Annotated in this window: 54 protein-coding genes and 3 tRNA genes; 34 read left to right on the forward strand and 23 right to left on the reverse strand. The window is 62.6% G+C overall.

Annotated features, from left to right (window positions below; genetic code table 11):
- Window positions 1–144: 144 nt before the first annotated feature.
- Window positions 145–1,248, reverse strand: a complete 1,104-nt coding sequence (locus tag M2360_RS25755) for a TRAP transporter substrate-binding protein (protein WP_280778251.1) — start codon at window positions 1,246–1,248, stop codon at window positions 145–147.
- 247 nt (window positions 1,249–1,495) lie between these two features.
- On the opposite strand from M2360_RS25755, the gene M2360_RS25760 reads away from it, so the two are divergent.
- On the forward strand, window positions 1,496–2,251 hold the full coding sequence (locus M2360_RS25760; protein ID WP_280778252.1) for a gamma-glutamyl-gamma-aminobutyrate hydrolase family protein: 756 nt from the start codon (window positions 1,496–1,498) through the stop codon (window positions 2,249–2,251).
- On the opposite strand, the gene msrQ is transcribed toward M2360_RS25760, so the two are convergent.
- From msrQ to M2360_RS25785, 5 genes are all read right to left on the reverse strand, one after another.
- Window positions 2,227–2,874, reverse strand: coding sequence for a protein-methionine-sulfoxide reductase heme-binding subunit MsrQ (gene msrQ, locus M2360_RS25765; protein ID WP_280778253.1), 648 nt, complete (start codon window positions 2,872–2,874; stop codon window positions 2,227–2,229). The genes M2360_RS25760 and msrQ overlap by 25 nt on opposite strands.
- A complete protein-coding gene (gene msrP, locus M2360_RS25770) occupies window positions 2,874–3,821 on the reverse strand; it encodes a protein-methionine-sulfoxide reductase catalytic subunit MsrP (protein WP_280778254.1) in 948 nt (315 codons plus the stop codon). Before msrP ends, msrQ begins: the two co-directional genes overlap by 1 nt.
- A gap of 76 nt (window positions 3,822–3,897) precedes the next feature.
- Window positions 3,898–4,119 carry a hypothetical protein gene (locus M2360_RS25775; protein ID WP_280778255.1) on the reverse strand — a complete coding sequence of 74 codons (222 nt, stop codon included), beginning with the start codon at window positions 4,117–4,119 and terminating at the stop codon, window positions 3,898–3,900.
- A 1-nt stretch (window position 4,120) separates the two neighbouring features.
- Window positions 4,121–4,810 carry a GNAT family protein gene (locus tag M2360_RS25780; protein WP_280778256.1) on the reverse strand — a complete coding sequence of 230 codons (690 nt, stop codon included), beginning with the start codon at window positions 4,808–4,810 and terminating at the stop codon, window positions 4,121–4,123.
- An 83-nt stretch (window positions 4,811–4,893) separates the two neighbouring features.
- Window positions 4,894–5,616, reverse strand: a complete 723-nt coding sequence (locus M2360_RS25785; protein ID WP_280778257.1) for a tellurite resistance TerB family protein — start codon at window positions 5,614–5,616, stop codon at window positions 4,894–4,896.
- 281 nt (window positions 5,617–5,897) lie between these two features.
- On the opposite strand from M2360_RS25785, the gene M2360_RS25790 reads away from it, so the two are divergent.
- Window positions 5,898–6,179, forward strand: coding sequence for a type II toxin-antitoxin system RelE/ParE family toxin (locus M2360_RS25790; RefSeq protein WP_280778258.1), 282 nt, complete (start codon window positions 5,898–5,900; stop codon window positions 6,177–6,179).
- Window positions 6,180–6,192: 13 nt separating this feature from the next.
- The gene (locus M2360_RS25795; RefSeq protein WP_280778259.1) at window positions 6,193–6,486 is read left to right on the forward strand and encodes a helix-turn-helix transcriptional regulator; all 294 of its coding nucleotides are present in this window, start codon (window positions 6,193–6,195) and stop codon (window positions 6,484–6,486) included.
- A 75-nt stretch (window positions 6,487–6,561) separates the two neighbouring features.
- On the opposite strand, the gene M2360_RS25800 is transcribed toward M2360_RS25795, so the two are convergent.
- Window positions 6,562–7,200: a 2-dehydro-3-deoxy-phosphogluconate aldolase gene (locus tag M2360_RS25800; protein ID WP_280778260.1), complete on the reverse strand. Its 639-nt coding sequence runs from the start codon at window positions 7,198–7,200 to the stop codon at window positions 6,562–6,564.
- Window positions 7,201–7,325: 125 nt separating this feature from the next.
- On the opposite strand from M2360_RS25800, the gene M2360_RS25805 reads away from it, so the two are divergent.
- Window positions 7,326–8,042, forward strand: coding sequence for a YafY family protein (locus tag M2360_RS25805; RefSeq protein WP_280778261.1), 717 nt, complete (start codon window positions 7,326–7,328; stop codon window positions 8,040–8,042).
- Window positions 8,043–8,115: 73 nt separating this feature from the next.
- Window positions 8,116–8,478 carry a VOC family protein gene (locus M2360_RS25810; RefSeq protein ID WP_280778262.1) on the forward strand — a complete coding sequence of 121 codons (363 nt, stop codon included), beginning with the start codon at window positions 8,116–8,118 and terminating at the stop codon, window positions 8,476–8,478.
- 2 nt (window positions 8,479–8,480) lie between these two features.
- Here the strand turns inward: M2360_RS25810 and M2360_RS25815 are convergent, their stop codons facing one another.
- Entirely contained in the window at window positions 8,481–9,158 is a 678-nt protein-coding gene (locus M2360_RS25815; RefSeq protein WP_280778263.1) for a L,D-transpeptidase, read from the reverse strand.
- A gap of 251 nt (window positions 9,159–9,409) precedes the next feature.
- Entirely contained in the window at window positions 9,410–10,282 is an 873-nt protein-coding gene (locus tag M2360_RS25820) for an SDR family oxidoreductase (protein ID WP_280778264.1), read from the reverse strand.
- A 138-nt stretch (window positions 10,283–10,420) separates the two neighbouring features.
- Between M2360_RS25820 and M2360_RS25825 the strand changes: the two genes are divergently transcribed.
- The 5 genes from M2360_RS25825 (at window position 10,421) to M2360_RS25845 (ending at window position 16,152) form a co-directional block, all read left to right on the forward strand.
- Window positions 10,421–10,801 (forward strand): helix-turn-helix domain-containing protein, encoded by a 381-nt coding sequence (locus M2360_RS25825; RefSeq protein ID WP_280778265.1) that lies wholly within the window; start codon window positions 10,421–10,423, stop codon window positions 10,799–10,801.
- 143 nt (window positions 10,802–10,944) lie between these two features.
- Window positions 10,945–11,502, forward strand: coding sequence for a TetR/AcrR family transcriptional regulator (locus M2360_RS25830; protein WP_280778266.1), 558 nt, complete (start codon window positions 10,945–10,947; stop codon window positions 11,500–11,502).
- A gap of 102 nt (window positions 11,503–11,604) precedes the next feature.
- Entirely contained in the window at window positions 11,605–12,702 is a 1,098-nt protein-coding gene (locus M2360_RS25835; RefSeq protein WP_280778303.1) for an efflux RND transporter periplasmic adaptor subunit, read from the forward strand.
- A 15-nt stretch (window positions 12,703–12,717) separates the two neighbouring features.
- On the forward strand, window positions 12,718–15,822 hold the full coding sequence (locus tag M2360_RS25840; RefSeq protein ID WP_280778267.1) for an efflux RND transporter permease subunit: 3,105 nt from the start codon (window positions 12,718–12,720) through the stop codon (window positions 15,820–15,822).
- 183 nt (window positions 15,823–16,005) lie between these two features.
- Window positions 16,006–16,152, forward strand: a complete 147-nt coding sequence (locus tag M2360_RS25845) for a DUF1127 domain-containing protein (RefSeq protein ID WP_280778268.1) — start codon at window positions 16,006–16,008, stop codon at window positions 16,150–16,152.
- Window positions 16,153–16,218: 66 nt separating this feature from the next.
- Here the strand turns inward: M2360_RS25845 and M2360_RS25850 are convergent, their stop codons facing one another.
- Window positions 16,219–16,767 carry a hypothetical protein gene (locus M2360_RS25850; RefSeq protein ID WP_280778269.1) on the reverse strand — a complete coding sequence of 183 codons (549 nt, stop codon included), beginning with the start codon at window positions 16,765–16,767 and terminating at the stop codon, window positions 16,219–16,221.
- Between the two features lie 315 nt (window positions 16,768–17,082).
- Here M2360_RS25850 and M2360_RS25855 point away from each other — a divergent pair, with 315 nt between their 5' ends.
- The 8 genes from M2360_RS25855 to M2360_RS25890 all read left to right on the forward strand — a co-directional run bounded on the left by M2360_RS25855 (window position 17,083) and on the right by M2360_RS25890 (window position 25,864).
- On the forward strand, window positions 17,083–18,255 hold the full coding sequence (locus M2360_RS25855) for an MHYT domain-containing protein (protein WP_280778270.1): 1,173 nt from the start codon (window positions 17,083–17,085) through the stop codon (window positions 18,253–18,255).
- Between the two features lie 185 nt (window positions 18,256–18,440).
- Window positions 18,441–19,304: a xanthine dehydrogenase family protein subunit M gene (locus M2360_RS25860; protein ID WP_280778271.1), complete on the forward strand. Its 864-nt coding sequence runs from the start codon at window positions 18,441–18,443 to the stop codon at window positions 19,302–19,304.
- Window positions 19,305–19,314: 10 nt separating this feature from the next.
- Entirely contained in the window at window positions 19,315–19,815 is a 501-nt protein-coding gene (locus M2360_RS25865; RefSeq protein WP_280778272.1) for a 2Fe-2S iron-sulfur cluster-binding protein, read from the forward strand.
- Entirely contained in the window at window positions 19,812–22,232 is a 2,421-nt protein-coding gene (locus M2360_RS25870; protein ID WP_280778273.1) for an aerobic carbon-monoxide dehydrogenase large subunit, read from the forward strand. The genes M2360_RS25865 and M2360_RS25870 overlap by 4 nt, the downstream gene beginning before the upstream one ends.
- Window positions 22,233–22,441: 209 nt before the next feature.
- Entirely contained in the window at window positions 22,442–23,320 is an 879-nt protein-coding gene (locus tag M2360_RS25875; protein ID WP_280778274.1) for a MoxR family ATPase, read from the forward strand.
- Window positions 23,317–24,522, forward strand: coding sequence for a VWA domain-containing protein (locus M2360_RS25880; RefSeq protein WP_280778275.1), 1,206 nt, complete (start codon window positions 23,317–23,319; stop codon window positions 24,520–24,522). The genes M2360_RS25875 and M2360_RS25880 overlap by 4 nt, the downstream gene beginning before the upstream one ends.
- A 10-nt stretch (window positions 24,523–24,532) precedes the next feature.
- Window positions 24,533–25,402, forward strand: a complete 870-nt coding sequence (locus M2360_RS25885; protein WP_280778276.1) for an XdhC family protein — start codon at window positions 24,533–24,535, stop codon at window positions 25,400–25,402.
- Between the two features lie 3 nt (window positions 25,403–25,405).
- Entirely contained in the window at window positions 25,406–25,864 is a 459-nt protein-coding gene (locus tag M2360_RS25890) for a carbon monoxide dehydrogenase subunit G (protein WP_280778277.1), read from the forward strand.
- Window positions 25,865–25,875: 11 nt separating this feature from the next.
- Here the strand turns inward: M2360_RS25890 and M2360_RS25895 are convergent, their stop codons facing one another.
- Both M2360_RS25895 and M2360_RS25900 read right to left on the reverse strand, forming a co-directional pair.
- Complete coding sequence (locus M2360_RS25895) at window positions 25,876–26,625, reverse strand: FadR/GntR family transcriptional regulator (RefSeq protein ID WP_280778278.1); 750 nt, start codon at window positions 26,623–26,625, stop codon at window positions 25,876–25,878.
- Between the two features lie 69 nt (window positions 26,626–26,694).
- Window positions 26,695–27,474, reverse strand: coding sequence for an SDR family oxidoreductase (locus M2360_RS25900; protein ID WP_280778279.1), 780 nt, complete (start codon window positions 27,472–27,474; stop codon window positions 26,695–26,697).
- Window positions 27,475–27,770: 296 nt separating this feature from the next.
- On the opposite strand from M2360_RS25900, the gene M2360_RS25905 reads away from it, so the two are divergent.
- Entirely contained in the window at window positions 27,771–29,609 is a 1,839-nt protein-coding gene (locus M2360_RS25905) for a calcium-binding protein (protein WP_280778280.1), read from the forward strand.
- Between the two features lie 160 nt (window positions 29,610–29,769).
- Here M2360_RS25905 and M2360_RS25910 read toward each other — a convergent pair whose 3' ends face one another.
- Window positions 29,770–33,177: a DNA methyltransferase gene (locus M2360_RS25910; RefSeq protein WP_280778281.1), complete on the reverse strand. Its 3,408-nt coding sequence runs from the start codon at window positions 33,175–33,177 to the stop codon at window positions 29,770–29,772.
- 157 nt (window positions 33,178–33,334) lie between these two features.
- A tRNA-Ser gene (locus M2360_RS25915) sits at window positions 33,335–33,424 on the reverse strand.
- A gap of 335 nt (window positions 33,425–33,759) precedes the next feature.
- Here M2360_RS25915 and rplU point away from each other — a divergent pair.
- The 4 genes from rplU to M2360_RS25935 all read left to right on the forward strand — a co-directional run bounded on the left by rplU (window position 33,760) and on the right by M2360_RS25935 (window position 35,792).
- Window positions 33,760–34,071: a 50S ribosomal protein L21 gene (gene rplU / locus M2360_RS25920; RefSeq protein WP_280778282.1), complete on the forward strand. Its 312-nt coding sequence runs from the start codon at window positions 33,760–33,762 to the stop codon at window positions 34,069–34,071.
- Window positions 34,072–34,101: 30 nt separating this feature from the next.
- On the forward strand, window positions 34,102–34,374 hold the full coding sequence (rpmA, locus tag M2360_RS25925; RefSeq protein ID WP_280778283.1) for a 50S ribosomal protein L27: 273 nt from the start codon (window positions 34,102–34,104) through the stop codon (window positions 34,372–34,374).
- Window positions 34,375–34,503: 129 nt separating this feature from the next.
- Window positions 34,504–35,133 carry a GNAT family protein gene (locus tag M2360_RS25930; protein ID WP_280778284.1) on the forward strand — a complete coding sequence of 210 codons (630 nt, stop codon included), beginning with the start codon at window positions 34,504–34,506 and terminating at the stop codon, window positions 35,131–35,133.
- Window positions 35,130–35,792, forward strand: coding sequence for a GNAT family N-acetyltransferase (locus M2360_RS25935; protein WP_280778285.1), 663 nt, complete (start codon window positions 35,130–35,132; stop codon window positions 35,790–35,792). Before M2360_RS25930 ends, M2360_RS25935 begins: the two co-directional genes overlap by 4 nt.
- Before the next feature lie 57 nt (window positions 35,793–35,849).
- Here M2360_RS25935 and M2360_RS25940 read toward each other — a convergent pair whose 3' ends face one another.
- The 3 genes from M2360_RS25940 to M2360_RS25950 form a co-directional block, all read right to left on the reverse strand.
- The gene (locus M2360_RS25940; protein WP_280778286.1) at window positions 35,850–37,682 is read right to left on the reverse strand and encodes a HAMP domain-containing methyl-accepting chemotaxis protein; all 1,833 of its coding nucleotides are present in this window, start codon (window positions 37,680–37,682) and stop codon (window positions 35,850–35,852) included.
- A 74-nt stretch (window positions 37,683–37,756) separates the two neighbouring features.
- On the reverse strand, window positions 37,757–38,359 hold the full coding sequence (locus tag M2360_RS25945) for a hypothetical protein (protein WP_280778287.1): 603 nt from the start codon (window positions 38,357–38,359) through the stop codon (window positions 37,757–37,759).
- 163 nt (window positions 38,360–38,522) lie between these two features.
- The gene (locus M2360_RS25950; RefSeq protein WP_280778288.1) at window positions 38,523–39,380 is read right to left on the reverse strand and encodes an endonuclease/exonuclease/phosphatase family protein; all 858 of its coding nucleotides are present in this window, start codon (window positions 39,378–39,380) and stop codon (window positions 38,523–38,525) included.
- Window positions 39,381–39,469: 89 nt separating this feature from the next.
- Here M2360_RS25950 and obgE point away from each other — a divergent pair, with 89 nt between their 5' ends.
- The 7 genes from obgE to M2360_RS25985 all read left to right on the forward strand — a co-directional run bounded on the left by obgE (window position 39,470) and on the right by M2360_RS25985 (window position 46,361).
- Window positions 39,470–40,576 carry a GTPase ObgE gene (obgE, locus tag M2360_RS25955; RefSeq protein ID WP_280778289.1) on the forward strand — a complete coding sequence of 369 codons (1,107 nt, stop codon included), beginning with the start codon at window positions 39,470–39,472 and terminating at the stop codon, window positions 40,574–40,576.
- Window positions 40,563–41,732: a glutamate 5-kinase gene (proB, locus tag M2360_RS25960; RefSeq protein WP_280778290.1), complete on the forward strand. Its 1,170-nt coding sequence runs from the start codon at window positions 40,563–40,565 to the stop codon at window positions 41,730–41,732. Before obgE ends, proB begins: the two co-directional genes overlap by 14 nt.
- The gene (locus M2360_RS25965) at window positions 41,725–43,002 is read left to right on the forward strand and encodes a glutamate-5-semialdehyde dehydrogenase (RefSeq protein ID WP_280778291.1); all 1,278 of its coding nucleotides are present in this window, start codon (window positions 41,725–41,727) and stop codon (window positions 43,000–43,002) included. The genes proB and M2360_RS25965 overlap by 8 nt, the downstream gene beginning before the upstream one ends.
- Before the next feature lie 41 nt (window positions 43,003–43,043).
- On the forward strand, window positions 43,044–43,640 hold the full coding sequence (locus M2360_RS25970) for a nicotinate-nucleotide adenylyltransferase (protein WP_280778292.1): 597 nt from the start codon (window positions 43,044–43,046) through the stop codon (window positions 43,638–43,640).
- Window positions 43,641–43,702: 62 nt separating this feature from the next.
- The gene (locus tag M2360_RS25975; RefSeq protein WP_280778293.1) at window positions 43,703–44,536 is read left to right on the forward strand and encodes a glycosyltransferase family 2 protein; all 834 of its coding nucleotides are present in this window, start codon (window positions 43,703–43,705) and stop codon (window positions 44,534–44,536) included.
- Window positions 44,530–44,700 carry a hypothetical protein gene (locus M2360_RS25980; RefSeq protein ID WP_280778294.1) on the forward strand — a complete coding sequence of 57 codons (171 nt, stop codon included), beginning with the start codon at window positions 44,530–44,532 and terminating at the stop codon, window positions 44,698–44,700. The genes M2360_RS25975 and M2360_RS25980 overlap by 7 nt, the downstream gene beginning before the upstream one ends.
- 56 nt (window positions 44,701–44,756) lie before the next feature.
- Window positions 44,757–46,361 (forward strand): hypothetical protein, encoded by a 1,605-nt coding sequence (locus M2360_RS25985; RefSeq protein WP_280778295.1) that lies wholly within the window; start codon window positions 44,757–44,759, stop codon window positions 46,359–46,361.
- Here M2360_RS25985 and M2360_RS25990 read toward each other — a convergent pair whose 3' ends face one another.
- From M2360_RS25990 to M2360_RS26005, 4 genes are all read right to left on the reverse strand, one after another.
- Window positions 46,362–46,517, reverse strand: coding sequence for a Trm112 family protein (locus M2360_RS25990; RefSeq protein WP_280778304.1), 156 nt, complete (start codon window positions 46,515–46,517; stop codon window positions 46,362–46,364). It lies immediately after the preceding gene.
- A gap of 43 nt (window positions 46,518–46,560) precedes the next feature.
- Entirely contained in the window at window positions 46,561–47,238 is a 678-nt protein-coding gene (locus M2360_RS25995) for an LON peptidase substrate-binding domain-containing protein (RefSeq protein ID WP_280778296.1), read from the reverse strand.
- 67 nt (window positions 47,239–47,305) lie between these two features.
- Window positions 47,306–48,262: a thioredoxin gene (gene trxA, locus M2360_RS26000; RefSeq protein WP_280778297.1), complete on the reverse strand. Its 957-nt coding sequence runs from the start codon at window positions 48,260–48,262 to the stop codon at window positions 47,306–47,308.
- 37 nt (window positions 48,263–48,299) lie between these two features.
- Window positions 48,300–48,809: a prolyl-tRNA synthetase associated domain-containing protein gene (locus tag M2360_RS26005; protein WP_280778298.1), complete on the reverse strand. Its 510-nt coding sequence runs from the start codon at window positions 48,807–48,809 to the stop codon at window positions 48,300–48,302.
- A 240-nt stretch (window positions 48,810–49,049) separates the two neighbouring features.
- Here M2360_RS26005 and M2360_RS26010 point away from each other — a divergent pair.
- Both M2360_RS26010 and M2360_RS26015 read left to right on the forward strand, forming a co-directional pair.
- Window positions 49,050–49,124 (forward strand) — tRNA-Gly (locus M2360_RS26010).
- Between the two features lie 226 nt (window positions 49,125–49,350).
- A tRNA-Gly gene (locus tag M2360_RS26015) sits at window positions 49,351–49,425 on the forward strand.
- Window positions 49,426–50,310: 885 nt separating this feature from the next.
- Here M2360_RS26015 and M2360_RS26020 read toward each other — a convergent pair.
- Window positions 50,311–50,607, reverse strand: coding sequence for a metalloregulator ArsR/SmtB family transcription factor (locus tag M2360_RS26020; protein ID WP_280778299.1), 297 nt, complete (start codon window positions 50,605–50,607; stop codon window positions 50,311–50,313).
- Between the two features lie 75 nt (window positions 50,608–50,682).
- Window positions 50,683–51,387: a DUF2270 domain-containing protein gene (locus M2360_RS26025; RefSeq protein ID WP_280778300.1), complete on the reverse strand. Its 705-nt coding sequence runs from the start codon at window positions 51,385–51,387 to the stop codon at window positions 50,683–50,685.
- 117 nt (window positions 51,388–51,504) lie between these two features.
- Here M2360_RS26025 and M2360_RS26030 point away from each other — a divergent pair, with 117 nt between their 5' ends.
- Both M2360_RS26030 and M2360_RS26035 read left to right on the forward strand, forming a co-directional pair.
- Complete coding sequence (locus M2360_RS26030; RefSeq protein WP_280778301.1) at window positions 51,505–51,708, forward strand: hypothetical protein; 204 nt, start codon at window positions 51,505–51,507, stop codon at window positions 51,706–51,708.
- Window positions 51,709–51,774: 66 nt separating this feature from the next.
- Window positions 51,775–52,698, forward strand: a complete 924-nt coding sequence (locus M2360_RS26035) for a homocysteine S-methyltransferase family protein (RefSeq protein WP_280778302.1) — start codon at window positions 51,775–51,777, stop codon at window positions 52,696–52,698.
- Window positions 52,699–52,799 lie beyond the last annotated feature (101 nt).

Raw genomic sequence — 52,799 nt, forward strand, 5'->3', positions numbered from 1 at the left:
ACAATCTAACGGTCCAAGCCAGAGGTCTCTCAACTACTATGTAGAACTCGTCCAGTCCTCCACCGTAGGTGGAGGTTTATTTACTTCATAAAAAAGCCCGGAGCGACAGGCGCTCCGGGCCGAATGCGCTCGCTCGCCTGGGCGTCAGAGTTTGCCCGCGCGCTGCTGGATCATCATGAAAGTGTCAAAGGTGTATTCACCGATCTGCGCCCAGAGATAGGCGTCTTTCTTGAAGGCCAGCTGATGGTCATAGATCTTCTTGAAATGCGGGCTCTTTTCGCTGAGCTCGGCATAGGTCGTCAGCGACGCCTCATAGGCGGCGTTGAGGATTTCCTGGCTGTAGGGCTTCAGCACTGCGCCGCCACCAACAAGCTCCTTGAGCGCGACCGCGTTCTTGGCGTCGTATTTGGCGAGCATCATCGAATTGGCCGTCGCGCAGGCGTCGGAGAGGACCGCCTGGTAATGCTTGGGCAGTTCGTTCCACTTGGCGAGGTTGACCACGGCGTGAACAACGGGACCGCCTTCCCAGAAACCGGGATAGTAATAGTATTTGGCGACCTTGTTGAAGCCGAGCTTGGCGTCGTCATAGGGGCCGACCCATTCCGCCGCATCGATCGTGCCTTTTTCCAGCGCCGGATAGATATCGCCTCCGGGGATCTGCTGCGGCACGACGCCCAGGCGCTCCATGACCTTGCCGGCCAGGCCGCCGATGCGCATCTTCAGACCTTTGAGGTCTTCCAGCGTGTTGATTTCCTTACGGAACCAGCCGCCCATCTGAACGCCGGTATTGCCGGCGGGCATGCCGTAGAGGTTCTGCGTCGCCAGAAACTCGTTCATCAGGTCGCCGCCGCCGGTATAGTACCAGGAATTCTGCATGCGGGCATTGAGACCGAAAGGAATGGCGGCGCCGAGCGCATAGGCCGGCTCCTTGCCATAATAGTAGTAAAGCACGGTATGGGCCATTTCCACCGTGCCCGCGCCGGCGGCGTTGGCGGCTTCGAGGCCCGGGACGATTTCAGCCGCGGCGAAGACCTGGATGTCGAAGGCGCCGTCAGTCGCCGCGCGCACATGGTTGGCGACATCGACGCCGCCGCCATAGATCGTGTCCAGTCCCTTCGGGAAGGATGACGTCAGGCGCCAGGTGATCTTCGGATTGGACTGCGCAATCGCGGGCGCAGCGAGCGTTGTGGCCGCGGCAGCGCCTGCGGCTGTAACACCGGCCTTCTTGAAAAATGAACGACGATCCATGTGACACCTCCCAGTAAAACGGATCTTGCAGTTTGGCTTTCCCCAGCGAGGTGGCCCTCGCCCGACGCGGATGTTAAGCATGGCCCCTCGGCGCCCGCAAGACGCGAACTCCTTATTTTCCTAATGCTTCCGTCGAAGTAAGATAGTGCTTACCGATAGTTAGGGTCTGGGATTTAGAATCGGACAATTGACATCGCAGAGCCGACGCGCCACTTGATGGCCGTTCAAAACGTCTTCGGAGACACGTATGCCCAGCCCGATCATCGCCATTCCCGCCGACACGCGCGAAATCGAAGGTTATTACTGGCATGCGACGCCGCAGCAATATGTCAATGCCGTGGTCAAGGGCGCGGGCGCAACCGCCATTGTCGTGCCGGCCCTCGAAAGCGGCAACGACATCGACGCCATTCTCGACCGCGTGGACGGCGTACTGATTTCGGGCTCCCGCTCCAACGTGCACCCTTCGCTCTATGGCGGCGACGCCTCGGAGAAGAACGGCCCTTACGATCCCGCCCGCGATGCGACGAGCATGGAGTTGATACGTCGCGCCATTGATCGCGGCGTGCCGCTGCTCGCCATCTGTCGCGGCATTCAGGAACTCAATGTCGCGCTCGGCGGCACTTTGGAAACCGAGATCCAGGAAAAGCCTGGCGTCTGGGATCACCGTCGTCCCGACGTGCCGGAACGCGACAGGATGTATGCCATCCGCCAGACGGTGAAGGTCAAGGAAGGCTCCTGCATCGCCGCAGCCCTCGGCGCCGGCGAATTTCAGGTCAACTCGCTGCATCGCCAGGCAATCGGCGTCACAGCGCCGCGTCTGACGGTCGAAGCTGTCGCCGAAGATGGCACGATCGAGGCGGTCGCCGTGATCGACGCCCCGAATTTCGCCATCGGCGTGCAGTGGCATCCGGAATATTGGGTCGAAAGCGACGCCACCTCCGCCCGGCTGTTCAAATCCTTCGGCGACGCCGTACGGGCCTATGCCGAAGCGAAAGGCCGCTGAGCGGCGGTGTATTTCGCCAGCCGATAGAGCAACAACACGGCGATGATCGCGATATAGATCAGCGGTCGCGGCGGCCAGCTTTTGACCGCCATGATGAAATGCGTGACGCCGAGAATGGCGGCCGGATAGATCAAAAGATGCAGCCGTCCCCAATTGCGGCCCATCTTGCGGATTGACCAGTTGTTCGAGGTGACCGCCAGCGCAACCAGGCCCACGAATGCCGCCATGCCCACCATGATATAGGGCCGTTTGATCACGTCGGCGACGATCTCCGGAAACACCAGCGCCCGGTCGAGAATGGCGTAGGTCAGCACATGCATCAGCGCGTAATAGAAGCTCATCAGCCCCAGCGCCCGACGGAAGCGGAAGAGATTGACGCGTGTGAGATCCCGGATCGGCGTCACCAGGAGCGTCGCGATCAGAAAACGCAACGTCCATTCCCCTAACAGGTGCTCGAAGGCCTGCACCGGATTGGCGCTGAGGCTTCCCGTCGCGCCCAACCAGAAATACCAGGCGGCCGGGATAAAGCCGAGCCCGTAGATCCACCAGGGCGAAATCTTGGCCATGGCGCGATTGATGCGGCGCGGCCAGTCCACCACTGCATCGCCGGCAGGGGCGGCCATCAGTAATTCGCCTTCAGATCCATGCCGGCATAGAGCGAGGCAACCTCGTCGGCATAGCCGTTGAACATCAGCGTGTCCTTCTTCGGCGAATTGAAGAAGCCGCCGCCCTCGCCGATCGGCCGTTCCGTGGCCTGGCTCCAGCGGGGATGATCGACCTTGGGATTGACGTTGGAATAGAAGCCGTATTCGTCCGGCGCCGCTGTGTTCCACGCGGTCGGCGGCTGAGCTTCGACAAGTGTGATGCGCTCGATCGACTTGATGCTCTTGAAGCCGTATTTCCAGGGAACCACCAGCCGGATGGGAGCGCCGTTCTGATTGGGCAGGAGATCGCCATAGATGCCGACCGCCATCAGCGTCAGCGGATGCATGGCCTCGTCGAGCCTGAGACCTTCCTTGTAAGGCCAGTCGAGAATGGGCGTGAAACCGCCCACGCCAGGCATTTCGTCGGGCCGCAGCGCCGTCTGAAACGCGACATATTTGGCGCTGGCGAGCGGCTCCGCCATCTTGAGAAGATCGGCCAGCATGAAGCCGCTCCAGGGCAGCACCATCGACCAGGCCTCCACACAGCGGAAGCGATAGACGCGCTCCTCGACCGACATTTTGGCAATCAACTGATCGACATCGATCTCCAACGGCTTGGCCACCAGGCCATCAATCTTGATGGTCCAGGGACGCGGCTTGAATTTATCGGAATAGTCGGCCGGATCGCCCTTGTTGACGCCGAATTCGTAGAAATTGTTATAGGTCGTGGCGTCTTCTTTCGGGGTGAGCTTGTCACTCACCTTATAGGCGGAAGGCTTGGCGGCAAGCGCCGCAAGCGACGGCGAGGCGCTCGCACCGATCAAGCCGGCCGCCGCCGCGCCCGCCAGAAATTCCCGTCGGCGCAGGAAAACGGATTGCGGAGTGATCTCCGAAGCTGCGATCTTGGGAAAGCGATAAGCCGGCATGACGGATCCTCTTCAGGTCAGGTCTCGCCAGCTTATACGGACAAGCGCGGCTTTTGTTACAGCGCCGCGCGTAAAATCACCGTGAACGGCGTTTTTGCCAGCGTGCGCGCAGCCAGAAGATCGCGAAAAACGACAGGATGATCGCTACCCCGGCGCCAAAGCCAAGCCAGGGCGAAACATCGCCGAGCCCCAGCACGATCTTCGGCATGAGAGCCAGAGCGACGCCCGCTCCGAGGAGAATGATGGCCGCCGCGATGGCGTTTTTGCGCGTCTCGCGCTTATCCTCTGGCTTTGACACGTCAACCTTCCGTGATGGTGGTGCGGATATCCGAGAGACCGCGCAATTGCCGGCCTTCCGCGTCGAAATTAGCGGGCGCGAGCCAGGCTTCGAAGGCCATTTTCAGGCGCGGCCAGTCGTCGTCGATCATCGCATACCACGCGGTGTCGCGATTTTCGCCGCGTGAAATCATATGCTTGCGGAACACGCCTTCAAAGGAGAAGCCGAGCCGCTTCGCCGCCGCATGGCTCGGCGCATTGTCATTGTGGCATTTCCATTCGTAACGGCGATAGCCGAGATCCTCGAACACATGCCGCGCCATCAGAAAATGCGCCTCGGTCGATATCGGGCTGCGCGCCATGGCGAGCCCATGCGCCACGCCGCCGACTTCGACCACGCCATTGGCGGGATCAGCGCGCATGTAATGCGCCATGCCCACAACGTCGCCGGTGTTATTGTCGATGAATACTTCGCGGAGCCAGCCCGCCTTTTCGACGGCGTCAAGCCAATCGGCGAAGACGTCCGCAGTCTGGAAATCCGGTGCGGCAAAGTATTTGAGCCGCGCATTGACGCCGATCTCGCCGAGCGCCGCCCACAAAGCCAAAGCATGCTCATCCCGCACATAGGGAACGAGCGTCACATAACGCCCTTCGAGCCGCACCGGCTTCGGCGCAGGCCTCGGCGTCCAATTGCTGAGATCTTCCTTTTTCATCCCCGTCTCCTTAACAGAACCGGGGATGATGTTCACCACCACGCCGACAGATCGACAAATAAATTTCGGTGATGGGCGAAGGCTCAGCCGACCTTGGCGGAGGCCACTGTCGCTTCGATATGATCGATCAACCCGTCGGCGAGACCCAACCGGCCTGCCAGAAGATCGAGATAGCCGCGTTCGGCGCGGGAGTCTGGATCAATCGCGATACGCGAGGCGGTGTAGAGTTCGACCTTCTGGCTCTCGCTCTTGGCGGCGTTGACGATACCGTCGAGATCGACGGGATTGGAGAGTTCGGCGGCGAGAAAGGCCTCCGCGTCGGGATCGAGCCCGGCAAGCTTGACTTTGCCGAGGATCGCCTGGCGCTCGGCCTCATCAATATGGCCGTCGGCGCGGGCCGCCGAAATCATCGCGCGCACCAGAACCACCGCGAAATCGTCGTTATTGGTGTGATCTTCCAGCGAAAAACCAGTGCCGGCGGGCGCGGGCAGCAGTTCCGGCGCAGCCTGCCCCTGGGCCGGCGCGGGCGCGCCGCCCACCGGCTGCGGCTGGCTGCCTTCCTGCCAGTTCTTATAGGCCTGATAGCCAAGCCCGGCGATAGCCGCCAGCCCTCCGAGCTTCAGCGCCGAGCCGGCCAGTTCGCGGCCCGTGCCGGTGCCGAGCAGCACGGCGGCGATGGCGCCGGCGGCCAGCGGATTGTCCTTCGCCATCTGGGTGACCTGCCCGGCGCGGTCCTTCACCGATCCGCCGACACCAGGCATGTTGGAGCCCAAAAACTGGTCGAGAATTTTCTTGGCGTCGAACATTCCATTTTCTCCGGTTGAGACAATTTCGTCAGCAGATAGGTATGACGCGCGGATTATGCAAAGGGAATGAAACCAATCCTCCAATCGTCGAAAATTTTGCGCAATTTCTGGCATCAGCCTCTGGAAAAACCGGGGCATCGGCGCAACCATGAAGGGATACTCACCACAACCCAAAAATTATTCCGTTGAAAATTGATCCATATATGGTACACATCTCAAAAAGGATTGTTGCGAGGTTTTACACGACCGAGACCGGCATACAGCCTGTGAAAGAATGGCTGATGTCCCTCGGCAAAATAGATCGGCAGGTGGTCGGGGTCGATATCGCCAAGGTCGAATTTGGCTGGCCGATCGGCATGCCGACATGCAGACCGCTGCGCGGCGGAGTGCTCGAAGTGCGATCGAGCATCAAGAAGGGTCATGTTGAAGCAAGAACCTATTTCGGGATCGATGACGGCGTCATGCTGCTGCTTCATGGCGCGGAAGGCAAAGATGGCCAGCAGGCGGCAATCAAAGTCGCGATCAAGCGATGGAAAGATTATCAAATTCGCAAATTGAACTGAGGAACATCGAGATATGACGACAAAGCATGATGTTATCGGCGGCTCGCTGGAAGACTTTCTCGACGAACTCGGCGAGAAAGAAGCGGTATACGGCGCTGCGATCAAGCAGGTTTTGGCTTGGCAGATCGAGGAAGAGAGAAAGTCTCAGGCGCTGTCAAAATCAGACATGGCAGCAAAAATGGGAACCAGTCGCTCCCAATTGGACCGTGTTCTTGATCCATCCAATGTCGGTATTTCTCTCGACACGCTAGAGCGCGCCGCACGGTCGCTCGGCAAACGACTGAAGATCGAATTGGTCGACACCTGACGCCGCCTCCAGTCCATAAGACATAAGAGGCGGCGTCAGACATTTCATTCTGGAATCGACAGGAAACCCTGCGTTTCACCCAGCTAATGCCGCTGCTTCCGCCGCGAGCTTGGTGATGCCCTCCCAATTGCCCTCGGTCACCATCGCCTTCGGCGCAACCCAGGAGCCGCCGACGCAGACGACGTTGGACAGGCTGAGATAGTCGCGGGCGTTCTTGAGCGAGACGCCGCCGGTCGGGCAAAAGCGGATGCCAGCGAGCGGGGACGCCAGCGCGCCGAGATAGGCCGCGCCGCCAGCCTGTTCGGCCGGGAAGAATTTCAGCACACTATAGCCGCGATCGCGCAGATGCATGACTTCGGTCGCGGTGGCCGCGCCCGGCAAGAGCGGCACATCGCTCTGGTCGGCGGCGTCGAGCAGCGACGGGCCGGCGCCCGGCGAGACGACGAATTTCGACCCCATCTTCACCGCCTGTTCCCATTGGCGGGCGTCAAGCACGGTGCCGGCGCCGGCGACCGCGCCTTCCACTTCCTCGGCCACCGCCTTGATCGCGTCGAGGGCTGCAGGCGTGCGCAGCGTGATTTCGATGGCCTTCAGGCCGCCCGCGACTAGCGCGCGGGCCAGCGGCACTGCCGATTTCACATCGTCGATCACGATCACCGGCACGACCGGCTGCAGCTTGAGAGTGGAGAGAAGGTTCTCGGTCTTGGCGTTCATGTCGCCGCTCCCTTAAAACGATTGAATTGGACGAAGACCTACTAAACTCGGCTGGCGGTGTCGAGCAAAAAGGATATCACAGACATGATCCGCTGCGCACCGACAGGGGTCAAACAGGTAAACCGATGCCCCGTTCCGCCCTTCCCCGCTCCGAACGCCTGATGCAGCTGTTGCAGGCCCTCAGGCGTCACAGGCGTCCCGTCACCGGCCAGGCGCTTGCCGAAGAAACCGGCGTCAGTCTCAGAACGCTTTACCGCGACATCGCGACGCTGCAGGCCCAAGGCGCAGACATCGACGGCGAGGCCGGTCTCGGTTACGTGCTTCGCCCCGGGTTTCTTCTACCGCCGCTGATGTTTTCAGAAGACGAGATCGAGGCGCTGGTGCTCGGCGCCCGCTGGGTGGCGAGCCGCGCCGATGAAGGCCTGTCGGATGCGGCGGGCCATCTCATCGCCAAGATCGGCGCTGTGCTGCCGCCTGATCTCGCCGAACGGCTGGAAACCTCCAGCTTGATGGTCGGCCCCTCCCCTGGCGCCGGGTCGAGCGTCGACCTCAAGCTCATGCGCCGGCTGATCCGCGACGAGCAGGCCGCCGAAATCGAGTATGCGGATGCGCATGGCGCGGCGACGCGTCGGGAAATCTGGCCTTTCGCGCTGGGCTTCTTTGAAAATGTCCGGGTGGTCGTGGCCTGGTGCGCGCTTCGCAACGGCTTTCGCCATTTTCGCGCCGACCGGATTAAACATATGCGCACGCTCGACCGTCGTTATCCGCGTCGCCGCGCCGCCATGCTCAAGGAATGGAAGAGCCAGCAAGGCGTAGGTCCAAACGCTGCTGACAAAAACTGACAGCAGGCCGCGCTACATCGTCCTCCGGCGCCAAGGGATAGCCCAAGGCCAAGACATCGGAAAGGACGACAAGATGACCCCGAGCTACATTCTTCTCTACGTTGCCGACATGCCCGCCAGCCGCGCCTTCTATGACGCGCTGCTGGGCCTTGAACCCGTGGAAGGCGCTCCCACCTTCTCGCTCTATGTGTTGCCGAATGGGCTGAAATTCGGTCTCTGGACCAAAGACGGCGTTATTCCGGCAGCCACCGCACCCGGCGGCTCAGAAGTCGGCTTCCCGCTCGGCTCCGACGCCGAGGTCGATGCCGTCGCCGAAAACTGGGCAGCGCAAGGCGTCGAGATCATCCAGCCGCCGGCGGAGGCGGATTTCGGCCGCACCTTCACCGCCGTCGATCCCGACGGTCACCGGCTGCGCGTCTTCCACGTCTCGCGCTGAGATCAGGCGAAACCGCCGGATTGGACAACGACGCGTGTTCCGACCGGCGTGCGGCCATAGAGATCGATGATGTCCTGGTTGAGAAAGCGGATACAGCCTGAAGACACCATCGTGCCGATCGACCAGGGCTCCACCGTCCCATGCAGGCGAAACAGCGTGTCCTGGCCGTCGACATAGAGATAGAGCGCGCGCGGGCCGAGCGGATTCATCGGCCCGCCATCCATGCCGTTCTGATATTGCAGATATTTTTCCGGATCCCGCGCGATCATGTCGGGCGTCGGCGTCCAGCGCGGCCAGGCCGCCTTGCGGCCGATCCGCGCCTCGCCCTGAAAGTTCAGGCCTTCCTCGCGTCCGACCCCGACGCCATAGCGGATCGCCTCGCCATTGCCGAGCACGGAATAGGCGAAACGTTCCTGAATATCGACGACAATGGCGCCGGCAGGCTCGTCGGTGTCGTAGACCACCTGTTGCCGCCAGTATCTCGGATCAACCCGACGGAGATCGACAGCGGCGACCGGATAAGGTTCGTTCAGCACAGGCCCGTACATGGCCTGATAATAGGGATCGATACGCGGCCCCGCCGGCCTTGCAATGCTGGTCAGCCGTCTCTCGCTCGCGCAACCCGCCAGCAGCAATGGCGCGCCGAGGATCAGGCTGCGCCGATCAATTCCAGTCGTCATACACACCTCGTCTCGTCTGACACGCGCTTTGACGCTGTGTCTCCGCCCGAACAGGCAAACGTATGACGGTCTATCGAGTTCCCCGTTCACGACTGGGTGAACAGGTTCAATTGCTCAGGCGGGCGGCGCCATGAAGGCGACCGGGTAGATGGCGTCAGAATATTCGAGGTTTGCGACGGTCGAGAACCCATGGCGCATTAAGGCCGCGCCATCGCCCAAAAGAGAGCGGTGGCGCGACTCACACGGTGCAATTAGCCCATTGCTGCGGCAAGAACTGTCTTCAGCGACGTCGTCGGGCGACCGATGATGCTGCTCAGCGTCTTGCTGTCATCGAACAGACCGCCCTTTGAAGCGCCGACGTCGGATTCAGCCAAAAGGGCCGCGAAGCCTTCGGGAAGCCCGACCTGCACCAGCATGGCCTTGTAGGCGTCCTCAGGCATATAGGCGTAGACCACGGGCTTTCCGGAGATTTCGGAAATAGCCGCGGCGAGATCGCTGAGAGTGAAGGATTCGTCGCCAGCAAGCTCCAGCACCGCATTGATATACTGGTCGGAATTGGCCAGCACCACGGCTGCGGCTTCGGCATAATCAGCGCGGGCGGCGGCGGCGATGCGACCTTCGCCAACCGAGCCTGCGACGGCGCCATGTTCAAGCGCCGGCCCGATCGAGCCGAGGTAATTTTCGAGATACCAGGAATTGCGAAGGAAAGCGTAGGGAATGCCCGAGGCGATGATCGCCTTTTCGGTGGCGATATGTTCCATGGCCAGACCGAGCGGCGAACTATCGGCGCGCAGAAGGCTGGTATAGGCAATAAAGCCGACGCCGGCCTTCTTGGCGGCTGCGATGACATTTTCATGCTGCGGAAGGCGCTGACCGACTTCGCTCGAGGAGATCAACAGCAGATTGTCGACGCCGACGAAAGCGGCTTCCAGGCTCGCGAGATCGTCATAAGAGCCGATCCGCACGTCGACGCCGAGCGCGGAGAGATCGGTGCCGGCTTCGGGCTTGCGCACCAGAGCGATCACCTGCGAAGCGGGAACCTTGTCGATCAGGCTTTGCACCGCCAGACGGCCGAGCTGGCCGTTTGCACCGGTGATCAGGTATTTCTTGGCGTTTGCAGACATCACGTTCTCCTTGGGTATGGTCTTATTTTGAAGACAGGTATAGAATAGAGACCATAAACCTTTTTGAAAAGGAGGCAGGTTGAAATGCCTAGGTTACTTTCAAAGAACCAACTGGGGCCGCTTCGGTCTGGCGATCGTATGGAGACATGGCGCGCGCTCGGCTTCAGCACCGAAAAATGCCCGGTCCGCGATGTGCTGGATCACATCGGCGACAAATGGACAGTGCTGATCCTGGTCTCGCTCGCGACGGAGAACAGGCGCTTCTCAAATCTGGCGCGGCAGATCCCGGATATTTCCAAACGCATGCTGACCCAGACGCTCAGGGACCTGGAGCGCGATGGTCTCGTCAGCCGGCAGGTGTTTCCGACCAAGCCGCCCAGCGTCGAATATGCGTTGACCGAGCTCGGACGCGACGCGATGATCCCGATCTCGGCGTTGATGGACTGGGCCGAACGGCGCCATCCGGATATTCGCATCGCCCGGGCTAACTATGACTCTTCTCAGGTTGACGCCGCCTGACAACGACAAAACGGCCTCCGGCAGGCAATTTCAAAAAAACCTTAGCGTGAATATCTTCTCCCAATTGACAAAGGCCCGGCGTAAAGCAAGTAATGCGGACATAAAAAGAACGATCGTTCGCATTCTTTCGCATGGATCGCCAAATGGGCAAGACGCGCAAAATCTCGACTGACGATGTGCTTGACGCGGCCGAGCGCGTGGTCGTGCGCCTCGGCGCTGTCGGCCTGTCCATCGACGAGGTTGCCCGCGAAGCGGGAATCAGCAAGTCGCGCGTCGTCTATGACTTCAAGACAAAGTCGGGACTCCTGAACGCGCTCGTCGAACGCCGAATCCGCATTGACAGGGAACGCGTCGCAGAAAGCGTGCGCCAGCAACGAGATAGCGACAACCCTCCCCTCTTTGGCCGCCTGACCGCAGCCGGCGCGCTGACTTCCGACAGCGAACGGGCCGTGGCGCTCGCCATTTGCGCCGCAAGTTCGCATGACGAGGGCGTTCAGGCGCAGTTTCGCCAATGCACCGCCGACGACCTGACAGAAGTGACCCGGGAGGCGAAGCGCCCTCGCGCCTCGCTTGTCGCCTATCTCGCTTTTTACGGATTGACGATCATGGAATATTTCGACCTCCATCAGTGGAGCGAGGTCGAACGCGCGGGACTGCTTCAGGACATCGGGACCATGTACGCGGCCTTCCCCGAAATATGATCCGAACCGGGCGCGCGCACCGCCACCGAATTTCTCTCATTCAGACACATGATTGAAGGTAAGACGATGAAAAAAATCGCCCTCGGACTGACCGCCCTGGCCATGTCCGCCATGATCGCCTCGCAAAGCTTCGGACAGGCGCAGCAAATGCCTCCAGCAGCGGTTGGCGTCATCACACTTAAAACCCAGGCCGTGCCGGTAATGAGCGAATTGCCCGGCCGCGTCGCCGCCACCCGCACCGCTGAAGTGCGCGCCCGCGTCACCGGCATTCTGCAGGAGCGCGTTTTCGAGCAAGGCAGCCTGGTCAAGGCCGGCGACGTGCTCTACCGGATCGATCCGAAACTGTTCAAGGTGCGCGTCGCCAGCGCCCAGGCGACGCTGCAGCGCGCTATCGCCACCGAAAAGAACGCCCGCCAGCAACTTGAGCGGCAGGATCAGCTGCGCAAGCGCAATGCGGTGTCCGAAGTTGAATATGACAACGCCGCCGTCGCCGCAGCGCAAGCGGCTGCCGATGTCGCTCTGGCCCAGGCGGCGCTCGATGAAGCGACGATCAACCTCGATTACACCGAAGTTCGCGCGCCCATCACCGGCATCATCGGCGGCGCGCTGGTGACGGAAGGCGCGCTGGTGACGGCCGACAGCACGCAGAACCTGGCGCAAATTCAGCAGATCGATCCCGTCTATGCCGACTTTACCCAGTCGGCCGACGAAATGCTGGCCCTCAAGCGCGCTGTCGACGCCGGCCGTCTCGAAAGCCCGGCTCCCGGCCAGGCCCGGGTTGAGCTCGTTTTCGACGGCGGCGACATCTATGCCGAAAAGGGCAAGCTGCTGTTTTCGAGCGCCAGCGTCGATGCAACCACCGGCCAAGTGACCCTGCGCGCCGAATTCCCCAATCCCAAGGGCGACCTGCTGCCGGGCATGTATGTCCGCATTCGCATTGAACAGGCCGTCAACAAGGACGGGATCATCATTCCCCAGCGCGCCGTCATGCGCACGCAGGATGGTCGCGCCCAGGTCTATGTCGTCGGCGACGACGATGTCGCCCAATTGCGTGATGTGACGCTCGGCGCGGTGATCGATCAGCAATGGACGGTGGAAAGCGGCCTCAAGGGCGGTGAACGCATCGTCGTCGACGGCGTCACCAAGGTCCAGCCCGGCGCGAAAGTGGCTCCCGAAGCCGCCGCCCAGCCCAAGAACTAAAGGCTAGATGTCCTGATGGCTCATTTTTTCATTCAACGACCTATCCTGGCCTGGGTGTTCGCGATCTTCATCTCGATCGCCGGTCTCATCGCCCTGCCCTTCATGCCGATCGCGCAATATCCCAATGTCGCGCCGCCGCAATTGTCGATTTCGACCTCCTATCCCGGCGCTTCGCCGCAGGAGATCTATCAAAGCGTCACCCAGCCGATCGAAGAAGAACTGAACAGCGTCGATGGCCTGCGCTATTTCGAATCCACCTCGGATTCGTCGGGTTCGATCTCGATCAACGCCACCTTCACCTCCGGCACGAATATCGATCAGGCGCAGGTGGATGTGCAGAACGCGATCCGTCGCGTCGAACCGCGGCTTCCGCAGACCGTCACCCAGCAGGGCATCGAGGTGCAGCAGTCCGGCTCGGGCTTCCTGATGGTCGTCGCCATCACCTCCACCGACGGCAAGCGTGACGCCGTGTCTCTCGGCGACTATTTCAGCCGCAACATCATGGGCGAATTGCGCCGCATCGAAGGCGTCGGCAATGTCCAGCTTTTTGCGGCCCAGCGCGCCATGCGCATCTGGATCGACCCCGACAAGATGGTCGGCCTCAGCCTGACGGCGTCGGACATTACCGACGCGATCACGGCGCAGAACGCGCAGGTCGCCGCCGGCCAGATCGGCGCGGCGCCCAATCCGGTTAACCAGGACCTTACCGCCACCGTGCTGGTCAAGGGACAACTGGCTGATCCCAAGGAATTCGCCAACATCGTTCTTCGGGCCAATCCCGACGGCTCCACCGTGCGCCTGAAGGATGTCGCCCGCGTCGACGTCGGCTCCGAAAGCTACAATTTCTCCAGCCGCCTCAACGGCCAGCCGACGGCGGCCGTCGGCATCCAGCTCGGCACCGACGCCAATGCGGTGTCGACAGCCAACGCCGTCAAGGCCAAGATGGAGGAACTCAAGAGCTTCTTCCCGGCCGGCGTCGATTACGCGGTGCCCTATGACACCAGCCCCTTCGTCTCGGCATCGATCGAGAAGGTCGTGCATACCCTGCTCGAAGCCGTGGCGCTGGTGTTCATCGTTATGCTCATCTTCCTGCAGAGTTTCCGCTACACGGTGATCCCCACACTCGTGGTGCCGGTGGCGCTGTTGGGCACGCTGTCGATCATGTATGTCAGCGGTTTCTCGGTGAACGTGCTGACCATGTTCGCCATGGTTCTCGCCATTGGCATTCTCGTCGACGACGCCATCGTGGTGGTCGAAAATGTCGAGCGCATCATGGCCGAAGAGGGCTTGTCGCCCAAGGAAGCCACCCAGAAGGCCATGAGCCAGATCACCGGCGCTATTCTTGGCATCACGCTGGTCCTGGCGTCCGTGTTCATCCCCATGGCGATGTTCCCCGGTTCTACCGGCATCATCTATCGCCAGTTCAGCCTGACCATGGTCGTCTCGATCCTGTTCTCGGCTTTCCTGGCGCTGTCGCTGACGCCGGCGCTTTGCGCCACCTTCCTGAAGCCGATCCCCCAGGGTCATCACGAGAAAAAGGGCCTGGCCGGCTGGTTCAATCGCGGTTTCGGCCGGCTCACCAATGGCTATGGCCGTGGCGTGACCGGCATTGTCGGCCGCGCCGGCCGTATGATGATCGTCTATCTCGCCATCATCATCGGCCTTGGCTACCTGTTCATAAATCTGCCGGGCAGTTTCGTTCCGAATGAAGACCAGGGCTTCCTGATCGTCAACATCGAAGGTCCGGCCGAATCGAGCAGCAACCGCACGGTGGCGACGCTCGAACAGGTGGAGAAGATCTTCCGCGCCGAACCCTCGGTCGAAAACATCGTGGCGATTCAAGGCTTCAGCTTCTCCGGCAATGGCCCCAACGCCGCGCTTGCCTTCGTCACGCTCAAGGATTGGTCCGAGCGCGGCGACGGCCAGTCCGCCGAGGAAATCGCGGGCCGCGCCAATATGCAGTTGTTCGGCCTCAAGGACGCCATGGCTTTTGCGCTGTCGCCGCCGCCCATCCAGGGCCTTGGCACAGCCAGCGGCTTCTCCTTCCGTCTGCAGGATCGCGGCGGCAAGGGACAGGCCGCGCTTCAGGCCGCCGCCGGTCAGTTGATGGGTCAAGCCGCCCAGAGCGGCATGATCGTCGGCGTTCGCCCCGAAGGCCTGCCCGACGCAGCCCAGGTGCTGCTCAGCATCGATCGCGAAAAGGCCAACACCTTCGGCGTGACCTTCGCGGACATCAACAACACCATCACCGCCAATCTCGGCTCGTCCTATGTCAACGACTTCCCGAACGCCGGCCGCATGCAGCGGGTGATCGTTCAGGCTGGCGAGACCAGCCGGCTGCAGGCCGAAGACCTGCTGAAGCTCAACGTCCGCAACGCCAGCGGCGGCATGGTGCCCCTCGCCGCCTTCGCCGACGTCAAGTGGCAGCGCGGCCCCGCACAGATCGTCGGCTACAATGGCTATCCGGCAGTGCGCATTTCGGGCATGGCGGCGCCGGGCGTGGCCTCAGGCGCGGCGATCGAAAAAATGGAAGAACTCGCCCGGCAATTGCCGGAGGGCTTTGGCTTCGAATGGACCGGACAGTCGCTCGAAGAGCTGGAGTCGGGCTCGCAGGCGCCGCTCCTGTTCGGCTTCTCCATCCTGTTCGTGTTCCTGTTGCTCGCCGGTCTCTATGAAAGCTGGTCGATCCCGCTGTCGGTGATGCTGGTCGTGCCACTCGGCGTCATCGGCGCGGTGCTCGCGGTGTTCCTGCGCGATATGCCCAACGACATCTACTTCAAGGTGGGCCTGATCGCCATCATCGGTCTCAGCGCCAAGAACGCCATCCTGATCGTGGAGTTCGCCAAGGACTATTTCGCCGAGGGTCGCAGCCTCAAGGATGCGGCGGTGGATGCGGCCAAGATCCGCTTCCGCCCGATCATCATGACCTCGCTCGCTTTCGCGCTCGGCGTCGTGCCGCTGGCGATCGCGACCGGACCAAGCGCGGCGAGCCAGAACGCCATCGGCACTGGCGTTCTCGGCGGCATGATCTCGGCGACGCTGCTGGCTGTTGTCTTTGTGCCCGCCTTCTTCGTCTTCGTACTCCGGCTGTTCCGCACCAAGCGCCCAACCCATCTGTGAAACAGCGCAACATCGCATGTTGAGGGCCGCCGCCAGGGCGGCCCTTTTGCATTTTTACCATTCGACAAGATTTGCTATGCATGCAATGCATATTTGCCGCGCGATCGCGGATGTTCATTCCTTGGGCGCCGGCGCCTATATGACAGGCGTTGGATAAATGCCGAAAAGGCCAAGGATAACAAAATGAACATCATGAAAAGACTGAACGACTGGCGCAAATATCGCCAGACTCTCTCCGAACTCGGCCGCATCAGCGAACGCGAATTGCAGGATCTCGGTCTGCGCCGCGCCGATATCGAAGCCGTGGCGCGCGGCGAAATCCGCCGCTGAGGCCCGTGCCGTCTTCGGATCGCCCTTTCAGACAAGGGCGATCCCTTTCAGGCCTTCCACCCGAGATTATTTGCCGGTGATCACGATCTCGGTATGGCCAATGGCGGTCTCCCCGGCGCTATAGCCGCCACTTGCAGCGTTCGCCGCTACCTGCTCGCGCCCCCAGGCCTCGATCCATCCCGCCGCCGCATCGTCCTTCTGTTTGAGGATGACGGACAGGGTATAGGATTTTTCGCATCCCTTCTTCCCGCAATTGAAATGCAGCACGCCCGCCGCACGGATCTTGCCGCTTTCGTCGACCACCACCGCGCCGCGCTCTATCGCACTCTGGTGACGGGAGGCGGAAAATCTGTAAACGCCTGGCGCGGGTTCCGCACGGGTATCCGGAACGCCGCTCATGGCTTCGCCGACGACGTCCCACAACGGCTTGGCCCGTCCCAGCCATGTGACTTTCTTTTTCCCTGCAAAGGCCTGCAAAGCTGGCTCGAAGTCCTTGGCCCAGACCAGCTGGTTTCCATCCTGACAGTTCGAGACGGAAGACAGGCGGCAATCGCCTGCAGCCTGGGCAGTCGATGCAGCGGCCAAAAGGCCGAATACCAGAACGAAACGTCGCATGAGGGGTCTCCGGAAAAGCGTAGAGCGTCTGACGAGCGGCGTTATCCTAGCCGAGCGTTCTCATAGGGCCACAGCTGATGCTAAAACACCTCGGATTTCATAGAAAAAAGATGCTGGCCGATCAGCCGCCCGTGCGCACCACACCTTAGCCCAATTCATCACCCTCGCCGACGGCGCTTGATACAAGGGATATTCGACAATCAAGCATGAGACCGGCGAATTTCCCCCCGCGAACTTGCCAGTTGCGCGGGTTCGCCTGTATCCTCTTGTCCGGGAGGATGCGCGCGGCGGGGAGGCTGTGCGCGAACATCACATATGCTGGCAGGCCACAATCCCTATCTCGTGGCGCTTTCCCTGGCGATCGCGGTTCTGGGCGGATATACCGGTCTGGGCTTGGCGGGCCGTATCCTGGGAAAGACCGATTGGCAGCGCCGCGCGCTTCTGGTGGGCGCGGCGGGCTTTTTGTCGACAGGCATCTGGACGATGCATTTCATCGGCATGCTGGCGGCGCCTTTGCCTGCCGATATCGCCTATCTCGTTTTGCCCACCATCGTGTCCTTTCTGATCTGCGCGCTGGTGGTCGGCGTGTCGATCTTCTTCGTCGTCGGCAGCCGTCCGGGAACAATCGGAACCGGGCTTGCGGCGCTGTTGCTCGGCCTCGGCATCTGTTCGATGCATTATGTCGGCATCCATGGACTGGCGGGTCATTTCGCTATCGAGCATGATCCATTCAAGGTTCTGCTGTCCGTGGTGATCGCCACCGCCACCGCCTATGGCGCGCTGCGCATCTTTCTCGATCCGCAAGTGGGCCTAAGGCTCGCCATTTCCGCCGTCGCGTTCGGACTGGCGGTGTCCGGCATGCATTACACGGCGATGTGGGGCATGCATGTGGCGCCCGCCGGCGGCGGTCATGACATGGCCGCCATGGGCGCGAGCTTCCAGATGTCGTCGCAATTCGTGTCGCTCGTCGTCGCCTGTCTCTGTTTTCTCGTCACAGCAGGCTTCCTTCTGTTTCTGTTGCCGGAACAATGGGGCCGCGCCGAATCCCAGCCCGCGCTCGTCCCTGCCGACAGACTTGAGATCACGGAACCGCCAGCTTTCGACCATGAACCGCCGCCCATGCCGCCGCAGCAGCGCGGCAGGATCGAGCGCATTCCGGTGCAAAGCGGCGGGGCGACGCAGTTCATCCCCATCAGTGACGTCAGGTCGCTCCGGGCGGATGCGCATTACACCTGGGTGCATGACGGCAATCGCGAGCGCATGTGCGGCTGGTCGATTTCCGAAGCCGAGGCGGCGCTCGACCCGACCATCTTCATCCGCGTCCATCGCAGCCATATCGTCGCCATGCCGCATGTGACGCAGGTCCGGAAGGAAGGCGACGCCGCCGTGGTGGAGCTCAATGGCGCCCATCCGCATCAGGCGCCGGTCAGCCGCGCCCGCGTTGCCGAAGTGAAGGCGCGGCTGGGCCTGACCCGCAGCAGCGCATAGCCGACAAGGACCTTCGATAGGTAAGAATGACTGACGCAGTTCGTGCGCCGGCAGCCGCATTTCGTGCAAAACGCCGCGTTTCGTGACGCGATCCCCCCACCCGTCTTGCCGAATGTCGGGATGCGACACAGGCTCCTCTTACACCCGCGTCGGGAGCGCGGCGTGCCCATCATCTGGAGGAGAAGATGATCCCGGGTTCATTCGACTATCACCGTCCGTCAAGCGTAGCGGACGCGATCAAGCTATTGGCTGATCTGGGAGAGGAGGCGCGACCGCTTGCAGGCGGCCACAGTCTCATTCCCATGATGAAGCTGCGCATGGCCTCGCCTGAACATCTTATCGATCTCGGCGGGATCGAGGCGCTGAAAGGCGTCTGTCGCACCGGCGCCGACATCGTCATCGGCGCCATGACCACCCAGCACGACCTGCTACAATCCACTGACATCGAGCAGTCGCTGCCGATCCTGCATGAGGCGGCCAAGCTGATCGCCGATCCGCAAGTGCGTTATTGCGGCACGATCGGCGGCAATGTCGCCAATGGCGACCCCGGCAATGACATGCCGGCGCTGATGGTGACGCTGGGCGCCCGCTACCGCCTCGAAGGGCCGAACGGGGCTCGCGATGTCGCCGCCCGGGATTTCTACGAGGCCGCCTATTTCACCGCGCTCGAGCCAGGCGAAATCCTGACCGGCGTCGCCATTCCCGTCCCTGCGGCCGGCCATGGCTACGCCTATGAAAAGCTCAAGCGCAAGGTCGGCGACTACGCCACTGCCGCAGCTGCCGTGATGTTGACGATGGAGGGCGGCAAAGTCGCTGCGTGCGCCATCGGCCTCACCAATCTCGCCGACATCCCGCTTCTGGCGGAAGAGGCGGCGGCGGCGCTGATCGGCTCCAGTCTCGACGACGCGTCGATCACGCGCGCCGCAGACCTGGCGCGGTCGATCATGGCGCCGGCGGCCGACGCCCGCGGCCCGGCCGAGTACAAGATCCATGTCGGCGGAATCATGGTCGCCCGCGCGATCAAGCGCGCCGCCGCGCGCGCGGCCTGAGGAGGTTCAAATGGCGAAAACCCATATCAAGATGACCGTCAATGGCGACGAGGTCGAGGGATTGGCCGAGCCGCGCATGCTGCTCATCCATTTCATTCGTGAGACGCTGTCGCTCACCGGCGCCCATATCGGCTGCGAAACGTCCCATTGCGGCGCCTGCACCGTCGATATCGACGGACGCTCGGTCAAAAGCTGCACCGTCTTCGCCGTGCAAGCCAATGGCGCCGACATCACCACGATCGAAGGCATGGCCAATCCGGACGGAACGCTGTCGGCGCTGCAGGAAGGCTTCCGCATGATGCATGGCCTGCAATGCGGCTTCTGCACGCCCGGCATGATCATGCGCGCTCACCGGCTGCTGCAGGAAAATCCCAACCCGACGGAGGAGGAAATCCGCTTCGGCATTTCAGGCAATCTCTGTCGCTGCACCGGCTACCAGAACATCGTCAAAGCGATCCAATACGCCGCCGCCAAGCTGAACGGCGCCGATTTCCAGGAGGCCGCGGAATGAACGACATGACACCCACGCGCGAACAGCGCGAAGCCCGCCTCGAAGGCATGGGCTGCAAGCGCAAACGGGTCGAGGATATCCGCTTCACCCAAGGCAAGGGCAACTATGTCGACGATGTGAAGCTGCCCGGCATGCTGCATGGCGATTTCGTCCGCTCGCCGCATGCCCATGCCCGCATCAAGTCGATCAATACAGAAGCCGCCCTGAAAGTGCCGGGCGTGCTGGCGGTGCTGACAGCCGAGACGTTGAAAACAGTCAACCTCGCCTGGATGCCGACATTGGCCGGCGACGTGCAGATGGTGCTGGCCGACGGCAAGGTGCTGTTCCAGAACCAGGAAGTCGCCTTCGTGGTCGCCACCGACCGCTATGCCGCTGATGACGGCATTAATGCGGTCGAGGTCGAATACGAGCCGCTCGACGTGCTGGTCGATCCCTTCCAGGCCATGGCGGATGACGCTGTCGTGCTGCGCGAGGATCTCGCCGGCAAGACCGTGGGCGCGCATGGCCCCCGCAAGCATCACAACCACATTTTCGAATGGGCGGTGGGCGACAAGGACCTGACCGACGCCGCCTTCCGCAAGGCCGATGTGACGGTGAAAGAGATGATCTCCTATCACCGCACCCATCCGTCGCCGCTCGAAACCTGCCAATGCGTCTGTTCCTTCGACAAGATCAAGGGCGAACTGACGATCTGGGGCACGTTCCAGGCGCCGCATGTCATCCGCACCGTGGTGGCGCTGATTTCCAAGATCCCGGAACACAAGATCCATGTCATCGCCCCCGATATCGGCGGCGGCTTCGGCAACAAGGTCGGCGCCTATCCCGGCTACATCTGCGCGGCGGTCGCCACCATCGTCACCGGCAAGCCGGTGAAATGGGTGGAGGACCGGATGGAAAACCTCACCACCACCTCCTTTGCTCGCGACTATCACATGACCACCGAGATCGCCGCCACCAAAGAGGGCAAGGTCACCGGGCTGCGGGTGCATGTGCTGGCCGATCATGGCGCCTTCGACGCCTGCGCCGATCCGTCCAAATGGCCGGCCGGCTTCTTCAACATCGTCACGGGGTCCTATGATTTCCCGGTCGCGCATCTTGCGGTGGACGGCGTCTACACCAACAAAGCGCCGGGCGGGGTGGCCTATCGCTGCTCCTTCCGCGTCACCGAAGCCGCCTACTGCATCGAGCGCGGCATGGACATCCTCGCCCAGAAGCTCGGCATGGACCCGGCCGAACTCCGGATGAAGAACTTCATCAAGGCCGAGCAATTCCCCTATCACTCGGCGCTCGGCTGGGAATATGACTCCGGCGACTATCACACCGCCATGGCCAAGGCGATGGAGACCATCGACTATGCCGGGCTGCGCCGTGAACAGGCGGAGAAACGCGAGGCCTTCAAGCGCGGCGAGACGCGCGAGATCATGGGCGTCGGCGTATCCTTCTTCACCGAAATCGTCGGCGCCGGCCCGTCGAAGAATTGCGACATTCTCGGCATCGCCATGTTCGACAGTTGCGAGATCCGCCTGCATCCCACCGGCGCCGGCATCGCCCGCGTGGGCTCCAAAAGCCAGGGCCAGGGGCACGAGACGACCTGGGCGCAAATCATCGCCACCGAAATCGGCATCCCCGCCGACGACATCATGGTCGAGGAAGGCAATACCGACACCGCGCCTTACGGACTGGGCACCTATGGCTCGCGCTCGACGCCGGTTGCCGGCGCCGCCATCGCCATGGCGGCCCGCAAGATCAAGGCCAAGGCGCAGATGATCGCCGCCTATCTCCTCGAAGTGCATGAGGACGATCTCGAATTCGACATTGACGGCTTCCGGGTCAAGGGCCTGCCGGAAAAGTTCAAGTCGATGAAGGAGATCTGCTGGGCGGCCTATCATTCCGTGCCGCCGGGCATGGAGCCGGGCCTGGAGGCGGTCAGCTATTACGATCCGCCCAATATGACCTATCCCTTCGGCGCCTATTTCTGCGTGATGGACATCGATGTCGACACCGGCGTCTACAAGGTCAGGCGCTTCTACGCGCTGGATGACTGCGGCACCCGCATCAACCCGATGATCATCGAGGGCCAGGTGCATGGCGGCCTCACGGAAGCTTTCGCCATCGCCATGGGCCAGGAGATCCGCTACGACGAGATGGGCAATGTGATGGGCGGGTCCTTCATGGACTTCTTCATCCCCACAGCCGTCGAAACCCCGCATTGGGAAACGGATTTCACCGTCACGCCGTCGCCGCATCACCCGATCGGCGCCAAGGGCGTCGGCGAAAGCCCGAATGTCGGCGGCGTGCCGGCCTTCTCCAACGCCGTCAACGACGCCTTCGCCTTCCTCGGCGCGACCCATATCCAGATGCCGCATGACCACTGGCGCAACTGGAAGGCCGCCCGCGATCTCGGCGTAGCGGCGTAGAGCGCGGCCATGACTTGGCGGTCCGTCAAGATCATCGGGGGCCGGTTGGAAAAGAACCCCTCCCCAACCCCTCCCCACAAGGGGGAGGGGCTAAGCCGGGCTCGCCAGTGTCAGTCATTGGCGGGAAAGACGCAGCTGCAGGGTCTCTCCCCCCTTGTGGGGGAGATGGCCGGCAGGCCAGAGGGGGTTTTATCGCCCTGGTTTGCGTCATGACCCCCATCCCCCGCCCCGACATCGCCTCGCGCCTCGCCGCCGCCGGCTACATCCCCGACACTGAGCTGACCACCGCCATCCAGCTGATGCAGATGCTGGGGCGTCCCTTGCTGCTCGAAGGCGATGCCGGCGTCGGCAAGACGTCGGTCGCGACCGCGCTCGCCCAGGTCCACGGCGCGGAACTCATCCGGCTGCAATGCTATGAGGGGCTCGATCAGTCCGCCGCACTCTATGAATGGAACTATCAACGTCAGTTGCTGGCCATCGAGGCCGGTCGCGGCCGCGATGTCGATGCGCTCGCCGACGATGTGTTTTCCGAAAAATATCTGTTGGAACGGCCGCTGCTGAAGGCCATCCGCAGGGCCTCGCCGCCGGTGCTGCTGATCGACGAGATCGACCGGGCCGATGAGGAATTCGAGGCCTTCCTGCTGGAACTGCTCTCCGATTATCAGGTGACGATCCCCGAGCTCGGCACGATCAGGGCTACGTCCGTCCCGCTCGTGGTGCTCACCTCCAATGGCACGCGCGAACTCTCGGATGCGCTGCGCCGCCGCTGTCTCTATCACTATGTCGATTATCCCGATGTCGATCGCGAGGCGCGGATCATCCTCGCCCGGGTGAAGTCCGCCGGCGCTTCGCTGGCGCTTGCCATCGCTCGCATGGTCGAGGCGCTCCGCAAGGAGGATCTGCGCAAGGTGCCCGGCGTCGCAGAAACGCTGGATTGGGCCGTGGCGCTTTCAGGCCTCGGCGTCGAAACCCTCGGCGACAATCCCGAGATCGTCCATGAAACGCTGCTCTGCCTGCTCAAAACCCGCGAGGACCGGGCGCGGATCTCGCCCGAAGTCACCGCGCGTCTGCTCGGGAGGGTCGCATGAGCTGTTGCGGAACGCCCCTGACCTCAGAGGAATCCGATCATGTCGACCAGGTGATCGCCGAGCGCCTCGCAGCCTTCCTCGCGACCCTGCGCGACAACGCCTTTGCGATCGGCCTCAGGGAAGCGCAGGATGCGGCGCTGTTGATGGCGAAAGGCTTCGCGGCTGCGCCCGGGCAATTCCGATCAGCGCTTAAACATCTTCTGACCAGCCGGCGCGAGGAATGGCAGCGTTTCGACGGTCTGTTCGACGCCTTCTGGCTGGGCAAGCGGGTCAAGCGCCGGAGCCTCGTTTCCGCAAGCAATGGCCCCCAGGCCAATCCGGCGATGAAATCGCTGGCAGACCGCGCCGCAAGCGCTTCGCAGGCGGGCGGCGCCGATCAGGTCCCTGCATCGGGCGAAACAGAGACGGAAGACGGCGCAACCGGCCGCATGGAGGGCGCGTCTGCAATCGAGACGCTCGACCGGACCGATTTCAGAAAACTCTCCGATCCCGACGACATCGCCCGCGCCCATGCCATCGCCGCCCGTCTCGCCCGCGTGATGCGCACGCGGCTGACGCGGCGCGACGAGATGCGGGCCAAAGGCAGGCGGATCGATCTCCGCCGCACCATCCACGCCAATATCAGCCATGGTGGCGCCGCACTCGATCTCGTCTGGCGCCGGCGCAAGGTCAAGCCGCTCCGTCTCGTGCTGCTGCTCGACGCGTCCGCTTCCATGCAGGCCTATACCGGCGTTTTCCTGCGCTTCATCCATGGCGTGCTCGATGAATTCCGCGAAGCCGAAGCCTTTCTGTTCGACACCCGTCTCGCCCATGTCTCCTCGGCGATGCGCGAGCGCAATCCCGCCCGCGCGCTTGATCGTCTTGGTCTGATGGCGCGCGGGGCGGGCGGCGGCACGCGCATCGCCGAAAGCCTCGCCACGTTCAATCGCTGGCATGCAGCCCGCGTCATCCATTCCCGCACCTGCGTGATGATCGTCTCCGACGGCTACGAGACCGGCGACGCCACAGCGCTCGGCCGGGAGATGGCGCAGCTTTCGCGCCGTTGCCGCCGCATCGTCTGGCTCAATCCGATGCTGGGCTGGGACGGCTACGAGCCTCGCGCCGCCGGCATTCGCGCCGCGCTGCCTTACGTCCAGCTGCATGCGCCGGCCAATACGCTGGCCTCGCTCGCCGATCTTGAACCCTATCTCGCCCGCCTGTGAGGACAAACAGATGACCGTTCACGTCGACGTCATGGACATCATGTCGAAACTGAAGGCCGCCGAGGAGAGCTTTGCGGTGGCGACCGTGGTGCGCACCGTCTCCGTCACCGCGGCCAAGGCCGGGGCCAAGGGGGTGATCCGCCCGGATGGCACCATCGTCGCCGGCTGGATCGGCGGCGGTTGCGCCCGCGCCGCCGTGCTCAAGGCGGCGCGGCAGGCGCTGGCCGATGGCCAGCCGCGGCTCGTCTCCATCCAGCCCGAGGATCTGCTCGCTGATCAGGGCCTGAAGGGCGGGCAGGAGCGTGATGGCGCGACCTTCTTCGTCAATGGCTGTCCGAGCAAGGGATCGATGGATATTTTCATCGAGCCGGTGCTGCCCAAACCGGCGCTGGTCATCCTCGGCGCGAGCCCGGTGGCCTTGGCGCTGTCAGCGCTCGGCCGCCAGTTCGGCTATCATGTCGATCTCGCAGCACCGCATGCCGACCTCACATCGATCCCCGACGCCGACCGCGTGACCGATGGCTTTACCCCTCCCCCGCCCGAACAGAGCAGGCGTTACGTGGTGGTGTCGACGCAAGGCCGCGGCGACCGCGCGGCATTGGAAGCGGCGCTTGGCATGGAGACCGACTATTGCGGCTTCGTCGGCAGCCGCCGGAAATTCGCAACACTGACGGAGGCGATCCGTCAGGCTTATCCAGGAATGAACGAGGAGCGGGCCCGGCGGCTGGGCGGCGTCAAAGCCCCCGCCGGGCTCGATATCGGCGCCATCGCGCCCGATGAAATCGCGCTCTCCATTCTCGCTGAAATCGTCGCGATCAGGCGCGGCCGCCAGCGGGCGGAACTCGACAGTCACTCACAAGACGCCAACAGGGAGGAATAGACAATGGATATGAACGGCAGCGAAATCATCGCAGCGCCCGTGGACACGGTCTGGCAGGGGCTCAACGATCCCGACATCCTCCGCCAATGCATTCCAGGCTGCGAGGCGCTGGAAAAAAGCTCCGACACCGAGATGAGCGCCACCGTGGTGCTGAAGATCGGCCCGGTGAAGGCGCGGTTCGAAGGCGCGGTGCAGCTTTCCAACCTCAACCCGCCTTATTCCTACACCATCTCGGGCGAAGGCAAGGGCGGCATGGTGGGCTTCGCCAAGGGCGGCGCGGATGTGACGCTGACCGCGCAAGCCGACGGTACCACGCTTCTGAGCTACACGGTGAAAGCCGATGTCGGCGGCAAGATCGCCCAGCTCGGCGCGCGGCTGATCGATTCCACCGCCAAGAAACTGGCGTCACAGTTTTTCACCAGTTTCGGCGAGAAAGTAGCAGGCGCAGCGCAGGCGGCGTGAGGTTTACGACATCAAACTCGGGATTCGCCGCCGCCCCTCGCCGCGAGCGAGCGGCGCACATCCTCTTCGGCCAGATCGAGCAATTCCGTGATCGCCGCGCGCGCGCCATCTTCGTCGCGCGCGGCGATGCAATCGCAGACGCGCTTGTGCAGCGGAAGCGACGGCCTCTGGCCGAACGGATTGTCGTCGGACAGGCGAAAGCTGATCACCATCGCCGTTTCTGTCAGCGCCGCCAGTGATCCGACCAGTTCATTGCCGGTCATGCGCAAAATCGCCTGGTGAAAGGCGAGGTCCGCATCGGTGAAACGATCATTGTCGTCGGCGGCCTGCTCCATGCGCTCATAAAGCGTGTAGAGCCTTGCGATGTCGTCGGGCGTCCGTCGCCTGGCCGCCAGCGCCGCAGCAAGCGGTTCGATGCCGCGGCGGAGCTCGAACAGCGCGCGCGCATCTTCATGCGACGAGGTTGAGCCATACCGCCAGGCGAGCACGTCGGGATCGAGGAAATTCCATTCACTGCGGTCGCGGATGCGGGTGCCGATCTTGGGCCTGGATTCCACCATGCCCTTGCCCGCCAACACTTTCATCACCTCGCGCATCACCGTGCGGCTGACGCCATGGGCCGCGCCCCAATCATCGGCATTGGGCATGGGATCGCCGGGCGCAAGCTCGCCGCGCACGATGGCGCGGCCGATCTGCTCCAGCACCTTGGAGTGCAGGCTGGCGACCGCCGATCCGTTCATACGGGTATTCTGATAGCGCATGTCACCGCCTTCATCCGATTCTTCATACGATATGAACAATAGGCGGCAAACTCGTCAAGCAATGGATCGTCACACCCAGCCGCCATCGACGATGAATTGCTGGCTTGTGCACATGCGGCTGTCATCGGCGGCGAGAAACAGCGCCATGCTGGCGATGTCATCGCTTTCAAGCCGGTCCGGCAGGCATTGCCGCATCTCGATCTGCTGCTCGCCTTCCGGCGTCAGCCACAGGCTCTTCTGCCGTTCAGTCATCACCCAGCCGGGGACGAGACAGTTGACGCGGATGCGCCGTGGCCCGAATTCACGGGCCAGCGCCCGGGTCAGCCCGTAAATCCCGGCTTTTGCCGCCACATAGGCCGGACAATCGGGATCGCCGACCATCCAGGTGATCGAGCCGAGATTGATGATCGAGCCGCCGCCAGCCTCAGCCATCATCGGGGCCACGGCTTGGGCGGCAAAGAACTGGTGACGGAAATTCACCGCCATGCGGTCGTCCCAATAGGCGACGCTGACGTCTTCGGTCTGATGCCGGTCGTCATTGCCGGCATTGTTGCACAACACGGTAATCGGCCCATGGGCGCGGGCGGCGTCTGCGATCGCCGCGCGCAGCGCCTCGATATCCCGGAGATCGCAAGGGATGAAAAGCGGCGCGGGCAGACCTTCAGCCGCCAGCCCGGCGACAAGCGCCCGCGACGGCGCTTCGGCAATATCGACAAAGGCCACGCGCGCCCCTTGCTGGCAGAAGCGGCGCACTAGGCTCTCGCCAATACCGCTGCCGCCGCCGGTGACGAAGACGGAGCGTCCGGCGAGACTGGGATAGTGAGCGAGCGTCGAGATCGGAAGCATCATCGTTTTCCTGAACATGACAAATGGTCGCCCGCTTTAGCGACCCAAGATGACGGTTTTGCTTCGGTCGGGCGAAGACAGGCGTCCGGTCTGTCATTTTCTATTCGTATGAATAATACGAATAATGTCATTCCTCTGTCATTTCCACCCATTACCACCTGCCCATGTCGGGGCTGCGACCGAATTTTCCCAAAGTCGAGGCGCCGCGATCATCAGGCTGATCTGCGCATCGGCTGCCGGTATCGCCGCCCATGACGGGCGGGACCAACCATTTGTTTTTTGATTTGACGGAGCGATCCATGTCTGAGACCCAAACCTGGCGATTGGCGAGCAAAGCCGATTACGATTATCTCGATGCGAACCTGTCGGGCCTGCGCTTCACGCAAGGCCTGGTCTGGAACGACGATTCCAACGAGTGGATTTCATCCTGGCAATACGGAATGGCGCGGCTCGACGCCGACTTCAATTTCCTGCAGACCACCGGCTCGATCGATCTTTCCAACTTCGACATCTCAACCGGCATCCCGACCGAACTGGCCGCGATGGGCTTCGATCATATCGGCGATATCGATTACTATGACGGCCGCGTCTACATCTCGCTCGACAGCGAGGCAGGCGATTACCAGAACGGCCATGTCGCGGTGCTCAACGCCTCAGACCTCAGCTATACCGGCGAACTCTATGAACTGGTTGGCGATCCCACCAATGAACATGACGATGTCGCCAGCTGGGTGGCGGTCGATGGCGAGGCCGGTGTCGGCTATGGCAAGGAATGGCAGTCGGGCGACACGATCAATGTCTATGATCTCGACGACTGGAGCTTCACCGGCACGCTGCAGATGGACAAGAGCCTGAAGAACATCCAGGGCGCAAAAGTTCTCGACGGCATGATGTATATGGCGGCCCATGATTCCACCCGCTCGGTCTACAGCCTCGACCTCTCCACCGGCCATGTCGAAGAACTGTTCCAGCTGCCCACGCCATCGGGCGGACGCACCGAAACCGAAGGCCTCGAAGTCCGCACCAATGAAGACGGCAATGTCGAGATCACCGTCGAACTGATCATCGATCCCGAAGGCGACAATGAAGGCGACGCCTATACCCGCCTCTTTACCTATGTGCTCGACGACAGCGACCAGGGCGACGCCGCGCTCACCCATACATGGTCGGTCAACACCGACGCCGACACGACCGATGCCGACGACTACTCGCTGACCCTGCGCGAAGCCTTCGCCAAGCGGCCGGAGGGCGATTCCGTCCGCTTCGCCGCCGCACTCGCCGCCTCGACGGTGACGGTCGAGACGGAGGCCGTGGCAATCGCCAGCGATGTGACCATCTCGGGCGCCGACGCCGCCGATGTGGTGCTCACCGGCAGTTCGACCGCCAGCGTGCTTGCCGTTTCCTCAGGCGTGCTCACGCTCGACGCGGTCGACGTGAGCGACAGCGACGCAGGCGTCAGCATCGTGGTGACGGGCGGTTCCGTGGCGCTGACCAATGGCGCAACCGTCGAGACCATCTCGACCTCGGTCGATGATTTCAAGCTGGCCAAGGGCGCCGCCGATCTCATCCTCACCGGCTCGGCCGTGACCGGCTACGGCAACGCCGCCGTCAACACGCTGACCGGCAGCGACAGGGCCAACCATCTCCTGGCCGGCGCGGGCGACGACATCGTCACCGGCAATGGCGGCAATGACATCATCGAAGGCGAAAAGGGCGTCGACACGCTCACGGGCGGCGCAGGCCGCGACTTCCTGATCGGCGGCGCCGGCGCGGACAACCTGACCGGCGGCGCGGGCCATGACCAGCTCTCCGGCGGCCAGGGCGCCGATGTCTTCGTCTTCGCGAGCGGCGACATGTCCACCGGGCTGGCCGCAGCCGACGTGATCTACGATTTCTCCGGCTCGGCCGGCGACATCATCGATCTCAGCGCCATCGACGCCAACAGCAACCGCAAGGGCGACCAGACGTTCAAGTTTATCGGTTCGGACGCCTTTTCCGGCCATGCCGGCGAACTCCGCACCGCCAGAAATGGCGGCGACACCTATCTGTTCGGCGACACCGACGGCGACGGCAAACGCGATTTCGCCCTGCATCTCAGCGGACAGGTGGATCTCAAGGCCGATTATTTCGACCTCTGAGCCGCCCTCCCCCGCACACGACGCCCCGCCAGCGATGGCGGGGCGTTTTTGTGCGCGGCCAAAGCCTGCGCGGCTCCTGCAGTTGCCGCGTTCGACCCGGACTGTCATCCCCGCCATCAAAACATGGCTGAACGAGGCATGACTTGCCAAGTCGCCGCGCTCACGCCGCGCGGCGGAAGGCGTAGTGTTTGCCGTCGGAGGTGGAAACCAGCCCCATGCGATAAAGAGCTGCGAGCACCGCCTGAACCGGGCCCACGCATTTGCGGCCCTGCTTGAAGGCCGACGCGATCGTCTCGGCGTCGATAAATGAATCCGCCGCCATCAGCTGATGCAGCACCGCCGGGGTCTGGTCGCGTTCGTCGCTAGGGAAAGCGGGCTTGGGGCCTGAGATCTCGGCCAGACTGGCCTCGCCGAGATCGACTTCCAGCTGCTCGTGCTTTTCCTTCTCCGAGCCGAAGCGCGGGATCTGGTAATCCGGCCGCAGCCAGCGCACATGGCCACGCTTTTCCTCTTTGGCCCGCTCCTTGTTGAGCGCCACCAGCCGGGCGAGAAGGTCCTCTTCCGGCAGATCCGCGGGCCAGCCATAGGCCTCGGCCACCGCGAGATCGAGCTTCTCGTGTAATTCTTTCAGGATCAGCACCAGCCCGTCGTCAAAGATGCAGCGCTCCTTGTCGGTCAACGCGTCGGGATGCGCGCCCGCCTTCAGCCGCTCCAGCACATTATAGAGCCCGGTCAGCGTCAGATGCGCATGCGCCGCCAGCACCCGCTTGCGATGGGCGTCCAGCTCCTCGGCGATCGCGCCGATGGCGGCCTTTTGGGCGTCGGTGGCGTCGGGGAATGGGAAGGGGTCGAAAGTGCGGGATTTGACGTAGACGGAGTCATTTCCGACGCCGAGCCAACTGCCGGCTCGCATTGCCCAGGCTACATGGAGGCATGATGAAAGGACGCCAAGATTATATGCATCGCTCAAGGCGATTGCGACTAACTTGTTGTCGGGCAGAATCGAGGCGTCGAGAAACTGAAACACGCGATGCTTGGCGGTCTCGACGGTTGCAATGTAGCGAGGAAGATTGGCAAGAGCAGGCCTTAAGTCTCGGCGCGGTTCCCCGAACGTCCACCAGTTGTCACGATAGGTGGCGCGATTATTGCCATCACGGTCCGGCTTCACAGTTGCCATTACATGCTGATAGACAGCCGGAAATCGCGTCCGCACGTTTTCCGCCGTCAGCCCGAACAGGTCGATGACCATCACGCCGCGCGGTCGATCGGTCAAATCCCGACCGTTTCGGTAGACGCGGATATGTTGCTCCAGGCCTGCCATGAGCCCCAGGCCCAAATGTTGAGCTTCCTCAGGCGTGACAATGAAGCCTGAGCCATGGAGTGACATCCCCCGCGACGACAGCCCTTCATTCGCCTTTAGGGCAATAGCCGAAGCCACATCCACCCCAACCGTCAAATCCGCATTGATCTTGCCCTGCTTATCCGCAAACAGGATCACCGGACTGTCGGTCTCAACCGCCTCTTCCGCCGTCACCTCCAGCAACCGCCCATCCTTCTTGCCGGCTTCCGCCACCGTCATTGCGATGCGCACGGCGGCGCTGTCGCGGGTCAATTTGGTCCAGGGATGATCGGCAATCGCCATCACCAGCGACAGCGGCTTCTTGGCGGCAAGATAGGGCTCCATCACCCGGCGCTGAAACACCTGGCTGATGGAATTGGTGGTCACGAAGCCGAAGCGTTTGAGCGGGCTCTTGGCTTTGAGCAGGATCTCGGCGGAGCGATCCCACCAATACATCACGAAATCGGCGCTCTCATTCATATGCTGATGCGCCTTCCACAGCGCTTCGGCATAGCCAGAGCCCATGCGGGCGCGGATATCCTTGCCGCCCACGAAAGGCGGATTGCCGACGATGTAATCCGCCTTGGGCCAATCCGGCCGGCGCGGATTGGGATAGGTTTCCCGCCCCTCGACCACTTTCGGCAGGGGATAGCCGTCCCAGGTCAACACCGCGTCCATGGTCTGGATATTCTTGAACGCCTTCAGGATCGGCTCGGACGGGGCGACGCCGCGATTGCGGTAATGCCATTGCAGATGGCCGATCCACAGCACCAGTTCGGCAATGGCCGCAGCGCGCGGATTGACCTCGAGGCCGAGAAACTGGTGAGGATCGACCGTATGGCTTTCGAGCGCCAGCCCTTCCTGGCCGCCGAGATCGTTGAGCGCTTCCAGCACCTCGCCTTCCAGCCGTTTCATCAGTTCGAGCGACACATAGAGAAAATTGCCGGTGCCGCAGGCGGGGTCGAGCACCCGGATGTCGCAGAGCCGATCGTGAAACGCCTGCACGGTCTTGATCGCCGCATCCGCCTTGCCCTCGGCCTTCTGCCGATCGGCGGTGGAGCGGGCATTGTCCCATTCCGCCCTGAGCGGATCGATGACGGTTGCGATCACCAGCCGCTCGACATAGGCGCGCGGCGTGTAATGCGCGCCCAGTTTGCGCCGGTCGTCGGGATCGAGCGCCTGTTCGAGGAAAGTGCCGAAGATCGCCGGCTCGACATCCTTCCAGTCATGGCGGGCGGCGGCGGCCAATTCACTGATCTCTTCTTGCGCAAGCGGCAGCGCCCGGCGCCTCCTGAAGAATTCGCCGTTGAATTTCTTGACCTTGTCGCGGATCGTGGCGGAGAAGGCGCCCTCGTCCATGGCCTTCCACAGCTCTTCCATCATGCCCGGAAAGATCGCCGGCTTCCTGGCGCAATCTTCCAGCAACGTCTTGAAACTGTCCTTGGGCAGCAGTTCGACATCCTCGGCGAACATGGTGAACAGCACCCGCATCAGAAACATCGCCACCTCTTCGGTGGCGTGGCCCTGCTTTTCCAGCGCCTGGCTGACCTTTGCGATGCGGGCGGCGATCTCCCGCGTCACCTTCGCGGCATGGCGGGAAGGGTCAAGCGAGATCGGGTCGAGCCAGATGGCTTTCAGCCGGGCGCGCACCGCCTCATCGCGCAGGTCTTCGAGATAGATGCGGAAGGAGCGGCGATCGGGAAACTGGTCATAGGCCTTTCCGTCGCGGCGGAAATTGGCGTAGACCTCGATGGCGTGGCCGACATCGCAGACCAGCACGAAAGGCGGCGGCTCATGCGCAGCGGGCAACAGCCGCACATAATTCTCGGCCTGGGCGCGGGCGTTCATCATCAGCACGTCCCAGGAGCGATTGGCGCCGGCGCGCTTTCCGCGCGAGGCCGCGTCCTGCGAAACGGCGGCCCCCGAAAGCTGCGGCGCATTCGCGAGCTTCTTGTCGCCCGAAAGCCGGCTCTGCTTGGCCTCCAGCACGAAACAGTCGCGCTTGTAGAGATCGATGCGCTTGGCCGACGCCGCCCCATCCCGCGCCGTCTCCATCACCGCCCGTTCGAACACATAGTCATTGCTGGCATGCGCCGCCGACGCGGGATCGGGATGCGGCAGACCCAGAATATCGCAAAGCTCGGTCAGAAACAGCGCATAATTCGCCCGCTCCTGCCCGCCTTCCTGCCCCTGCCACCGCTTGATAAACGCCTCAACCAAAACCTGCACGCCGCCGATTCCCCGCCCTCTGGATGAACAGATCATAAACCCTGCCGGGGCCGACGCAACACGCGGAATGAACGGCGCCGGCAATCACGGCGAAAAATGCAAGCGGGTGTCACAGCCGGTGAAAAGCATGAGGGGCAACGAGGAGGAGAGATTGAAATGGCGGAGAGGGTGGGATTCGAACCCACGGTACCCGTAAAGGTACTCCGCATTTCGAGTGCGGTGCAATCGACCACTCTACCACCTCTCCGCAGTCCGCAGTCGCCCGGGTGGAGAGCTGGTCGAGGGCTCAGGGGCGAAGCGTGGGCGGGATATAGCGAGGAAGATTGGGACGCGCAAGAGAGAAAATAGGCCTTTTTCGCTTTTGTCCCCGCGCCTTGCCTTGACAGTCCGGAGGCCCTCGCGTACACGCAAGCCATGAATGCTGCGGATAGCTCTATCCTCGGCCTGAAATAGGCTTTTCCGAAAGGCGGCCGAACACCGGCGGATTTCCGCCACACGCAACCGACTGACAAAAAGACCGCACGGGCGGCGTTCGAAAGAACTTTTCCCGAGGCGCGTACAAAGAACATGAAAGGAAAAATAATGTTCGCAGTCATCAAGACCGGCGGTAAACAGTACCAGGTTTCCGCCAATGACGTCATCGCCGTCGAAAAGCTCGAAGGCGAAGCCGGCGCTCAGATCGAATTTACGGAAGTCCTCGTGGTCGGCGAAGGCGCCGGCGCCAAGATCGGCGCTCCCTTTGTCGAAGGCGCGGTCGTGACCGCGGAAATCGTCGAGCAGGGCCGTTCGCGCAAGACCATTGCTTTCGTGAAGCGCCGCCGCCAGAATTCCAAGCGCAAGAAGGGCCATCGCCAGGCCTTCACCAAAGTGCGCATCGTCGCAATCGCGGCTTGATCGGGTTAAAGAGGACCAAGGAGAACTACTATGGCACACAAAAAAGCTGGCGGCTCCTCGCGTAACGGCCGCGATTCCAATTCCAAGCGCCTCGGCGTCAAGAAGTTCGGCGGCGAAGTCGTCATTCCGGGCAACATCATCCTGCGCCAGCGCGGCACGCAGTGGCATCCGGGCGCCAATGTCGGCCTCGGCAAGGATCATACCATTTTCGCGCTCGTGGAAGGCAATGTGGACTACCGTACGAAGGCCAATGGCCGCGTCTACGTATCCGTCATGCCGAAAACCGCGGCCGCAGCAGAGTAAGCCGGAGCTCTTTAAACAGCCGGCGCCTCATCGGCCCGGCTGACGCTTCAGGTTGCAAAACCTCCAGGGTTCAAAAGGGAAGATGGGGAAATCCATCTTCCCTTTTCGCATTTGACCAAGGAGGTTGTCATGCAAAGTCCAATCCTGAAGGAAAGCCAAAGTGGCTTTCCCAGCGACGCGCGGCCCTTGCCGCAGGAGTTGTTAAGTCCGCAATTGCAAAGCGAGCGCCTGACGCTCCGCGCGCCCGAAACGGCCGACGCCCACGCAATTGCCCATCTCGCCAACAACATCAACGTCGCCGCCAAACTCTCCCGCATGCCGCATCCCTATACGGTGGCCGACGCCGCGAATTTTATCGCCCGTGTTGCCTCCGGCGAGATGGGCAAATGCGTGTATGTCGTCACCCGAACCGACACCCGAACCCTGCTTGGCGGCTGCGCGCTGGAGCAGACCGATGGCGGCCGAGGTCTGGAGATCGGCTACTGGCTCGGCGAGCCCTATTGGAACCGGGGCCTGGCGACGGAAGCCGCGCAGACCCTGATCGACCACGGCTTCCACACCTTCGGCGCAGACTATATCGATGGTCGCTGCCTGGTGATGAACACCGCCTCGCGGCGCGTGCTGCAGAAATGCGGCTTCCAGTTCCAGGGCACGGGCATGGCCTCTTCGCTGGCGCTCGGCGGCCGGGTTTCGGTGGAATGGTTCCGGCTGGATCGCAAGACCTGGGATTCGCTCAGACATTGGGGAGGGGCGAGATGAACGCGCTCGTCCATGATCTCCTGCTGGGCACCCGTCCCCTGCCGCCGCGCACCAACCCCGCCTGCCCCGATCTCGGCCAACAGCCGCTGATCCGCACGGGACGGCTGACGCTTCGCCCGCTCAACGCGTCCGACGCGCCGGCTATCCGGGCGGGCCTCGACAATTACCGCGTCGCCAAGATGCTGGCCCGCGTTCCCCAGCCCTATCACCTGGAGGACGCCGAGGACTGGCTGGCGGCGGGGCCGAAGGGCGGCTGGAGCTTCGCCGTCACGAGAGGCGGAATCGGCGCCATCCTGTCGCCGGGCGCGCAGGCCGCCAATGGCAATGTCGATGACAGGCTGATCGGCGTCGTCTCGATCGAGTGGACGGAGACGGCGGGCCGCAAGGGCTGGCATCTCGGCTACTGGCTGGCCGAAGAGTGCTGGGGCCGCGGCCTGATGACGGAAGCGGTCAACGCCGTTCTCGCCCGCTTCTTCGCCGCCCATATGGGCGAGACGCTCTATTCCCAGGCGATGGCCGACAATCCGGCCTCGCTGAGGATCCAGGGCAAACTGGGCTTCGACGTGACAGGCGTGTCCGATCTCTATTCGGAAGGACGCTCGGCCATGGTCAGAACCATCCTGACCGAGGTCACCTTCGGCGGTTATATGCCGCACTGAAAAAGAAAGGCCCGGGCGCGCTCAGCGCCCGGGCCTTTTTATCAAGCGAAGCGGTGATTACGCCGCTCGGCGCGCCTGCCTCGCCGCCCCACTCTGTCCCCTTGCTTGGGCGAATGTGAACCGCTCCACCAGCGCCTTCAACTTAGCCGCCTCCATGGCGAGCGCCGAGGACGCGGCGTTCGATTGCTCCACCAGCGCCGCATTCTGTTGCGTGGTGTGATCCATGGAATTGACCGCCTTGTTGACCTCGACCAGCCCGCTCGATTGTTCCTTGGTCGAGACCGCAATCACATCCATATGCGCATTCATCTCGACGATGAAGCCGCCGATCGTCCGCAGCGCCTCGCTGGCCTGACGCACGAGATCGACGCCATTGGCCACTTCCGCGCTGGAATTCTGGATCAATTGCTTGATTTCCTTGGCGGCGTTGGCCGAGCGCTGCGCCAGTTCGCGCACTTCCTGCGCCACGACGGCAAAGCCTTTGCCGGCCTCCCCTGCCCGCGCCGCCTCGACGCCGGCGTTCAGCGCCAGCAGATTGGTCTGGAAGGCGATTTCGTCGATGACGCCGATAATGTTGGAGATCTGCTGCGACGAGGACTCGATCTTGCGCATCGCCTCCTCGGCATGCCCCACCACTTCGGAAGATTGTTCGGCGGACTGATTGGCGCGCGAGGCCACGCCCCGCGCCTCCTGGGTGCGCTTGGAGGAGTTGGCGACATTGGCGGTGATCTCCTCGATCGCCGCCGCCGTCTGTTCGAGCGCCGCCGCCTGCCGCTCGGTGCGGCGCGCGAGATCGTCGGCGCCCTCGGCGATTTCGCGGGTTCCGACATCCATGGTGGCGGTGCTCTCGGCCACCGAGCTGAGCGCGGCCGCCAGTTGCGCGACCGAACTGTTGAAGTCCTTGCGAAGGCCCTCGAAATTCTCATCGAAAGCGTCGTTCAGCTCGACGGTGAGGTCGCCCTGCGACAGGCGCTTCAATCCCTCCGCCAGGCCGGATGTCGCCTGCCGCAACCGTTCATTGGCCTGCTCTTCCGCCTGGAGCCGGGCGAGACGCTGGGCTTCTTCCGCTTTCAGCCGGTTGCCTTCCGCTTCGGCCTGCAGCCTTTTGTTGGTGAGCGCCGCCTCACGGAAGATCTGCATGGCCCGCGCCATGCGGCCAATTTCATCGCCCCCGCCGGCGGGAATATCCACTTCGGTGCGGCCTGCGGCCAAAGCTTCGGTGGCCACAGACAGCCTTTGCAACGGACGCGACACCAGCCGGTGGTTCAACAGGGTGAGTCCAGCCGACAGCAACGCCACCACCACCGCTGCGGACAGGCTGATATGGCGGACATCGGTCAACGCCTCCTGCTGAGCAAGCGCCGCCTCGGCGGACTGAGCCCTGATCGATTTCGACAGCGCCGTCATGGTCTTGACAAACATCTTGAGCAGTTCCGCGCTCTCTCCCGACAGTTCCACGGCGCGGGCGAGATCGACGCTTTCGGTTGAGCGCATATAGTGGATCTGCTTCAGCACGAAATCCATCTCCCACCGGTGGATTCCGCTGGCCGCCTGCTCGAATTTGGGAAGATCGCCGGGCGTCAGCGTGGTGATCATGCCGCGGAGAATCTCGACGTCGCCGTCGAGATGGCTCAACATGCCCTGCACTTCCTCGACATAGGTCCGGTCGCCGGTCAGCAGGAAATTCTTGAGCGCGAGGCCTGCCTCGGTCACGTCGGCGCCGAGGTCGTCGGTCCGGCTGACCAGCTTCATCAGCGCCTTGTCGTTTTCGGCAAGCGTGGCGACCATCTGCACCCGCTCGAAGATAAACACACAGACGCCGATCGAGATGATCGCCAACACAGCGAAGGCGATCAAGCCCTTTTTGCTGACGGAAAGATTGCTCAACATGATATATCTCCAGGCTTGCTGGGAACCCCAGATAGGCCGCGTTTTGAAGGCGTTGTAAATTTCCCGGGTTTCAGTCAGCCGCCGGCTTCTCGCCGTCTCGCCAATTCTGTCAGATTGAACTCAACGGTGACGGCGCCGATTTTGCCGCCGCCATTCTTGTCCGTCAGCGTCATGCTGGCCTGGCTGCGCCAGATCTTGACTTCGTCGTCCCATTCAGGCTCGTCAATGAACAGCGCCTCATTGCCGACGTCATAGGTCTTCTGAAACTTGTCCTCGTCGCCCTGCCAGAAATCGCTGGTAATCGAACTTTGCCCCACATTCAGGCCGTGTTCGTCCATCACGAAAATTTCCGCATAGACGCCAAGCGACCGCCCCTGGATTCGGCTCAGATAGATTGACAGCGGACTGGACATGGTTGCAGCAATCAGCGGCTGATCGTCCTTTTCTCTTTCGGCGCGCCAGGCCTTGTCCAGATCATCGATCCGAGCCTGATCGAGATCATTCCAATTCTTGTTGCGCGCCTTCACCGACAGTTGAACGATTTCGGTCTGCAGCCAGCCATGCACCTCCTTGATCACATCAGGTGAGATGAGGGCTTTGGCGTCCGGTTTTGGCGGCTCCGCATGGGCGGCGGCGGTCGTCATCAGCAAAATGGCGGCGATAGTTTTAAGTTGCATGTCCCTCTCCACTTCCCGAATAAAGATTGGCGAGGATAGCTAAAATTTTATGAATTATAGCAACTATTATTCATCCAATGAAATTCACACCCGCATTGCGCGCGCAATCTTTAGTTTATAGAGACTATTGTAATTTAGAACCACCGCGATCCACCACCACGACTCAGCCGAGTTCCAGCCAGACCGGCTTATGGTCGGAGGCGATGCAGTCCATGTCCGTCCAGCCGCGCCTGAGACGGGACGTCAGCGTAGCGCTCGCGAAGATATAATCGAGATATTGCCTCACTTCGGGCTTGCCCGGCTCCTCCCAGGAAAAATCGCCAGCCTGCCGCCCGCCGAGATAGGCCAGCGCGTCCACCGGCATTGTGGCCCGCGGCGTGCGCCCGTAATAGGGATCGACGCGCCCCGCCATGGCGATATATTCAGGCGTTTCCGGCATCATATTGAAGTCGCCCATGATCAGGTAATCGTCGGTATGCGGCAGATCCGGAAAGCCGAATTCGCCGCCGCCGGTCACCCCGCCCCCTTCGACGCCATAGAGAACCGCCCGGTCCTTGAGATAGGCGATCTGGCCGATGCGCTCATCCGGGTCGCGATGGTCGAGATGGGTGGAATAGACCCGCACCGGCCCCTCGGGCGCGTCGATCAGGGCTTCCAGCGCCGCGCGCTGCAGGTTGAGTTCGCCATAGGTGCGGCTGCGCGGCAAAAGCAGATTGCGCAGCGACAGGATCGGATAGCGCGACAGCACCATATTGCCGAATTGCAGCCGCCCCGCATGGCCCATGCCGGCTTTGGCAGGTCGGTAATCGATATCGGCGCCGGGGCCGAAGGCCTGGTGAAAATCCGGGAGCAATTCGGCCAGCCGCGCCGGCATGTCGAGAAAGGCGTTTTTGGGAAGGTTCCGCGTCACTTCCTGAAAGCCGATGATGTCGGCGCCGCGCACGACATCGGCGATGCGATCGAGGTCGCAAACGCCGTCGAGACCGAAACCATATTGGATGTTAAAGCTGACGACTTTCATGATATTCTTTGACCTTTCCGGCTTAGCCGCTATATCGAACACGCGCGGCGGCCAGAGAGCAAGCCCGAGACAAGAAGAACGGCAAAAAGATGAAGTTTCTCGACCAGTGCAAAATCTATGTCCGAGCCGGCGACGGCGGCGGCGGCTCCGTGTCCTTTCGGCGCGAGAAATTCATCGAATTCGGCGGACCTGACGGCGGCGACGGCGGTCGCGGCGGCGATATCTGGATCGAGACCGTCAACGGTCTCAACACGCTGATCGACTATCGCTACCAGCAGCATTTCAAGGCCGAGACCGGCGTGCACGGCATGGGCCGCAATCGCCACGGGGCCAAAGGCTCGAGCGTCACGATCAAGGTTCCGGCGGGCACGCAGGTCTTTGAGGAAGACGGCGAGACGCTGATCTGCGACCTGACCGAGGTCGGCCAGAAATTCCGCCTCGCCAAGGGCGGCAATGGCGGCTTCGGCAACGCCTATTTCAAAAGCTCCACCAATCAGGCGCCCGACTGGGCCAATCCCGGCCAGGCCGGCGAGGAAAAGACGCTCTGGCTGCGTCTGAAGCTAATCGCCGACGCCGGTCTCGTCGGCCTGCCGAACGCCGGCAAGTCGACCTTCCTGGCGACCTGCACCCGCGCCCGGCCGAAGATCGCCAATTATCCGTTCACCACGCTGCATCCCAATCTCGGCGTCGCAACGGTGGACGGCAAGGAATATGTGCTGGCCGACATTCCCGGCCTGATCGAAGGCGCGCATGAGGGCATTGGCCTCGGCGACCGCTTCCTCGGCCATGTCGAGCGCACCCGCGTGTTGCTCCATCTCGTCTCCGCCCAGGAAGAAAACGCCGGCAAGGCCTATAAGACCGTCAAGGCCGAGCTTGACGCCTATGGCGCGGGGCTGGCTGAAAAGCACGAAATCGTCGCGCTGTCGCAGATCGATACTGTCGACGCTGAAGAACTGAAGAAGAAGAAGGCCTCGCTGAAGCGCGCTTGCGGCCAGACTCCCTTCGCCATTTCCGCCGTCAGTGGCAAAGGCATGCCGGAAGTGTTGCGCGAGCTTGCCCGCATCATCGAGACCAGCAAGGCCGAAGATCCTAATTTGCCCAAGGCCGAAAGCGCCATCGACTGGAAGCGCAAGGAAAAGATGGCGCCTTTGGCCGATGAAGACGACGAGGACTTTGACGACTATGACGACGAATGAGCGCCTCAAGCTCGAAGACTGCCGCCGCATCGTCATCAAGATCGGCTCCGCGCTGCTGGTGGATCGCAAGACGGGCCTGAAAAAGGCCTGGCTTGAAGCGATGTGCGACGACATCGCCCAGCTCGCCGCCAAAGGCGTTGAAGTGCTGGTGGTGTCCTCCGGCGCCATCGCCATGGGCCGCACAGTGCTCGATCTGCCCTCGGGCGCGCTGAAGCTCGAGGAGAGCCAGGCCGCCGCCGCCGTCGGCCAGATTTCGCTGGCCCGCGCCTGGTCCGAAAGCCTGTCGCGTCACGACATCGTCGCCGGCCAGATCCTGCTGACGCTGGGGGACACCGAGGAGCGCCGTCGCTATCTCAACGCCCGCGCCACGATTTCCCAGCTGATGAAGCTGAAGGCCATTCCTGTCATCAACGAGAATGATACGGTCGCCACCAGCGAAATCCGCTATGGCGACAATGACCGGCTCGCCGCCCGCGTCGCCACCATGGTCGGCGCCGACATGCTGGTGCTGCTGTCCGACATCGACGGTCTCTATACGGCGCCGCCGCATCTCGATCCCGAGGCGCGTTTCCTCGACGTCATTCCGGCCATCACCCCGGAGATCGAAGCCATGGCGGGCGGGGCGGCTTCCGAACTGTCGCGCGGCGGCATGCGCACCAAGATCGACGCCGGCAAGATCGCCACATCGGCGGGCTGCGCGATGATCATCGCTTCGGGCAAGGTCTATAATCCGCTGGCCTCGATCGCCAAGGGTGTGCGCCACAGCTGGTTTGCCCCCTCGCCCGAGCCGGTCACCGCCCGCAAGACCTGGATCGCCGGGCAATTGCTGCCAGCCGGCCGCATTGCCATCGACGACGGCGCGGAGCGCGCGCTGCACACCGGCAAGAGCCTGTTGCCCGCCGGCGTCCGCGACATCGACGGCGATTTCTCGCGCGGCGACACGGTGGCGATCCTGTCGCTCGATGGCCGCGAGATCGCCCGCGGCCTCGCCGGCTACGACGCCCAGGAAGCCCGGCAGATCGCCGGCAAGAAATCCGCAGAGATCGCCGAGATTCTCGGCTATTCCGGCCGCGCCGCCATGGTCCATCGCGACGACATGGTGATGACGGCCGCCCGCCAAACCCGGAGCAAGACGAAGGACAAGATCGATGCTTGACATGGCCAAGGACGATATCAAGACACTGATGCTGGAGATCGGCGCCCGCGCCCGCGCCGCCAGCCAGCCACTGTCAATCGTCCCGACGCCAGCCAAGAACGCCGCCCTTCTCGCCATGGCCGACACGATCCTCGCCCGCAAGGCGGACATTCTCGCCGCCAACGCGCTGGATCTCGAGGCCGCCCAAGCCAATGGCATGGCCGACTCCTTTGTCGACCGGTTGCTGCTGAACGACGGTCGCATTGACGCCATCGCCCAGGGCATCCGCGAAATCGCAGCGCTCCCCGATCCCGTCGGCGACGTCATCGCGGAATGGGACCGGCCGAACGGGTTGCATATCGAACGCGTGCGGACGCCGCTCGGCGTCATCGGCGTGATCTATGAAAGCCGTCCCAATGTGACCGCCGACGCCGGCGCGCTGTGCCTGAAGGCCGGCAACGCCGTGATCCTGCGCGGCGGCTCGGACTCCATTCATTCGTCGTCGGCGATCCATGCCTGCCTGGTCGAGGGATTGAAATCCGCCGGCCTGCCCGAGCATGCGATCCAGTATGTGCCCATCGCCGACCGCGCCGCTGTCGGCGAGATGCTGTCGGGACTGAATGGCGCGATCGACGTGATCGTGCCGCGCGGCGGCAAATCTCTGGTCGCCCGCGTCCAGTCTGAAGCCCGCGTGCCGGTCTTCGCCCATCTCGAAGGCGTCAACCACATCTATGTCGACGCCTCCTCGGACGTGGAGATGGCCAAGAACCTGGTCATCAATTCCAAACTCCGCCGCACCGGCGTCTGCGGCTCGGCCGAGACACTTCTGGTCGACAGCGCAGCCCTTGGCACCCATCTGATGCCTATCCTCGAAGCGCTCACCCATGCCGGCTGCGAGATCCGCGCTTCGGCCACCGTGCTCAAGGTGTTTCCGGCCTTCAAGCCGGCGACCGACGAGGACTGGTCGACCGAATATCTCGACGCGATTATTTCGGTCGCCGTGGTCGACGGCGTCAGTGGCGCAATCGACCATATCAACCGCTATTCCTCGCACCACACCGAAGCGATCATCTCGGAAGACGCAGGCGCCGTCGCCCGTTTCTTCAACGAGATCGATTCCGCCATCCTGCTGCACAACGCCTCGACGCAATTCGCCGATGGCGGGGAGTTCGGCATGGGCGCGGAAATCGGCATCGCCACCGGCAAGATGCATGCGCGGGGCCCTGTTGGCGTCGAGCAATTGACATCGTTCAAATATCGCGTCCGCGGCAGCGGCCAGATCAGGCCCTGACGCCGGTGGATGCAGGGGGGATCGGACGGCGTCATCTGATCATGCCGCATGTCGAGCCCGGCATGCTGGTCGGCCTGTTCGGCGGATCCTTCAATCCGCCGCATCAGGGGCACCAGCTGGTGGCCGATATCGCGCTCCGCCGGCTCGGGCTCGACCAGCTCTGGTGGATGGTCACCCCCGGCAATCCGCTCAAATCCCGCCGTGTGCTCGCGCCGCTTGCCGAACGTTTGGCCTTGTCGGAGGCGATGGCGCATGATCCGCGCATCCGCGTCACCGCTTTCGAGAAGAGCCTGAATTCGACCTACACCGCCGAGGTTCTCGCTCGGGTGAAAGCGCGCAATCCCGCCGTTCGCTTCATCTGGATCATGGGCGCCGACAACCTGCGCGATTTTCACCGCTGGCAGAACTGGCGCAAGATCGCCATGACCTTCCCCATCGCCGTCATCGACCGGCCCGGCGCGACGCTGGCCTTTCTCTCCTCCGTGATGGCCAAGACCTTCGACTATGCACGTCTCGACGAACATGACGCGGGCGCGCTCGGCTCTCTCCCCGCCCCGGCCTGGACCTTCATCCACGGCCCGCGCTCGCGTCTGAGCTCGACAGCCATCCGCTCCGCCGGGCGCGACGGGCAAGCCTGATTTACCGAAGCTTAGGGCCTCGGCGCTACAACCGTCTGATCGCCCGCGACCTCGGAGGGACTATGACGGTCGAACTCAGCATCGCCGTGCCGGTCTATAACGAAGAGGACATGCTGGTCCTCTTCCTCGAAACCGTGACCCCCATCCTCGAAAGCGTCACCGCCGATTTCGAAATCGTCTTCGTCAATGACGGCAGCCGCGACGCGACCCTCGCTATTCTCACCCTCGCCCGCTCGCGCGATCCCCGCATCAAGATCGTCGATCTCTCGCGCAATTTCGGCAAGGAGGCGGCGCTGTCAGCCGCCCTCGCCTTCTCGAGCGGCCGCGCCGTCATCCCCATGGATGTCGACCTGCAGGACCCGCCGGGGCTGATCCCGGTCATGGTCGAGAAATGGCGCGAAGGCTTCGACGTCGTCATCGCCCGCCGGGCCGATCGCAGCGCCGACACAGCCATGAAGCGCTGGACATCAAGCCTGTTCTACAAGACCATCGGTCGGCTGAGCGATATCGACATTCCCGCCGACGCCGGCGATTTCAGGTTGATGGACCGCCGGGTAATCGACGCACTATGCGCGCTGCCGGAACGCGCCCGCTTCATGAAAGGCCTGTTCGCCTGGCTCGGCTTTCGCCAGACAATTATCGATTATGTCAGGCCCGCCCGCGCCGCCGGCAGTTCGAAATGGAAGCCCTTGGCGCTTTGGCGCCTCGGGCTGGAAGGCATCGTCTCCTTTTCCAGCGTGCCCCTGAAGCTCTGGAGCTATATCGGGCTTGCCTGCGCCCTCACCGGCTTCGTCTATGGCGCCTATCTGATCGGTCGCGTGCTGTTTCTCGGGTCGATGTGCCGGGTTATGCCTCGCTTGCCAGTTTCATCCTGTTCTTCAACGGCATCGTGCTGATCGGACTCGGCGTGGTCGGCGAATATGTCGCCCGCATCTTCATCGAGGTGAAGGGCCGGCCGCTGTTCCTTCTCCGCGAAACCTGGGGGCTGGAGGCGGTCGAGGCCTTGCCGAAGCCAGAAATCACAGCCCGGCCAGAACGCCTGGCCATCCTCCGCCCGTGACGTCGCCTCAACGAACCTCGATCCCTGAAACGCCATCCGGCATGGCGAGCGCGGTGATGGCGATCTTTCTGACGGTTACGCTGCCGATGATCCCGGCCATTGTGTTCGGCGCCTTGCGCAAAGGCGTCGACAGCATTTTCCATGCCCGATGGCAGGACGCCTTCGCCGGGCAATTCTGGTCCGGCGATCTCTATCCGCGTTGGCTGGTGGACTTGAATGACGGCTTCGGCAGCCCGGTGTTCTTTCTCTATCCGCCGCTCAGCCATTTCGTCACCGCGCTGCTCCAACCGCTTTTTTCGGACCCCGCCACACTGGCGCTCAGGCTCGGCGTCTCCGCCTGGATGGCGATGTTGCTGTCCGGCATCGCCTGCCTCGGTTGGCTGCGCCGCGCCTTCCCCCACGCGCCGCAGGCGGCGCTCGCCGGCGCTCTCGTCTATTGCCTTGCGCCCTATCACCTCTATATCGACGTCTATCAGCGTGGCGCGCTTGCCGAAGTCTGGGCTTTCGTCTGGCCGCCCCTGACGCTGATGATTCTCACAGCCGCAGACCGCATCAGCACCAGAACAATCGCCGCACTGGCCCTGACGCTGGCTGGCCTGTTCACGACCCATGCGCCATCCATTCTGATCGCCGGCCCTGCCTATGGCCTCTATGCGGTCATCCTCGATCTCAAGGCCCGGAGCCCGAACAGGCTGGCGACACTGACAGTTTCGACGCTGCTCGGTCTTCTCCTCGCCGGCGGCTATCTCGGCACGGCGCTCACCCATTCGGCCTATATCGACACGGCGGCGCTGTTTTCCGGCCGCAATCTCGCGAGCAAATGGTTGCTGGGCGGGGCTGTCTGGCCCGATCCCGGCATAGAACTTTATGTGCATGTCGCCAGCGCCGTCACATTCGGATTTGGCCTGCTTCTCGCGGGAATAGCCTTGACCCGAACATGGCATGTGGCGCGAACACAGACAGTCGCGGCGCTCGCCTTCCTGCTGCTCGCGCTCTTCCTGATGAGCATCGCCAGCCGACCGCTCTGGGATCTGCATCTGCCGCTGGACCGGGTGCAGTTTCCCTGGCGGTTCCTGCTGCTGGCGACAACAGGCCTGGCGCTTTCCGCGACCGCATTTGCCGCTTCCATGCCGCGCATCGCCCGTCTGCTTCCTCTGGTCGTCGTTCTCCTTGGCCTCGGGATCAATATCGGTTTCACTTTCCTACCCTCGCGCCTTCCAGCGTCCATCGATCCCAAGTCTATCACCCGATCCAGCCCCGGGGATGAAAGCTGGGACGCGCCGGAATATCGGCTGGCGGCGCCGGCGGAAACGCAGGGCCTGTTCGCCCCCGGCGAAAGGGTTCGGCTGATCGAGGGTCAGGGAGAGATCACGGTGCGAGACTGGGCGCCGCGCCACATTCGGTTCACGACCGCTCTCGCCACACCGGGCATCATCGCTATCAGGCAGTTCGATTATCCCGGCTGGACAGCTTCGGGCGGCAGGCTTGTCGATGGGGCGAAATTTCTGCGGATCGCGGCGCCGGCCGGCCAAAGCGAGGTCGAACTTCGACTGGAGGCGTTACCGGCCGAACAGCTCGGCTGGTTGGCGAGCCTGTGCGGCGTGCTGGTCCTCGCTTCGCTCTGGATCGCGCCGAGCCTCATGGCGAAGCGCTTCCGCTGATCAGCTTTCGATGCGGCGGGCTTCCGATTCCAGCATGATCGGCACGCCGTCGCGGATCGGGAAGGCCAGCTTGGCCTTTTCCGACACCAGTTCGTTGCGGTCGCGATCATAGATCAAACGGCCCTTGGTGACCGGACAGACCAGCAACTCAAGCATTTTCGGATCGGGGCGAGCGAGATCGAGATCGGTCACCGAAGCCTCACTGCAGGGTGCGGGCGGCGTCGCCGAAGGCCTTGGCGAGCACGATCTCGGTCATGGCGACCAGCGTCTCGGCGCGCGTCCTGAGATCGGGGGCTTCGAGCAACGCCTGCTTTTCGCGCGGCCCGAACGGCGCCATCATCGACAGCGAATTGACCAGCGTGCGATTGGACGTCTTGCCGACCGCTTCCCAATCGACCTCAAGCTTGTTGGCGTCGAGATAATTGCGGAAGGCCGACAGCAGAGCGTCGCGATCGACGGCGGGATCGTCATCAGGTTCGATCAGGTCGCTGACGAAGGGCTTGATGGCGAAGCGACGATAGGGACAGTGTCCCTGCGGCATTTCATTGAGAAGCCGCACGCGGCAGATGCCGGAGACATCGATCACATAACGGCCATCTCCGGTTTCGCCGAAGGTGGTGATGCGACCGATCGTGCCCACCTTGCAGAGGTCGGGATTGCCCGCCGGGCTCTCTTCGGTTTCGGTGAAAACCGGTTGGGCGACGCCGATGAGCCGGTTATGCTTGAGCGCGTCGTCGATCAGGGCGAGATAGCGCGGTTCGAACACATTCAGCGGCAGATGCGCACCGGACAGCAGCAGCACGCCCGACAGGGGAAAAATCGCAATCGTTTCCGGCAGGTCCGCCTCGGTCAGATAACGCGCATTGCCAACTTGCATCGACCAACCTCTCTCCATTCAACAGGAATATGGGGGACGAAGGCCCCCCATTCAAGCAATGGCCGCCTTAGGAGAACAGGATCGACGACAATTTCCGCCGCGCGGCGATGGTCGCGGGATCCTTGACGCCCCAGACGTCGAAGAACTGCAGCAACTGGCGGCGGGCGCCGTCGTCGTCGTAAGCGCGGTCCTTCTTCATGATGTAGAACAGATGCTCGGCGGCGCCCTCGCGATCGCCTTCGACATTGAGGATCTTGGCGAGCTTCATGCGGGCGTCGTGGTGATCGGGATTGAGCGCCAGTTCGTGCTCAAGCGCACGGGGATCGCCGAGCTTGCGGGCTTCCTCGATCTGCGCCAGCTTGGCGAGAAGCGGCGCGACGACCGCATCCGTCTTCTTGTCGTCCGGCAGGCTGGCGAGCAGATCGCGGGCGCGCTCCCACTGACCGGCCGCGATCATGCAATTGGCCATGCCGGCCAGCGCCCTTAGACTGTCGGGATCGGCCTGCAGAACCGCGCCGAACATATCGGCCGCGCCGCCGAGATCGCCTTCGGCGAGCGCCGCCTCGGCTTCGGTCAGCACCGCCTCGATTTCCGCCGCCTCATCGATGGGACCCGCGCCAGGGCCGGCGATCTTGTCGATGAAGGCGCGCACCTGGGTTTCGGGCAGCGCGCCCATGAAGCCATCGACCGGACGGCCATTGACGAAAGCGACGACAGCGGGAATGGACTGAATGCCGAGCTGGCCTGGAATGGCGGGATGGTCATCAATGTTGAGCTTGACGAGCTTGACCTTGCCGCCCGCCTCCGCGACCACTTTTTCGATCACCGGCGTCAACTGGCGACAGGGACCGCACCAGGGCGCCCAGAAATCGACCAGCACCGGCTGGCGCGTCGATTCTTCCATGACATCGCGACCGAAGGCTTGCGTGGTGGTGTCCTTGACATGCGCGTGCCCCGCGCCGCCATTGGTTTTTGACGCAGGCTGGCCGCCAAGGCCGCCAAAAGGATTGCTGAAACCCGTCATTCTCGTCACTCCGATTTTTCCGCCCTGATGTCGTGATTTAGACGGTCACTTTCAAGATATGGGCCTTGTGTCCGGTCGCCTCGATGAAGCGGATCAGATCATCCCGGCCGATCGAGGTCGTGGCGTCGTTTCTGAGCGGGTGGCAATTGATGATGTCATTCTTCATCAGTTCTTCGTCGAGCACAATCGTCACATTCTGCTCCATATCGTTGATCACCCCGAAGGCGGTGACCGAGCCGGGAACGACGCCGAGATATTCCATCAGTTTCTCCGGCTTGCCGAAGGAAAATTTCGACGCGCCGCCGACGATCTGGTGCACCGTTTTCAGATCCACCGTGGCGTTTTCCTCGACCGTCAGCAGGAAATACTGGTCCTTCCTGTCCTTCACGAACAGGTTCTTGGTGTGACCTCCCGGGATCTCGTCGCGCAGCGCCGCCGATTCGGCCACCGTGAACACCGGCGCATGGCTCTTGGTCTGATGGCGCGCCCCGAGCTGATCGAGAAAGGCAAACAGGTCCTGATCGGTTTTCGGCTGGGCTTCGGCCATTCTTCTTCTCCTTGCTGACTCGCTCCGGAGCCGAGTGATACGATGCTTCCGCATTGGGAGCAATGGCCGCACCGTTGACTAGCCACTCAATTTTCGACGTGTTTTCAAAGGGATGCAATTTTTCTTCACTGCCCTGTCATTTCCCTGTTGCATTCTCGGAAGCCTTGAGCGATATAGCGCCCGTCGCCGCCGGATGGCAGCGGCTCACGGACCAAACCTACCCCAGGGACGTGATGATGAGCGGGTGTAGCTCAGGGGTAGAGCACAACCTTGCCAAGGTTGGGGTCGAGGGTTCGAATCCCTTCGCCCGCTCCAAAATCTCCAAAAACAATGATATTCCATCTTTCTGAGCGCCAACTGCGCGGTCGAGACTGCGGGCGGCTTGTCGCGCAGCGCTTTCGTATCATCTCGAGCCACTATCCACAGGCTTGATTTTTTTCATCAAAAACCTGTTGCATTTCATCTGCGTCTGGGGCAAATAGCCCTCGTCGACGGCTTCGGCGACACGCGGTCCACACTACCCCAGGACAGCGGTTATTGAGCGGGTGTAGCTCAGGGGTAGAGCACAACCTTGCCAAGGTTGGGGTCGAGGGTTCGAATCCCTTCGCCCGCTCCAAATTCTCAAAGACGACAGACCATGCGAAATTGCTCCGCCGCGTCATCACGCCCGGAGTTTTGCCTCATTATCTCGCTTCGCCCATAAGGGCTCGGCCGGGGCGCGAAGAACGCCTCGTTAAGTAAATTTTATAGTGACGCTCATCGCGCCCCACATTCGTCGGTTTGTGCTTCGAACTTGACGCTCGTCGCCGCAGGTCGAGCCTGCGGGTAATCCGCCTCTAAAGCGGGCCTTACTGTAACGTCCCTTTCGAGACGCCACCCTGGGGGACGCTTTCACGCCAAGTCCCCAGTGTTCGGGGGTCGTCGTTTCTCGAAGCCCCGGAGAAAGAGGGTTCACGTCGTCCCCCTTCCCCCAGCGCCGGCCCCATCTCGCCGCGACGCCTCGCGGTGTAGCCGATGACAGGACGAGATAAGGATAAGCGGCGTGGGATGGTGGGGGATGAAAATATTTTCGGGAGGGTGATCTTTTAAGTAAGGCCCTCCCCCACCCCTCCCACAAGGGGAGGGGCTTAACCGGGAGCTGCCGCTGGCGTCCCACAGTTCAGCCTAGCGGAGGCAAGGTTTCTTGGGGTTGGAGGGTGAGGCAGCGTAAGCCCCTCCCCCTTGTGGGGAGGGGTTGGGGAGGGGTTTTCACTCTCTCCGTCGTCATCCTCGGCCTTGCGCCGAGGATCTAAGCCATCGAGCAAAATCAATAGGTTGCAGATGCTCGGGACAGGCCCGAGCAGGACGGCGGCGCGGGTTTTGTTCCGTATACGGTTGACCGCCTGCACGGCCACCATACGGCTGCCGCCACCTTCTCCCCGCGCAGAGCGGGGAGTCCGGACGATGAAGCGCCGACAGCGCCATTTACCCCTTTTGGGGCCTGGCAGAATGCTCGCGACAGTCAGGCGGCGGCTTCGTCTTTTCCGCAGTAGTTTCGGTAGAGCGTGGCGATCAGATCGCGGGCGACATCGCTTTCAATGCGGTACCAGATCGTCTGGCCGTCGCGGCGGGCGGCGATGATGCGATCGCGGCGGAGCAGCGCCAGATGCTGGGAGACTGTGGAGTCGCGGATGCCGAGAAATTCCGCCAACTGTCCGACCGAATGCTCGCCATCCGACAGGCGACAGAGGATCAGCAACCGGTAGCGGTTGGACAAGGATTTCAACAATTCGCTCGCCTGTTCGGCGCCCGTTTTCATGGCTTCGGCGTCTATCTTCATAGCTACGAATATAAAGCAGGTACAGGCGCTTTGCAAGACGCCTGCCGCAGGCGATCAGACATGGACATTGCCATGGGCGAGTTCGGCGTCCTCATCCGGCGTGAAATAGGCGACATAGATCAGGACGGCATAGAAGGCGGCCACGACCGGCGCCACCATCTCGCCCGGCGCGGGGCCGAGGCTGGCGCTCTTGGCCGCCGCATAGGCCATCTGCCAGAGATCGGCGGGACCCTGGCGGGCCGCGAGCTCCGGCGTGGTGATCTTGAGGATCCAGGCGAGCAGCAAAAGGGCGAAGACATAGATATAATTGCGTCGCAGCCGCCGGGCGAAAGCGACCCGCTGGCTGATCAGAAAATGCGGCGTGCGCAAGGTCTCGCCCAGGATCAGCAGCCAGTTGGAGGCGAAATCCGGTTGCGGCGAGAAGATCTGCGCGAAATAATGCCGTTCGAACTGCCGGACGCGGGCGCGGTAGACATCGAAGAAGCGATAGCGCCGCGCCTCGATCCACAAGAGCAGCAGATTGATCAGCATGGCGAAGAGCAACACGCCGTGATGGGCCGCCGGCGTCGACAGCGACACCGACAGCATGGCGGCGGCGGCCGTCAGCGCCCAATTGGTGGTGCGATCGAGCCGGTCGCGCCAGCCGGCCATGCGGGCGATCTCGGCGCGATGATAATGCGCCATGGTGTTGACGCGCTCGGCCGAGGTGAGCGGCGTGGGCTGGGCGCTGGCGCCCGGATGCGCGGCGATATCTGACATCCCGACCTCCCTGTCGATGCCGATTAAAGGTGAAAGGGCGGGCTGGGTTCCATGGCTGCGGGAACTTGCGGCCATCGAGGCGGTTGGCGTCGTATTTCGAACGCCCGGGAGCCGACCATGCCGCCGCTGATCCGCCTGATCCTGTTTCACGCCGCCAATGGTTTTCTGATCGGCGCGGGCGCCGCGCTCGCGCTTCTGCTGCTTGCTCCGCCGGCTGTGGAGATGCCGCCGCTTGGCCTATGGCTGGCGGTCTATGCGCTCGGCGCGCCTTGCGCGCTGGGATCGGTGGGAACGGCGCTCTGTCTTTCGCCGGAGGATTGATCGCGGCCCTTCCCCTCGCCCGCGCTTCATGGCAAAGAGCGGCGGAAATCACGACTGGGGGATGGAATGACCGCGACTGCGCAGAAGAAAACCCGCATTCTCGACGGCGGCATGAGCCGCGAACTGGTGCGGCTGGGCGCCGAACTGAAGCAGCCGGAATGGTCGGCGCTGGCGCTGATGAACGCGCCCGACATCGTGCGTCAGGTGCATGAAGAATTCATCGTGGCCGGCGCCGAGGTGATCACCACCAATTCCTATGCGCTGGTGCCCTATCACATCGGCGAAGAAAAGTTCCACGCCGATGGCGCAGCCCTGATCGCGCTGGCCGGACGGCTGGCGCGGGACGCCGCCGATGGCGTGGGCCAAGGCAAGACCGTGGTCGCAGGCTCGCTGCCGCCGATCTTCGGCTCCTACGAGCCCTGGAATTTCGATGCAGCGCGCGCGCCGGATTATCTCAACGTTCTCGTCACCTATCTCGCGCCCTATGTCGATGTCTGGCTGGGCGAGACGCTGAGCCTGATCGCCGAAGCAGACGCCGTTCGCGAGGCGGTCAAAGCCACCGGCAAGCCGTTCTGGATCTCCTTCACGCTCGATGACACGCCCGCGGCCATCGCCGAGGGCGCAACCCGTCTGCGCTCGGGCGAAAGCGTCACGGCGGCGGCCGAATGGGCGGCGGCATCCGGCGCCAAGGCGCTGCTGTTCAATTGTGCTGCGCCCGAAGTGATGGGACAGGCCGTGGTCGACGCCCGCGCAGTGTTTGACGCCCGTGGCGTCGACATCGAGATCGGCGTCTACGCCAATGCGTTCGAAAACCTCAATGACGGCGAAGCCGCCAATGAAGGCCTGCATGGCACGCGCGAGGATCTGAATTCCGACAAATACTCAACCTTCGCGGCGGAATGGGTGGAAAAGGGCGCAAGCCTGGTGGGCGGCTGCTGCGGCATCGGCGCAGAACACATCTGCCGGGTGGCAAAACGCCTCAGGGCATAAGGTAATGCTTGTCTTATGATTTTCGTGCTTCTTGGTGAGATAAAGAAGCGCCGGAGAGGACGGCCATCCTCTTCCGGCGATGGGGGACGGATCGCGAATAC

The sequence above is a fragment of the Rhizobium sp. SG_E_25_P2 genome, assembly GCF_029892285.1.
Classification (GTDB): domain Bacteria; phylum Pseudomonadota; class Alphaproteobacteria; order Rhizobiales; family Rhizobiaceae; genus Rhizobium_E.

Bases quoted from the DNA above. Each gene is read 5' to 3' on its own strand.
- M2360_RS25755 (WP_280778251.1), bottom strand. From the start codon at position 1,248: ATGGATCGTCGTTCATTTTTCAAGAAGGCCGGTGTTACAGCCGCAGGC.
- M2360_RS25760 (WP_280778252.1), top strand. From the start codon at position 1,496: ATGCCCAGCCCGATCATCGCCATTCCCGCCGACACGCGCGAAATCGAA.
- msrQ (WP_280778253.1), bottom strand. From the start codon at position 2,874: ATGGCCGCCCCTGCCGGCGATGCAGTGGTGGACTGGCCGCGCCGCATC.
- msrP (WP_280778254.1), bottom strand. From the start codon at position 3,821: ATGCCGGCTTATCGCTTTCCCAAGATCGCAGCTTCGGAGATCACTCCG.
- M2360_RS25780 (WP_280778256.1), bottom strand. From the start codon at position 4,810: ATGAAAAAGGAAGATCTCAGCAATTGGACGCCGAGGCCTGCGCCGAAG.
- M2360_RS25785 (WP_280778257.1), bottom strand. From the start codon at position 5,616: ATGTTCGACGCCAAGAAAATTCTCGACCAGTTTTTGGGCTCCAACATG.
- M2360_RS25790 (WP_280778258.1), top strand. From the start codon at position 5,898: ATGTCCCTCGGCAAAATAGATCGGCAGGTGGTCGGGGTCGATATCGCC.
- M2360_RS25795 (WP_280778259.1), top strand. From the start codon at position 6,193: ATGACGACAAAGCATGATGTTATCGGCGGCTCGCTGGAAGACTTTCTC.
- M2360_RS25800 (WP_280778260.1), bottom strand. From the start codon at position 7,200: ATGAACGCCAAGACCGAGAACCTTCTCTCCACTCTCAAGCTGCAGCCG.
- M2360_RS25805 (WP_280778261.1), top strand. From the start codon at position 7,326: ATGCCCCGTTCCGCCCTTCCCCGCTCCGAACGCCTGATGCAGCTGTTG.
- M2360_RS25810 (WP_280778262.1), top strand. From the start codon at position 8,116: ATGACCCCGAGCTACATTCTTCTCTACGTTGCCGACATGCCCGCCAGC.
- M2360_RS25815 (WP_280778263.1), bottom strand. From the start codon at position 9,158: ATGACGACTGGAATTGATCGGCGCAGCCTGATCCTCGGCGCGCCATTG.
- M2360_RS25820 (WP_280778264.1), bottom strand. From the start codon at position 10,282: ATGTCTGCAAACGCCAAGAAATACCTGATCACCGGTGCAAACGGCCAG.
- M2360_RS25825 (WP_280778265.1), top strand. From the start codon at position 10,421: ATGGAGACATGGCGCGCGCTCGGCTTCAGCACCGAAAAATGCCCGGTC.
- M2360_RS25830 (WP_280778266.1), top strand. From the start codon at position 10,945: ATGGGCAAGACGCGCAAAATCTCGACTGACGATGTGCTTGACGCGGCC.
- M2360_RS25835 (WP_280778303.1), top strand. From the start codon at position 11,605: ATGTCCGCCATGATCGCCTCGCAAAGCTTCGGACAGGCGCAGCAAATG.
- M2360_RS25840 (WP_280778267.1), top strand. From the start codon at position 12,718: ATGGCTCATTTTTTCATTCAACGACCTATCCTGGCCTGGGTGTTCGCG.
- M2360_RS25845 (WP_280778268.1), top strand. From the start codon at position 16,006: ATGAACATCATGAAAAGACTGAACGACTGGCGCAAATATCGCCAGACT.
- M2360_RS25850 (WP_280778269.1), bottom strand. From the start codon at position 16,767: ATGCGACGTTTCGTTCTGGTATTCGGCCTTTTGGCCGCTGCATCGACT.
- M2360_RS25855 (WP_280778270.1), top strand. From the start codon at position 17,083: ATGCTGGCAGGCCACAATCCCTATCTCGTGGCGCTTTCCCTGGCGATC.
- M2360_RS25860 (WP_280778271.1), top strand. From the start codon at position 18,441: ATGATCCCGGGTTCATTCGACTATCACCGTCCGTCAAGCGTAGCGGAC.
- M2360_RS25865 (WP_280778272.1), top strand. From the start codon at position 19,315: ATGGCGAAAACCCATATCAAGATGACCGTCAATGGCGACGAGGTCGAG.
- M2360_RS25870 (WP_280778273.1), top strand. From the start codon at position 19,812: ATGAACGACATGACACCCACGCGCGAACAGCGCGAAGCCCGCCTCGAA.
- M2360_RS25875 (WP_280778274.1), top strand. From the start codon at position 22,442: ATGACCCCCATCCCCCGCCCCGACATCGCCTCGCGCCTCGCCGCCGCC.
- M2360_RS25880 (WP_280778275.1), top strand. From the start codon at position 23,317: ATGAGCTGTTGCGGAACGCCCCTGACCTCAGAGGAATCCGATCATGTC.
- M2360_RS25885 (WP_280778276.1), top strand. From the start codon at position 24,533: ATGACCGTTCACGTCGACGTCATGGACATCATGTCGAAACTGAAGGCC.
- M2360_RS25890 (WP_280778277.1), top strand. From the start codon at position 25,406: ATGGATATGAACGGCAGCGAAATCATCGCAGCGCCCGTGGACACGGTC.
- M2360_RS25895 (WP_280778278.1), bottom strand. From the start codon at position 26,625: ATGCGCTATCAGAATACCCGTATGAACGGATCGGCGGTCGCCAGCCTG.
- M2360_RS25900 (WP_280778279.1), bottom strand. From the start codon at position 27,474: ATGATGCTTCCGATCTCGACGCTCGCTCACTATCCCAGTCTCGCCGGA.
- M2360_RS25905 (WP_280778280.1), top strand. From the start codon at position 27,771: ATGTCTGAGACCCAAACCTGGCGATTGGCGAGCAAAGCCGATTACGAT.
- rplU (WP_280778282.1), top strand. From the start codon at position 33,760: ATGTTCGCAGTCATCAAGACCGGCGGTAAACAGTACCAGGTTTCCGCC.
- rpmA (WP_280778283.1), top strand. From the start codon at position 34,102: ATGGCACACAAAAAAGCTGGCGGCTCCTCGCGTAACGGCCGCGATTCC.
- M2360_RS25930 (WP_280778284.1), top strand. From the start codon at position 34,504: ATGCAAAGTCCAATCCTGAAGGAAAGCCAAAGTGGCTTTCCCAGCGAC.
- M2360_RS25935 (WP_280778285.1), top strand. From the start codon at position 35,130: ATGAACGCGCTCGTCCATGATCTCCTGCTGGGCACCCGTCCCCTGCCG.
- M2360_RS25940 (WP_280778286.1), bottom strand. From the start codon at position 37,682: ATGTTGAGCAATCTTTCCGTCAGCAAAAAGGGCTTGATCGCCTTCGCT.
- M2360_RS25945 (WP_280778287.1), bottom strand. From the start codon at position 38,359: ATGCAACTTAAAACTATCGCCGCCATTTTGCTGATGACGACCGCCGCC.
- M2360_RS25950 (WP_280778288.1), bottom strand. From the start codon at position 39,380: ATGAAAGTCGTCAGCTTTAACATCCAATATGGTTTCGGTCTCGACGGC.
- obgE (WP_280778289.1), top strand. From the start codon at position 39,470: ATGAAGTTTCTCGACCAGTGCAAAATCTATGTCCGAGCCGGCGACGGC.
- proB (WP_280778290.1), top strand. From the start codon at position 40,563: ATGACGACGAATGAGCGCCTCAAGCTCGAAGACTGCCGCCGCATCGTC.
- M2360_RS25965 (WP_280778291.1), top strand. From the start codon at position 41,725: ATGCTTGACATGGCCAAGGACGATATCAAGACACTGATGCTGGAGATC.
- M2360_RS25970 (WP_280778292.1), top strand. From the start codon at position 43,044: ATGCCGCATGTCGAGCCCGGCATGCTGGTCGGCCTGTTCGGCGGATCC.
- M2360_RS25975 (WP_280778293.1), top strand. From the start codon at position 43,703: ATGACGGTCGAACTCAGCATCGCCGTGCCGGTCTATAACGAAGAGGAC.
- M2360_RS25985 (WP_280778295.1), top strand. From the start codon at position 44,757: ATGGCGATCTTTCTGACGGTTACGCTGCCGATGATCCCGGCCATTGTG.
- M2360_RS25990 (WP_280778304.1), bottom strand. From the start codon at position 46,517: ATGCTTGAGTTGCTGGTCTGTCCGGTCACCAAGGGCCGTTTGATCTAT.
- M2360_RS25995 (WP_280778296.1), bottom strand. From the start codon at position 47,238: ATGCAAGTTGGCAATGCGCGTTATCTGACCGAGGCGGACCTGCCGGAA.
- trxA (WP_280778297.1), bottom strand. From the start codon at position 48,262: ATGACGGGTTTCAGCAATCCTTTTGGCGGCCTTGGCGGCCAGCCTGCG.
- M2360_RS26005 (WP_280778298.1), bottom strand. From the start codon at position 48,809: ATGGCCGAAGCCCAGCCGAAAACCGATCAGGACCTGTTTGCCTTTCTC.
- M2360_RS26020 (WP_280778299.1), bottom strand. From the start codon at position 50,607: ATGAAAACGGGCGCCGAACAGGCGAGCGAATTGTTGAAATCCTTGTCC.
- M2360_RS26025 (WP_280778300.1), bottom strand. From the start codon at position 51,387: ATGTCAGATATCGCCGCGCATCCGGGCGCCAGCGCCCAGCCCACGCCG.
- M2360_RS26030 (WP_280778301.1), top strand. From the start codon at position 51,505: ATGCCGCCGCTGATCCGCCTGATCCTGTTTCACGCCGCCAATGGTTTT.
- M2360_RS26035 (WP_280778302.1), top strand. From the start codon at position 51,775: ATGACCGCGACTGCGCAGAAGAAAACCCGCATTCTCGACGGCGGCATG.